Raw genomic sequence first — 46,310 nt, 5'->3', positions numbered from 1 at the left:
ACAACCATCCCCACCTTGACTCACGTTTCGCCCCGCCGCGTCTCGCAAAATCCGCCGCCACCCGACGAGCGCACCCAACCTGTGACAATTCGGACCCACCCCGGCTTGGGAGTTACGGGCGGCTGTAACTGCCAAGCCTAGGCGCACCTTGGGAATGACGGGGGTCGTCGACGCCGAGGCGGCGGCGATGACGCTGCCCGCCGTCCTCGCGAGGAGCCCGAAGGGCGACGCGGCGATCCAGGGGCCGCCTGCGCCAACGTTGCAGCGCGGCTACGCGGGGCATACGGCAGATCTTGGCCCAGCCCCCCTTGGATCGCCACGTCGCTTCGCTCCTCGCGAGGACGGCGGCTTGGGAGTTACGGACGGCTGCAGCGCCCGAGCCGACGCCTCCCTCTCCTTCCGGGAGAGGGGCAGCCGGGCGCAGCCCGGCAGGGTGAGGGCCGGGAACGCCGAGGGTCGGCGTGGCGCACCCTCATCTGGCCGCTTCGCGGCCTGTCCTCTCCCTGAGGGAGAGGCGTTGCGCACTGCCCGCCGCCTCCCGCCTCGGCGCGGCTTGGGAGTTACCGGCGGCTGGTGACTCCCGGGGTGTTGTTCGCGCAGGCGCCCGCGGCGTCAGGATCGCATTTATTCTGAGAATCCGCAATCATATTCCGTGCCCCCTTGCGCAGGCGGCGGCCGGAACCGGATCGACAAAGAGCCCGCTCATCCCGCCGCGTCCTGCAAGACCTCGCGCACCGTTCTGGCCAGGTCTTCGGCGGTGTAGGGTTTCCTCAGCCAGGCGCCCCTTCGCCGGCCGAGGCGGGCGATCTCGGGGGTGGCGTAGCCGGAGGTGAACAGCACCTTGAGCTCGGGCCGCTGCGCCAGCGCCGCCTCGGCGAGGTCGAGGCCATTCATGCCGCCGGTCATCACCATGTCGGTGAACAGCAGCGCGACCTCCGGCATAGCCGTGAGTTCGGCCATGGCGGCCGGACCGCTGTCGGCCTCGAACACCCGATAGCCGAGGCTCCTGAGCCGCCGGCCGAGCGCCCGGCGCAGACGCACGTCGTCCTCGACCAGCAGGATCGTCTCGGATCCCCGCGAGGGTTGCGCGTCCGCCGTCGCCGAAGCCGGTCGCGCTTCGACGCCGTCGCCCTCCGGAACCGGCAGGTAGATCCGCACGCTCGTTCCGCGCCCGGGCTCGCTCGCGAGCTCGATATGGCCTCCGGTCTGCTTGACGAAGCCATAGACCATGCTGAGCCCCAGCCCCGTGCCTGCCCCCATCGGCTTGGTGGTGAAGAACGGCTCGAAGGCGCGGCTGCGCACCTCTTCCGACATGCCCGCCCCCGTGTCGGAGACCGCGATCAGGACATAGTGACCGGTCCGCACCTCCGGGTGCGCCTGCGCGGCGGCGGCGTCGAGCCGCGCCGGCGAGACCGCGATCGTCAGCCGGCCGCCGTGCGGCATGGCGTCGCGCGCGTTGAGCGCGAGGTTGAGCAGGGCGTTCTGAAACTGCACGGCGTCGACCACCGTGCGGTGCGCCGCCTGGGGCGCGACCAGTTCGAGTTCGATCGACTCGCCCAGCGTCCGCCGCAGCAGTCCGGCGAAGGTCGCGACCAGGCAGCGGATGTCGGTCGGCTCCGGATTGAGCGGCTGGCGGCGGCCGAAGGCGAGCAACTGCGAGGCGAGCTTGGCGCAGTCCAGCGCCGCGGCCTGCGCCTCGTTGACGAGTTCGCGCTGGTCCCGATCCTCGAGGTCGGGAAACAGCAGCTCCAGATTGGCGATGATCGCCGTCAGCATGTTGTTGAAGTCGTGGGCGATGCCGCCGGTGAGCTGCCCGACCGCCTCCATCTTCTGCGCCTGGCGGAGCTCCTCCTCCATCCTCTGGCGGCTGGTGAGGTCGCGAATGAAGCCGGTGAAGATACGCCGTCCGTTGGCGCGCGCTTCGCCGACCGACAGTTCGATCGGGAACACGGTCCCGTCCTGCTTGACGGCCCGGACCAGCCGGCCGTAGCCGATGATGCGGGCTTCGCCGCTGCGCAGATAGTTGGCGACGTAGCCGTCGTGCTCGGCGCGATAGGGCTCGGGCATCAGCATCTTGACGTTGCGGCCGACGACCTCGTCCGGACGATAGCCGAAGAGCTTCGCCGCCGCCGTGCTGAACGAGGTCACCAGACCCTGTTCGTCGATGACGATCATCGCCGAGGGCACGGTCTCGAGGATCGACAGCAGGCGGGCCTCGCGGTCGGCGAGCTCCGCCTGCGCGGCCTTCGTCTGGCCGAGCGACACCCGCATCGCGTCCAGGGCGGACGACAGCTCGCTGGTCTTTTCGGCGACGCTGCGATCGAGGTCTGAGTTGGCGGCCGCGAGACGCTGCTGCGTCTCGCGCATCTGCGCGAAGCGGCGACGGCCGTCGACGGCGAGGAACGCCGCCAGCCCGACGACGAGCGATACGGTCATGAGGATCGTGTATTGCAGTCGCGCCGCCATGCGGTCCGCGCTGTCGAAAAGCGCGCTGGAATTCAGCCGCAACCCGCCCTGCATGGCCGCGACTTCCGAGCGCGCCCGATCCATTGTGCGCTTGCCGTAGCCGGACCGGACGATCGCCAGCGCGCCGGCTGGATCGCCGGCGCGCTGGAGGTCGATGGTACGCCGCAACTCGGCGAGCTTCCGCTCCGCCAGCGACCGGATCCGGTTTAGCCGGTCTCGGGCTTCGGCGTCGTTCCCGACCAGCGCCGCGATCCGCGCCATCTCGGGCGCGACCAGCGGCGCAGCGACCTCGTAGGTCTGAAGATAGTCTTCGATCCCGGTGAGAAGGTAACCGCGCTGACCGGTCTCCGCGTCGCGCAGCAGATCGAGCGCGCCGCCGAGGGCATCGACGGCGGTCTCCGCGTCGCGGGCCTTCATCCGGGCGCGGCGCTGGGCATCGACCGCGGTGAGGGTCATGACGATCAGCGTCGCCATCGCCGCCAGACCCAGGATCGGCGCCGCGACGCTGACGCCTTCGCGGGTCCTGCCCACCGTACGGTTCGGGCCGAGCGCGCCCAGTCCCAGCGCCAGGAAAGCGACGGCGGTCGGGAACGCGAAGCCGCTCAGCGTCCGTTGCACGCTCGGGTCGATCGGCGAGACGAGGTAGCCGAGGAGGCCGGTCAGCGCGAGGACGATCACGATGATCGCGAGCGCCCCGCGCATGGCTTCGAGAGGGACCGAGCGGGCGCGGAAGAGAGCGAGCGCCAGGCCGAGGGCGACGAGACTGGCCGAAGTCGCGACCGAGGGGCGACCGGGCAGATTTGTCGACGGGTCGGGGAAAAGGACGGTGTCGAAGCCGAAGTCGGCGTTGAAAGTGTATTCGAGCAGGAATGCGCAGCCCACCGCTGCCACCGCGACGGCGAGCGCCCGCTGGAAGATGAGGGCGCGCGGGAGGAATTCCGCGAGAACGAGCGACGCCGCGCTCGCTGTCAGGCCGGCGGCCGTGGCCGGTTTGACCTGCGCGCCGTCCGGCCACACCGTTTTCAGCGTCTCGTTGTCGAGGAACCAGCCGGTTGCGGCCACTCCGGCGATCCCGATGGCCAGGACGGCGGCGGCGACGGCCAGCCATCGGTCGACGTCGAACGGCCGGGACAAGTCCGGCGAACGCACGGCCTCGCCGGCAAACCAGGGTTTCACGCCAAGGTTCATGGTCGTCGGATTCCAGGATGTCTGTTGCGAGCGCGCGGCCGACGCCTGCGATCAGTGCAGGGCGGCGATGAAAACCTGGCGTTGCAACACCGTCTGGTCACGCCGGCGCGACGCGGCGGACGTCGTCTCGCCCGTCGGGGCGCGCCGGCGTGACCCCGTCAAACAATCCTGGCGGCGCGAAGGGCGTTCTCGACCAGTGGCGAGGTCAGGCAGAGCGCCACCACCGCCGCAGCGCTGACCGCGGCCGTGACGAGACCGGGCGCGATCCGACGTTCGCTGCGTCGCGCCGGGCAGTTCAGGACGGACATCCAGTAGGTCTGCTCCGAGTCGACGTTATGGAAAGACTCTTCCGACTTTTCCGAGTAGATGAATTGATCGACAGCGCTGGTCAACTGCACAACAACACCTCCAACTGGCCCGACATCGACTGATGATTGAGCAGAACGAATTGTTTCCTGCAATCGGATTGTTTGTGATGTTATCGCATCTCGACAAAAAGTGATTTTGTCTTCACGTTTGCGTGAGGTCTGAAAACTTGGCGAGATATCAAAGACTTGTTACAGAAGGAGAAATGTTGCCGCTGGTTGCGACCTTTACACCCGATGCGACAATTTGTCCCGGTCACGCGGCCGTCCGGGCCGACGGTTTTCTTTCGCAGAAGAGTGGATGACAGTGTAACCTGAGGTATTGCGGAACACTTCAGGCGCGTGCGGAGCGGCCGACGGCCGTTGGTTCCCGTCGTCCTTGCGAGCCGAAGGCGAAGCAACCCACGCGCCCGCAGCGAAGCGGCGGCATGGATGGCGTCGCTGCGCTCGCCACGACGGCTGCGAGTTCCCCGACGTCATTGCGAGCCGAAGGCGAAGCAACCCACGCGCCCGAAGCGAAGCGGCGGGGTGGATGGCGTCGCTGCGCTCGCCATGACGGCTGCGAGTTCCCCGCCGTCATTGCGAGCCGAAGGCGAAGCAACCCATGCGCCCGCGGCGCAGCGGCCGCGTGGATGGCGTCGCTGCGCTCGCCATGACGGCCGTTGGGTCCCGTCGTCCTTGCGAGCCGAAGGCGAAGCGACCCACGCGCCCGCAGCGCAGCGGCCGCGTGGATGGCGTCGCTGCGCTCGCCATGACGGCCGTTGGGTCCCGTCGTCCTTGTGAGCCGAAGGCGAAGCAACCCACGCCTCCGCAGCGCAGCGGCGGCGTGGATGGCGTCGCTGCGCTCGCCATGACGGCGGCGAGTTCCCCGTCGTGCTTGCGAGCCGAAGGCGAAGCGACCCATGCGCCCGCAGCGCAGCGGCCGCGTGGATGGCGTCGCTGCGCTCGCCATGACGGCTGCGAGTTCCCCGCCGTCATTGCGAGCCGAAGGCGAAGCAACCCACGGCCCCGCAGCGCAGCGGCGGCGTGGATGGCGTCGCTGCGCTCGCCATGACGGCCGTTGGTTCCCGTCGTCCTTGCGAGCCGAAGGCGAAGCGGACCGTTCAGGCGAGCGTCTCGTAAAGGTCGTTCCAGTCTGGATTCATGGCCTCGATCAGCGCGATCTTCTTGGCGCGCGACCCGCCCTTGATCTGCTTCTCGCGCGCAATCGCGTCGACGACCCGCTCGTAATGTTCGTAGAAGACGAGCCGCTTGCAGCCGTATCGGGACGTAAAGCCGGGAATCAGGCCCTGGCGATGCTCGTACGCCCTGCGCGACAGATCCGAGGTGACGCCGGCATAGAGCGTGCCGTTGCGCTTGTTCGCCATGATGTAGACGCACGGCGCACGCGACGTCACGCCGCTCCGGCCTTGCGACCCGTCGGCGAAACGGCGAAGCGGACAGATGGATAGCGGCGCTGCGCACGCCGTGCCGGACACTCGACCACACTGTGGAGGTCGATCAGCCTGTTGGCCGGTGCGAGCATGTGCCCCGTACTCCACCTTGCGAAGCAGCGTTAGCATAACGCGTCTGGTGTATGCGTCCAGCGTCGACAGCGGCGGCGTGGATGGCGTCGCTGCGCTCGCCATGACGGCTTTTGGTCCCCGCCGTCATTGCGAGCCGAAGGCGAAGCAACCCATGCGCCCGCAGCGAAGCGGCGGGGTGGATGGCCTCGCTGCGCTCGCCATGACGGCCGTTGTTTCCCCTCGTCCTTGCGAGCCGAAGGCGAAGCAACCCACGCGCCCGCAGCGAAGCGGCCGCATGGATGGCGTCGCTGCGCTCGCCACGACGGCTGTTGGCTCCCGTCGTCATTGCGAGCCGAAGGCGAAGCAACCCACACGCCCGCAGCGCAGAGGCGGCATGGATGGCTCCGCTGCGCTCGCCATGACGGCTTTTGGCTCCCGTCGTCATTGCGAGCCGAAGGCGAAGCAACCCATGCGCCCGCAGCGCAGCGGCGGCGTGGATGGCGTCGCTGCGCTCGCCATGACGGCTATTGGGTCCCCTCGTCCTTGCGAGCCGAAGGCGAAGCAACCCACGCGCCCGCTCCGGGCGGGCGGAATCCTACGCTCCCGGCTGCGACAAGAGCCAGCTCAGCAGCGAGCGCAGTTCGGCCGGACGCACCGGCTTTCTGAGCAGCGTCATCTCCGCCTCCTCCGCCTCGCGCGCCGCGGTGTCGGAATGGTCGGCGGTGACCAGCATCGCGGGCGTCGCCGCGCCGACCGCGCGCCGCACCTTCGCCACCGCCGTCGCGCCGCGCTCGAAATGATCGAGGTGCAGGTCGGCGATGATCGCTTGCGGCGGCCGCAGCGCGGCGATCTCGGCGGCCTCGTCGCCGGACGGGGCGACCGTCACGTCGCAGCCCCAGCGCGACAGCAGCGCCGACATCGCCGCGAGCACGGCGGCGTCGTTTTCGATCACCAGCACGCGCGCGTCGCGCAGCGGCCCGCGCGCGGTCGGCGACGCCCCCGCCAGCGGCGGCGCGGGCTCGGCCTTCGCAGGCTCGGCGAGGGGCAGCGCAATCGAGAACATCGACCCCTTGCCGACGGTGGAGCGGAGGCCGATCGGATGATCGAGCGCGAGCGCGAGGCGGCGCACGATGGCGAGGCCGAGCCCGAAACCCTGCCCGCCCTGCTCGCCGGCTTCTCCGCGCTGGAACTCCTGGAAGATCGCGTCGCGCCGCGCCTCCGGGATGCCGGGGCCGGTGTCCCAAACCTCGACGGTCCAACGGTCGCCGCGCGCCCGCCCGCCCACCAGCACGCCGCCGCGCCGGGTGTAGCGCAGGCCGTTGGCGAGGAGGTTCTGGACGACCCTGCGCAACAGCAGCGGATCGGACGTCACCCACCGGCCGGCGCCGAAATGCGCGAGCTTCAGCCCGCGCTTCTCCGCCGTCCGCGCCTGCTCCTTGACCACGGACGCCAGCAGGGCGTCGATCGGAAACGCGCGCAGGTCGGGCGTCATGACGCCGGCGTCGAGCTTGCTCAGGTCGAGCAGCGTGCGCAGAAGCTCCTCGAGCGTCGCCAGGCTCCGGTCGGCCTGATCGATCAGGCCGGCCTGCTCGCGCCCCATGTCGTAGCCGCCGAGGGTCGACAGGGCGAGCCGCGCGGCGTTCAGCGGCTGAAGCAGATCGTGGCTGATCGAGGTCAGCACGGACGACTTGAGAAGGTTGGCCGCCTCGGCCTGCTCCTTGGCCCGCAACAGGTCGCCGTTGACGCGCTCGATCGAGCGCAGGGCCTGCTGCACCTCCTGGGTGCGCAGCCGCACCTGATTGTCGAGCGCGATCGCGGTCTCGAACAGGGCGTAGGCGCTCGGCTGCTGGTCGTAGGAGCGTTCGACGCGCGAGATCAGCTTGGCGTTGATCTTCTTGAGCTTGGCGACTTCGCGCCTGAGCTCCTCGACCTCGTCGACGACCGCGGTCACGGCGCGGCCGTCCGCTTCCGGCCGATCGCCACGCCGGTGAAGGTCTGGTTGACGTGCATCGAGGTGTACTGCTCGCCGTAGGTGTTGAACCCGACCACCCTTTTGGCGCGGTAGAGCTTCGACATCGGCTGCGCGATCTGCTCGCGCTCGGCGGCGAGCCGCCGCAGCACGCAGTCGAAGCCGAGGTAGAGGTCGACTTCGCCCAGTTCCTCCTCGATGCCGCCAAACAGGGTCGCCAGGCCCTCGAACGGGTCGCGGCGCCGGGCGGCGGTGAAGACCAGCCCCTCGTCGATGGCGCAAAAGAAGCTCAGCGATCCGTCCGGATTGACGCGCTGGATCGAGCGGACGAAATGCTGCCCGCCGATGGTGACCACCACCGGGTGCGAGGCGAAGGCGAAGGCGTCGAGCGTGTCGTCGAGGATGCCGCAGACCCGCGCGTATTCCTTGGCCGCCGGCTCCGCGTTGAGCTCCTTGACGATCCGCTTCTCCACGTCGGCCTCGGTGACCACCATCTTGACGCCGGTCGGCTCGAAATTGTCGGCGCGAAAGGTCTTGAACGGCAGGTCGGTCGCCGCCAGCGCCAGCACCGCGGCGTCGGTATAGGCGCGCCCGCCGTGGATCACGAACGTCCGCTCGAACCGGAGCCCGTCGCCGGCGGAGCCGCCGACCAGCGGAATCTCGTCGAGCGCCATCTGGACGGCGGTCACGACCGCCTCCTCGCGGCGGCACAGGCCGTCGACCAGCAGAAGGCCGAACAGGCCGCGGCCGGCGAAACCCGGGCGCGCGGCGCTCAGTTCGGCGCGCAGTTGCTTGGTCAGTTCGCGCCCCGCCTCGACGTGAAAATTGGCGAGGTCGAGGATCGGCCGGGCAATGAAGGCGAAGTGCTGGCGCAGGAAGCCGATCGCCACCACCGCTCCGTCGCTCCAGCCGTCCGGGGTAATCTCTCCGGCGGTGGTGCAGCCGACCACCGGCGTCGCGCCGAACCGGCGCGCCATCTCCGCGGCGAACGTCGCGGCGTCGTAATCGGGCGAGACGAACACGACGAGCCCGGCGAGGTCGTGCGGCGCCAGTTGGCGGGCGAGTTCGGCGGCGGCCGCATGCGCGCCGAGGCTCCACGCCGTCGCGACCGCCACCCCGGCTCCCTCGCTGACGAGGTTCAATGCGGTTTCCTCCATCGCCCCGGACCTGCGCCCGCTGGCCTTGACAAACCTGTAGCACGGAACGGCGCGCGCCGTCGCGGGTCGCCCGAAGGATCCTTCCGGCTCTGCGCGGCGTATCAAGGCGGGCGGCGGGCCGGCCGGAACGTGGGAGCGCGTCGACGTGACTTGTGACATCGTCTGGCTTCGCGATGATTTTCGCCTCGACGATCAGCCGGCGATCGCGGCTGTCGCGGGCCGGCCGGCGCTGTTCGTCTACATCCACGATCAGCGCTTGCAGAACGGGCGGCCGCTCGGCGGCGCGGCGAAATGGCGGCTCGAGCGGTCGCTGGCCAGTCTCGGGCGCCGCCTCGGCGAACGCGGCGCCCGGCTCGACGTCGTCGAAGGCGAGGCCGACCGGATCCTTCTGGCGCTGGCCGCGGCGGCGGGCGCCGAACGCGCGCTCTGGAGCCGCCGCTACGAGGCCGACGCGATCGCGCTCGACCGGCGGGTGAAGGCGGCGCTGAGGGAGCGCGGCGTCGAGGCTGCGAGCTTCAACGGCCGGCTGATGCGGGAGCCGTGGGACTTGGCGAGAGCGGACGGCCGGCCGGCCGGAACGTTCTCGGCGTTCTGGCGCCGGCATCGCGGCCTCGGCCCCCTGCCCGCGCCCCTGGCGGCGCCCACGCGCCTGGTTGCGGCGCCGTGGCCCGCCGAGGCGCCGCGGCGCACGACGATCGAGGCGCTCGGCCTGACGCCGATGGCGCCGGACTGGTCGGGCGACCTCGCGCAGGGCGAGACGCCGGGCGAGGACGGGGCGCGGGCGACGCTCGCCCGATTCCTCGACCGGGGCCTCGGGGACTACGCCGACGCCCGCGATCGCCTCGCGCCGGCCGCCACCTCGCGCCTGTCCGCGGCCCTCCGGTTCGGCGAACTGTCGCCGCGCCGCCCCGCAACGGCGGTCGAGGCGGCGACGGCGGCCGACCCGCGCCTCGCGGCGGCGGCCGACAAATACCTCTCCGAACTCGGCTGGCGCGAGTTCTCCTACGCGCTTCTCTACGCCCATCCCGATCTTGCCACGCGCGCGCTCAAGGCCGAATTCGAGGCCTTCCCGTTCCGCGACGACGAGCCTGGGTTTCGCGCCTGGGCGCGCGGTCGGACCGGCTACCCGGTCGTCGACGCCGGCATGCGCCAACTCTGGCGCACCGGCTATATGCACAACCGCGTGCGGATGATCGCCGCGTCGTTCCTGATCAAGCACCTCCTGATCGACTGGCGGCGCGGCGAAGCCTGGTTCTGGGACACGCTCTGCGACGCCGATCCGGCCAGCAATCCGGCGAGCTGGCAGTGGGTGGCGGGGTCGGGCGCCGACGCCGCGCCGTACTTCCGCATCTTCAATCCCGTGCTGCAGGGCGAGCGGTTCGACCCCGACGGCGCCTATGTCCGGCGCTGGGTCCCCGAGCTTCAGCGCCTCGAGGCGAGCTTCGTCCACGCGCCGTGGCGGGCGCCGGCCGAAGCGCTGGCGCGGGCGGGCGTGATCCTCGGCAAGACCTACCCGAAGCCGATCGTCGACCACGACGCGGCGCGCGCCCGCGCGCTCGCCGCCTTCGCCGCGATAAGGCGGGCCTGACGCCGGCGCGGCCGGCCGCCGCGCGCCGCCGCCCGACCCCGGTTTATCGCATCAGCGAACGGCGGCCGCCCATGCGGCGAAAAATCGCACCTTTAGACTATCTTTATCCAACAAACTCGATGTTCCTTTGCGTATATCGTTTTCGGGGCAACTAGACCTGCGCACCTATACTTGTAAGCGAGCGTGACAACATGAATAAATCAGCGACCTATTCGGTACATTGCGCTATGGACGGCTATTGGGTTGTGGACAGCGACCGCGCGCTCGTCGGCTGCTCCGACCTCGACGCGGCGAGGCTGATCGCAGCGTTGATGAACGGCGATCTGGAGGCGCTCGCGGCGGGCGCGAACCCGGCGGTCGACGCCTGCCTCGGCGCGATCCTCGACATGTTCCGGCCCCTCAGGCGCGCGGGACGGCCGATGCTGGATGCTCCGGTCCCGTGCCTCTGACCATCAGCCCGGCCCGCCGCCGGTCAGCAGCAGCCGCGCAGACGCCCCTTGCTCACGTCGTAGCGAGCGCTCTGCCGCTCGCGAAAGAACTCCTCGTAGGTCATCACCGGATCGCCGGGATGGTTGGCCTTGCGATGCGCGACATAGGTCGGATAGTCGGGCACGCCGACCATGAGGCGGGCCGTCTGCGCGACCCTGTCGCAGACGAAGCGCGCCCGGCTCGTCAGGGTCTCGCTCATTCCGCCGCCACCGCCGCGCCGCCGATCTCGGCGGTCGTCGCCTTGGTTTGCCGCAGCGCCCGCAGCGCCTCGCGGACGCCGTAGACGAGCATCACCAGAACGATCGCGACGAAGATCGCGGCGAGCGTCGCGTCGACGTAGTCGTTGAACACGATCTGGCCCATCTCGGCCGCGGTCTTGGCCGGCGCCAGCACCTTGCCGGAGGCCGCCGCCTCGCTGAAGCGCATGGCGTGGGCGACGAAGCCGACCTTCGGGTCGGGATTGGCCACCTTCTCGATCCCCGCCGTCACCGTGCAAACGACCAGCCAGGCGGCCGGAACGAGCGTCACCCAGGCGAACCGCTCGCGCTTCATCTTGAACAGGATGACGGTGCACAGGATCAGCGCGATCGCCGCCAGCATCTGATTCGAGGCGCCGAACAGCGGCCACAGCGTCCAGATGCCGCCGAACGGATCGATCACCCCCTGATAGAGGAAATAGCCCCAGCCCGCGCAGGCGAGCGCCGAGCCGATCAGGTTGTTGGTCCACGATTCGGTCGACCGGAACGCCGGGACCACGTCGCCGATCAGGTCCTGCAACATGAAGCGCAGCACGCGGGTGCCGGCGTCGACGGTGGTGAGGATGAACAGCGCCTCGAACAGAATGGCGAAGTGATACCAGAGGCCGGCGAGCGCCGGGCCGCCGAGGAGGCCGGAGAGAATTTGCGCCATGCCGACGGCGAGCGTCGGCGCCCCGCCGGTGCGCGACAGAATCGTGGTTTCGCCGACGTCGTGCGCGACCTGGGTGAGCATGTCCGGCGTGACCGCGAAGCCCCAGTTGGTGATGACCTCGGCCGCGTGGGCGGGATCGGTCCCGATCAGGCCGGCGCCGCTGTTCATCGCGAAATAGACGCCCGGATGGATCGTCGTCGCCGCCACCATCGCCATGATCGCGACGAAGGATTCCATCAGCATCGCGCCGTAGCCGATGAAGCGGATCTGGTTCTCGTTCTCGATCATCTTGGGCGTCGTGCCCGACGAGATCAGCGCGTGCCAGCCCGACACCGCGCCGCAGGCGATGGTGATGAACAGGAACGGGAACAGGCCGCCCGCCCAGACCGGGCCCGAGCCGTCGATGAACTTGGTCACCGAGGGCATTTCGAGGTCGGGACGCACGACGATGATGCCGATCGCCAGCAGGAGGATGGTGCCGACCTTGAGGAAAGTCGACAGGTAGTCGCGCGGCGCGAGCAGGAGCCAGACCGGCAGCACGGAAGCGACGAAGCCGTAGCCGATCACCAGCAGGGCGAGTTCGGCCCCGGTGTAGGTGAAGGCGGAGGCGAGCGCCGGAGTCTCGGCGACGGTGCGGCCGAAGACCAGCGCCAGCAGCAGCAGCACGGCGCCGATCGCCGACATTTCGCCGATGCGGCCGGGACGGAGATAGCGGCTGTAGAGGCCCATGAACAGCGCGATCGGGATGGTGCTGGCGACCGCGAACGTTCCCCACGGGCTCCCCTTCAACGCGTTCACCACGACGAGCGCGAGCACGGCGAGCAAAATGACGCAGATCAGGATGATGCCGACGCCGACGACGCCGCCCGCGACCGAACCGATCTCGGTGCGAATCATCTCGCCGAGCGACTTCGCGTCGCGCCGGGTCGAGAAGAACAGGACGACCATGTCCTGGACGGCGCCGGCGAACACGACGCCGGCCAGGATCCAGAGGGTTCCCGGCAGGTAGCCCATCTGCGCCGCCAGCACCGGCCCGACCAGCGGCCCGGCGCCGGCGATCGCCGCGAAATGATGGCCGAACAGCACGTAGCGGTTGGTCGGGACGTAATCGAGGCCATCGTTGTGGCGATAGGCCGGCGTCACCCGTTTCGGGTCGGCGCCGAGCGCGGTCGTGACGATGAACAGGGCGTAGAACCGATAGGCGATGAAGTAGATGCACACCGCCGCGGTCACTAGCCACGCCGCGTTGACGGGCTCGCCCCGGGTGAGCGCGACGACGCCGAAGGCGACCGCTCCGAGGACCGCGACCGCGATCCAGATCAGCTTCTCCCGCAACGCCATCCCCATGTCCTCCCTCGATCCGTCTTCGGCTTCCTGGTCGCGCCCGGGCCGACGTCCGTCCACATTGCGCGGGAAGGCTAGCACGCCGCCCGGCAAGATTGTAGCGGCTGGGATGCGGCTGGAGAAGCGTCTGGCGCGGCGCGCCCCGAACGCCTATCTCGACGGTCCCGTCGCCGCCCCCGGACAGGACAACCGTGCGCGTCTCCCCTCCCCGCCTCCTCGCCCTGCTCGCCGGCCTCCTGATCTGCGCCGTCGCGATCTGGCGGTTGGAGGACGCGCGCGCGGGCCTGACGATCACGCCGCTCGCGGTCGGCTCGACGCCGGCGACGGTCTATCGGCGCACGGACGGCGGCAAGGCGCCCGCGGTGATCATCGCCCACGGCTTCGCCGGCTCGCGCCAGTTGATGGAAGCCTACGCCCTGACCCTGGCCCGCGCCGGCTACGTCGCCGTCTCGTTCGATTTCGAGGGCCACGGCCGCAACCCGACGCCGATGCGCGGCGACGTGACGCGCATCGACGGGACCACGCAATATCTCAAGCGCGAGATCGGCCGGGTGACGGACGCGGCCCTCGCCCTCCCCTCCGTCGACGGCCGCGTGGCGCTGCTCGGGCATTCGATGGCGTCCGACATCATCGTGCGGCGCGCGCTGGAGGACCCGCGGGTGGCGGCCACCGTGGCCGTGTCGATATTCTCGGAGGCGGTGACCCAAACCGAGCCGCGCAATCTGCTGATGATCGACGGCGCGTGGGAGCCGCGCCTGCGGGCGGACGCGCTTCAGAACGCGCGCCTCGCCGATCCGGCGGCGAGGGAAGGCGAGACCATCGGCGACCCGGCGCGGGGCGACGGCCGGCGGACGGTCGTGGCGCCGGACGTCGAGCACGTCGGCGTCCTCTATTCGCCGACCGCGCTCGCCGAGGCGCGGTCCTGGCTCGACGCCGTGTTTCACCGCGAAAGCGCCGGGCCGGTCGCCGCGACCGGCGGATGGATCGCGCTGCTGCTCGCCGGCGTCGTGCTGCTGTCGTGGCCGCTGGCGGCGCTGCTGCCCGGGGGCGAGCGGCCGTTCCCGACCCTGCGGCGGAAGACGTTCCTCCTCGCCACGCTGATCCCGGCGGCGGTCACGCCGCTGGCGCTCGCCCGGGTCGACACGCATTTTCTGCCCGTCCTGGTCGCGGATTACCTCGCCGTCCATCTGCTGCTCTACGGCGCGCTGGCGCTCGGGATCCTGGCGCTGAGCGGCGTCCGGATCGGCCGCGTCGCGTGGCTCGGCGCGCTGGCGCTGGCGGTCTATGGCGTCGTCGTCTTCGGCGGCGCGATGGACCGCTACGTCGCCTCGTTCATGCCGACGCTGGCGCGGCTGCCGATCATCGCCGCGATCGCGGTCGGGGCGGTCCCGTACATGCTGTCCGACAGCCTGGTGACGGACAACGGCAGGGCGTCCTGGCTGCGCGTGCTCGTCGCCCGCGGCGCCTTTCTCGCATCGCTGGCCGCGGCGGTGGCGCTCGATTTCCAGCGCCTGTTCTTCCTGATCCTGATCATCCCCCTGATCGTCCTGTTCTTCGTCGTCTTCGGCCTGATGGGGGGATTCGTCGGCCGGCGGACGATGTCGCCGGGCGCGGTCGGGATCGGGCTCGGCGTGATCCTGGCCTGGACGCTCGGCGTCGCGTTTCCGATGTTTTCGGCCGGCTGAAGGCGTCAGAACACCGCGTGGTCGCCGCGCTCGACCGCCGCTTCGCCCTTGATCAGGCGCGCGTAGAAATCGAACAGCGTTTCCTCTCCCGTCGACGGCGTCGCCGCCGCGTCGTAGCGCCCGGTCGCCGGGTCGAGGAGCAGCATCGATTCCGACGCGTAATAGCGGCCGATGCGCGCCAGCTCCGCCTTTTCGGCGAGCGCGGGGATGACCCGACCGAGCGCGCCGAGCGTAAAGACGATCGCGTCGAGCAGCGCCAGCGGCGCATGCCGGAACTTCGGCTCGCGGCCGAGCAGGGCGAACAGGCGCTCGCCCTGCTGTTTCGGCGTGATCGCCTCGCCTGGGCCGCCGATCGGCAGAATGCGGTTGAAGCGGCGCTCGTCGTCGAGGCATTCGGCGATGTAGCGGCCGAGATCGTCGTCGCTGATCGGCTTGCACGCCGTCAGTTCGCCGTCGCCGAACACCAGGAACGGCTTGCCCTGCTTCACCCGCTCGACCTGACCGGACAGCGACTTGAAGAAGGCGGTGGGCCTGACGATCGAGTAGGTCAGGCCGGAAGCGACGAGGGCGTTCTCGAACGCGAGCTTGGCCTGCTGGAAGGCGAGCAGCGGCTTCTGCACGCAGATCGCCGACAGCAGCGTCATGTGTCGAACCCCGGCCTCCTGCGCGACCGCGAGCGCGTCGACATGCGCCTGGTAGTCGATCGCCCAGGCGTCCTTCGGGGCGCCGGTGCGGGAGGCGAGGCACGACACCAGCGCGTCGAAGCGCTCGCCGCGAAACCCGTCGCGCGCGAGCGACGCCCTGTCGGCGACCTCTCCGAACCGAACGGCGCAGCCCGCGAGCAGCGCGACGCTGTCGTCCGCCGTCAGACCGCCGCCGACGCCGGCGCGTGGCCGCACGAAGCACACCACCTCGTGACCCCGCCGCGCCAGCGCGCGCGCCGCAGCGCGGCCGATGGTTCCGGTCGCGCCCAGCACCAGCACGCGCTTTCCCGCAGCGGCCCGATCCGGCGGCCTCGTCGCAGCGTCCATCGTCAGCCCCATCCTCGACAGGCGCGTGGATAATCAGAACGCGACCGAAAGGCCAGACCGAACCGACGCGCCCACGCCCCGGCTTCCGGCGAAAGCCGAAGGCGCGAAGGCCGGCCGCGCAATGCTGTTGCGGAATCGCAGCGTTGGGCAATACCATGCCGGTTGCGGGGGGTTGGGGAACACAGTCGGACTGCGAGGTCGCGATGCCGACAAGGGACAGCCGTCGTGGCCGAGGCCCGGCGCTGACGTTTGCAGTCGCGTGGGCGGCGCTGGCGACCGGAGCCGCGGCGCCCGCGGTGGCGTCCGACCGTTCGACCTGCAGGTATTTCAGCCAGTTGCCGGACGACTGCGCCGACGCCGAGCAGCGCAAGTTCGACAATCTGCGCGGCTACCGCTTCGAGGAGATCGACCTCCTGGCCCGAGACGTGATCAAGAAGGTGCTGTACGTCAGCATCTACAACACGACCGGCCAGAACGGCGGCGACGAGACGCGCGATTCGGCGCCGGAAGACGCCGCCGGGCGGGTGGACCCGAAGAAGGTCGCCAAACAGTTTCAGGCGCTCTCGGTTCAGTTGAGCCCGCCGCGCTACTGGGCGCTCGACTGGTTCGCCGACCGGGTCGGCGCGGTGCGGAGTTTCGACGGTCTCGACGCCGCCTGGATGGGCAACGGCGCGGCCGCCGAATCCCGCCTGTCGGCGAAGACGCCGCCGGAGCGCTATCATTATCAGGCGTTCCCGCGCACGGCGATCGAGGGGTTCCGGAAGGGCGGCAAGGTCTATGTGCTGGACGACCCCAAGGGCCGCGCCTGGGTGCTCTCGGCCTTTACCGCCAAGGCCACGCCGAACGAGAACGACGACGACCTGGCCTCGCTCGGCGATCGGCTGAAACTCCCGGCGGGGTGGAAATTCCGCGCCGTTACGCTCGACCGGGATCTCACCCTCGAGGCCAGGAGCGGGCCCTCCGCAGCGATTGAGGACGAACTGGGCGACGTGTACCATCTGGCGGGACCGGGGCAGAGCAACTTCACGCCGTGAGACCGGACGGAGGAGGAGACGCTCATGGAGCGGAAACGAGCCTCGGACTTCCCGCAAGGGCTGCTGGATCTGTTCGATCTCTACGTGCACGGCGGCCTCAGCCGCCGCGCCTTCCTCGACGGCGCGCAAAGGTTCGCGTTCGGTTCGCTGACGGCGGCGGCGCTGTTCGACATGTTGCGGCCGAACTACGCGTGGGCCATCCAGGCGGCGCCGGACGACCCGCGACTCGTCGCGCGCTTCGTCAGCGCGCCGTCCCCGGCCGGCACGGGGACGGTCAACGGCTACCTGGTTCGGCCGGCGACGGCGGACAGGCTGCCGGGCGTGCTCGTCGTCCATGAGAACCGCGGCCTGAACCCCTATATCGAGGACGTCGCGCGGCGGCTCGCGCTGGCGAACTTCATCGCCTTCGCGCCCGACGGGCTGACCGCAGTCGGCGGCTATCCGGGCGACGACGAACGGGCGCTCGCGCTGTTCAAGACGATCGACCCGGTGAGGATGCAGGCGGACTTCCTCGCCGCGGCGAACTGGCTGAAGGCGCAGCCCGACTGCACGGGCAAGATCGGCGCGGTCGGCTTCTGCTTCGGCGGCGGGGTCGTCAACACGCTCGCGGTGGAAATGGGCGCGAGCCTTTCCGCCGCCGTCCCGTTCTACGGCCGGCAGCCGACCGCGGCCGAGGCGGCGAAGATCCGGGCGCCGGTCAACGCGCAATACGCCGAGCTCGACACGGCCATCACCGCGGGCTGGCCGGCGTACGAGGCGGCGCTGACGGCCGCCGGGGTTGCGCACGAAGGCCACGTCTACAAGGGCGCCAACCACGGTTTCCACAACGACACGACGCCGCGCTACGACGAGGCGGCTGCGACGGAGGCGTGGACGCGGACGATCGACTGGCTCAACCGGTATCTGCGGGGGTGAGCGAAAGGCGGCGTGTCTTTTCGGCCGGGCGGCTGTCGAAACGGCCGCAACCCGAACGTCTAGGCTTCGAGCGCGGCCGAGGCGCCGCGCCCTCGTGGAGACGAACGATGCGCTACCTGTTGATGATTCATGCGGACGAAAAGGCGATGGAGGCCGCGCGCAAGGAGGACGCCGGCCGGATCATGGCCGCCTACGGAGCCTACACGACGGCGATGAAGGAGGCGGGAGTCTATGTCGGCGGCGAACGCCTGCACCCGAGCGCGAACGCCACGGTCGTGCGCGCCGAGGGCGGCAAGACCCGGGTGCTGAACGGGCCCTACGCCGAGATCAAGGAGCAGCTCGGCGGCTACTACCTGATCGAGGCCGCCGACCTCGACGCCGCGATCGCCTGGGCGGCGCGCTGCCCCGGCGCCGCGACCGGGGCGATCGAGGTCCGGCCGGTCTGGACGATGTGACCGGCGCGGGGTCTCGATGAAGCCGGAGCCGCTCTCCGGGTCTGAACCGGCGCGTGCGGCCGCGGAGCGGGTCGCGCGCGAAAGCTATGGCAAGCTCGTCGCTTTCCTCGCTGCGCGCGAACGCGACGTCGCCGGAGCGGAGGACGCGCTCGGCGACGCCTTCGCCGCCGCGCTCGCCGTCTGGCCGCGGCAAGGCGTTCCGTCCAACCCGGAAGGCTGGCTGGTGACGGCGGCGCGGCGCCGGCTGATCGACGGCGGTCGCCGTCGCCGCAACGCCCAGGCGTCGGAGCAGACGCTGACGCTGATCGCGGACGAACTGGAAGCGGCGGAGCGCGAGGCGATTCCCGACCGCCGCCTCGCGCTCATGTTCGCCTGCGCCCATCCGGCGATCGACACCGGCGTCCGCGCGCCCCTCATGCTGCAGACGATCCTCGGCCTCGACGCGGCCGCGATCGGTTCGGCCTTTCTCGTCTCGCCGGCCGCGATGGGCCAGCGGCTGGCGCGCGCCAAGGCGAAGATCCGACTCGCCGGCGTTCCGTTCCGCATCCCCGAGCGCGAGGATCTGCCCGCCCGTCTCGAGGCGGCGCTCGAGGCGATCTACGCCGCGTTTTCGCTCGGCTGGGACGAGACCTTCTCGGACGACCCGCGCGGACGCAACCTCGCCGAGGAGGCGCTCTGGCTCGGCCGCATGGTGGTCGCGCTGGCGCCCGACGAGCCCGAGGCCAAGGGCCTGCTCGCGCTGATGCTCTACGCCCACGCCCGCCGCGCCGCCCGCCGCGACCGCCTCGGCCGCTACGTCCCCCTGAGCGAGCAGGACACCGCGCGCTGGGACGCGGGCGCGATCGAGGAAGCGGAGGCGCTGTTGCGGCGGGCGAGCGGCGCGCGGTCGGCCGGGCGTTTCCAGCTCGAGGCGGCGGTCCAGTCCGCGCACGCCGCGCGCAGGCTCACCGGCTGGACCGACTGGGAAGCGGTCGCCGCCCTCTACGACGGTCTCCATGCGCTGACCGGTTCGCCGGTGGTCGCGATCAACCGGGCGGTCGCCGCGGCGCACACGCGCGGGCCCAGCGAGGGGCTCGCGCTCCTCGACGCCGCCGGCCGCGCAGGCGGTCTCGACGCCTTCGAGCCGTACTGGGTGGCCAGGGCCGATCTGAGCGCCCGCGCGGGCGACCGCGCCGCGGCGCGCCACGCCTACACGACCGCCATCGGGCTCCAGACCGACCCGGCGGCGCGGGCGTTTCTCGTCGAAAGGCTCGAGGCGGTCGACCGCGGCGGCCGCAGCGGCTTTCACGGTCACGAAACCATATGATTTTGCGGGACCTTAACCCTGCCCCAAGGGAACCTTTTCCGTAGCGTGAGGATTCATCTCTCGGAAAAGATCGGCGCGCAGGGTGGCTTCAACACGGCGGCGCCGACGGTCGATGCCGGCCGGTCGCGGATCAGAGCGAGGAATTGCACATGGGTCTCGCAGTCGAGCAGAGCCGAACGATCGTCAGCGCCATGATCCTCGGCCGCAGAGTCACCGCCCAGGACGTAGCCTGGCTCAGGCGCGAAGTGTTCGCCGAGGGCGAGGTCACCCGGGAGACGGCGGAGGAATTGTTCGCGGTCGCCGGCGCGCGCATGGACAATGCGCCGGAATGGACGGAACTGTTCGTCGAGCTGATCACCGACTACGTCGTGTGGCAGTCGCGGCCGACCGGAATCGTCGCCGACGAAGAGGCGCAGTGGCTGATCGAGCGAGCCGACGCCTGCAAGTCGATCGAGGCGCTGGCGGTCCTCGTCAACGTGCTCGCCGAGGCGCATCGCGCGCCGCAGTGGTTCGTCACCGCGGTCAGGGCGCGCGCGGCGCAATGGCGGTCGGTGGAAGCGGCGCTGAGGGCCAGGGCGAGTTGAGGAGCGCCGATCTCTTCCCCACTTTGCCGCAAACGGAATGCGCACGAGTTGGCGACCACATTGCGACGCGAGAGCCGCCGCGAGCACGCCCGTCGACGGCGCGACCCTCTAGGAGATCGCGGCGGCCATTTGCCGCTCGGCCGCCCAGGTCCTCGATATCGCGCGTTCGCGCGGCCTCGCCATGTCGCGCAGCGCCTGGGTCGTCCGCCGGGCGCTGATGCGGCGCTTGGACCGCGGCACGACGCCGGCCGAGGCGCGCTGACGCACCTCCTCGTCTTCGTCCTCGATCATGACGCCGCCATCCCCGGCGCGTGCCGCACGTCGTGCGCCACAATGCTCCTGTTGACGGCTGAAACGAACCGGAGCGACGCCGGCCTCCTTCCGTTTGTGTGTCGAGCGCACGCTCATGGTTGAATCTACGTAGTGGATCGCCTGGATGGCGTGCTAGATTGCTCAGGTCGATCGGCGAGGCGAGGAACGCCTTAAATTAAAAAAGACTTGCAAAACGGATGCCTCGGTCTCTGCGACGGCGGTCTATCATTTCAAGAGCAGTTGGCGAAGCGGCGCTTTTGATTGCAAACGAAAGCATGGAGCCTCGACGTCGAGGTCTGGTTTCAGTGGACGCAGCCGCCGAACGACGCCTTGGTTATAAAAATAATGAATGGACTACGGAGACTTGCCAATGAAGACGTATGGCAGGCTGGCGCTCGCGCTCTCTATTGGGTTGGTATTTTGCTCAATTGAGCATTCCTATGGCGCAGAACTTGATGCTGCTGATGCGGCAGGCATCAGAAAATTCGAGGGAGGCCATCCTTTTCTTCTGGGCTTCCTTGGGGTTATGGGCGCGATTGGCAATCTCGAAGATCGCACGGTTTTGGAATTCGATGTTGGCGCCCTTCCTCCCGCGGCTCGGCGGCCCATAGAGCTCATTTTGCCTGTCTCGAACATTGATCAACCCGGTGGTCCGCCTGGCTGGATTAATGTCTTTACATTTATCGGCGGCGGCGTTGTCCATTCATCCGACTTTTTTGCTGGCGATCCTTTTGCAACAATAAGCTCCGGCGATGGCGCCGTCGAAACATTAAACCTCGACGTTACAACTGCTGTTCAAGATACGATCGCCAATGGCGGACGATTTCTCGCGTTTCGGCTATCGACCACCAGCGAAGACAGGTATTTCCTGGGTAGAGAATTTGGGCTACCCGACCCTACACTGAGTTTTTCCGTTCCCGAGCGCTCGACATGGGCAATGATGCTCGCGGGCTTCGCGGGCCTCGGCTTCGCGGGGTATCAGCGAACGAGAGCCGCCTAGACTGGCGCGCTTCGGCCCGGCGCGTCTCGCGGTCCGCCGCAAGCCCCGCCTCGCGCATGTCGAGGCGCGCCTTCGCGGCGCAACCCGCCTGCCGACTCCAGCCTGCTCGGCCGCCACGGGTCGCCAAGCCGCCAGCCGGCCTGCAGCCTGCCCAGCAAAGGACACGCATTCGTCTACGAGGCCGCGCCAGGTCCGTTTTCAAAGCGTCCGGGATGATACCCCTTCTCGCCGATCGCCTTCGCCAGCGGCCCGCGGATGTCGCCGGTTTCCTTGAGGCGCGCGACGACCGACTCGAAATCCCACTTCGGCCGCCAGCCGAGCTCGGCTCGCGCCAGCGCGTTGTCGTAGACGCGGTCGATCGAGGCGGCCATGCGCCAGCCGCGGCGGGCGTATTCCTCCCGCCAACCCCCGGCCCGCTCGCGCGCGACCGCGGCGGCGTCGGAGCGCAGCCGGGCGGCGTCCTCACGCTGAAAGGGCGTCGTCGCGCTGATGATGTATTTGCCGAAGCCGATCGCCGGCGCGCGCTCCGCCGCCGCGAGGTGCGCCTCGACCACATCCTCGATCGCGACCCGCCGATAGAGAAATTCATTGAGCTTCAGATTGTCGTCCGGGAACGCCGCCCGCGCCTCCGGATCGTCGTCGGCTTCCGGGAAGAAACGCGAGGTTCTCAGGACGATGCAGGGCAACCCCTCGTTGCGCCAGAACAGCCGGCAGAGGTCCTCCGCCGCGGTCTTGGTGACGCCGTAGATGTTCTTCGGCGACGGCGCGACGGTCTCGTCGATCCACGCCGCGGGCTCGCCCGGCGGCGGTTTCAGCGCGTCGCCGAAGGCGCTGGTGGTCGAGGTCATGATGAAACGCTCGACCCCGGCCCGGACCGCCTCCTCGAGCAGGATCAGCGTCCCGCGCACGTTGGTCTCGACGAAGGCGTCCCGCCCATGCGTGTCGACATGCGGCTTGTGCAGCGTCGCCGTATGCAGGACCGTCCGGACGCCCTGCATCGCCGGCGCGACGACGCCGCGGTCGGCGACCGAGCCGACGATGTCGGTGAAGGGCGCGGGCAGGATGTCGAGTCCGGCCGCGGCGCGGTCTTCTGCGCGCAGCGAGCGCATCAGCGCTTCGCCGAGATGGCCGGCGCTTCCGGTGACGAGAATGGTCATGGCGCATGTCCCGGCGCGGCTTGACGCCGCCCCGCCGTCGTCTAGCACAGGGGCGGGCGCGAAGGAGGCCGACCGATGCTCAGGATCTGGGGACGGAGAAACTCGTCGAACGTGCAGTCGGTGATGTGGACCGTGGCGGAGCTCGGCCTCCCGTACGAGCGCTACGACTTCGGCCACCGCTTCGGCGGGGTCGACACGCCCGAATTCACGGCGATGAACCCCAACCGGACCGTTCCCGTCCTGCGCGACGGCGACGGCGAGCCGCTGTGGGAGAGCGCCGCAATCAACCGCTATCTCGCGAGCCGCTACGGCGCCGCGCCCTTCTGGCCCCAGGACCTGGCGGCCCGCGCCCAGGTCGACAAGTGGGCCGAATGGGCCAAGGTCAACGTGACGGGCAATTTTTCCGCGCCGGTCTTCGCGGCCATCGTGCGCACGCCGCCGAGCCGCCGCGACCCGCAGGCGATCGCGAGGGCGATCGCGGAGCTCGACGGTTATCTGGACATCGCCGAGCGCCGCCTCACCGCCCTTCCCTACCTCGCCGGCGACGATTTCACCCTCGCCGACGTCGCGTTCGGCTACCTGCTCTACCGCTATTTCGACATCGACATTCCTCGGCCGCCGCGCCGCAGCCTGGCCGACTATTACGCGAAGCTGACCGCGCGGCCCGCCTACCGCGAGCACGTGATGGTCTCCTACGACGAGCTCCGCGCCGCGCAGTGAGGCGGGCGACGGGGTCGCCCTTCGGCCTGCGCGTCCGGGGGGCGACCGCCTCGCGTTCGGCGAGGTCGGCCAACGCAGGTGACGACGTCGCGATCGGCGTCGATCGCCAGCGGCCGCCTGGATGCGCCGCCGCGCCGCCTTCGGCGTCGCCGACGACTCACAGACAGAGCGCGGAAAGCAGTGTATATACGTTGCGGGAACGCCGATCGGAGGCCGCAACGCATGTCCGCCCTGACGTCCTCGGAAACGTTGGACGGCGTCTCCGCCCCGAAATTCGAAAGCGACGCCCGCTCGTTCTTTTGGTTCGCCGCGAAGGGCGGCCTGCTCGAAATCGTCACGGTGGGCTTCTACCGGTTCTGGCTCCTGACCGGGATACGCCGGCGAATTTGGTCGGCGACCTCGCTCGAAGGCGACGCGCTCGAATACACCGGCCGGCCGCTCGAGATTCTGATCGGCTACCTGATCGCGCTCGCGATCCTCGCGCCGCTGTTTCTCGCCTCGTTCCTGGTCGGACTGCTGGCGGAAACCGCAGGCTTTCCCGACGATCTGGCCTGGGCCGCCGCGTGGGCGGCCGGCGCCGCGAGCTTCGGCTTCATCTACCTCCTGCTCCAGTACGCGTCCTACCGCGCCCGGCGATATCGTGTAAGCCGCACGGTCTGGCGCGGCGTCCGGTTCTGGATGAAGCCGGCGGGATGGCGATACGCGTTTCTCTCGGTCGGCCTGATGATCGTGGTGATCCTGACCCTGGGGCTCGCCCATCCCTGGCGCGCAGCGGCGCTCGAACGCTTCAAGTGGCGGCGCACCTTCTACGGCGACCTGCCGGCGCGCTTCGAGGCAACGGGGTGGGCGTTCTTCAAGGCCGGCGTCGGCTTGTGGGTCCTCGCCACGCTCGCCGTGCTGCTTCCCATCGGCCTCCTGGCCGACGCGGCGGCGACCCGAAACGAATCGCTGCTGCCGTTCGCCTTCCTCGTCGCAGCGCTCGCCGTGCCTGTGCTCTTCTGGGTGTGGGCGGTGTTTCAGGCGCTCGAATGGCGCTGGTTCATGAACGGCCTCAGGATCGGCGGCGCCGGCTTCGCGTGCACACTGAAAGGCTGGAGGGTCGTCCGCATCTATCTCGGATACGTCGGCGTCGCGCTCGCCATTTCGCTCGCGAGCTCGATCGCCGGCGTCGCGATCCACGCGGCCATCGCTTCGCCGCCCTCGCCGACCGCGAAAGGCGCCGGGGACGCCGTCTGGATCGCGTCCTCCGCGGCCTCGGCTTTGGCCTATCTGGCCGTCCTCGCGTTGATCGGCGCCGCGCACCGCACCTATCTCGTTCACCAGTTCTGGCGCGCCGTGGTCGACTCGACCTCGGTCGCCAACGCCGAAACGCTGAGGCTCGCTCGCCGGGCCGGGCAAGCCAGCGACGCGATCGGCGAAGGGATGCTCGACACCGGGTTGCTCGACGGCTTCGACCTGGGAGCGGGCTTTTGAGCGCGGCGCACGCGCCGGACGGGCGCGGGCGATATTTCGACGGCGAGACGGCCTCCGGTCGGGAGGTCGCGTTGCGCTTCGGCGCCGCCCTGGAGATTCGCGACGGCGAGCAAACGCTCGCCGAGTGGCGCTACGCGGCGATCCGCATGGTCGACGCGGCCCCCGCCGCGCTCAGGCTGAAATCGCTCGACGCCGTGGAGCTTGCGCGTCTCGATGTCGCCGATCGCGACTCGCGGGCGCGCGTCGAAGCCGCTTGCCCGAACCTGGGGCGAACCGGTCTCACGGCGCGCGAAGTCGCGCGCATTGTCTTCTGGTCGCTGCTCGCCGCCGCGTCGGTGGCGTTCGTCGCCATCGACGCCGCGCCGCGCCTCGCCGACCGCATCGCCCCCCTTGTTCCCGAAGCGATGGAGGCGAGGCTCGGCCGCACCGCGGCGACCGAAGTGAGGGCGATGTTCGGCGGCGACGGGTGCCGCGAAGCCAAGGGCGTCGCCGCGCTCGCGGGCCTCGCCAGGCGCCTCGCCACCGCCGGCGAGCTCGGCAGGCCCGTGACTGTCACGGTGCTGAGGAGCGGGATTCCGAACGCCTTCGCGCTGCCCGGCGGGCGTGTCTATGTGCTGAGCGCGCTCATCGACAAGGCCCACGACCCCGACGAGCTCGGCGGCGTCGTCGCCCATGAGCTCGGCCACGTCGCGCATCGCGACGGCTTGCGGCTCATGATCGCCGATGGCGGCGTCGCCTTCCTGCTCTCGCTGCTCATGGGCGACGTGTCCGGCGCAACCCCGGTGATCTTCATGTCGCGCGAACTCGTCACCTCGGCGCATTCGCGCGAGGCGGAGGCGCAGGCCGACGCATTCGCCGCGAGCGCTCTTCACCGGCTCGGGCGGCCCTCGGCCCCGCTCGGCGCGTTCCTGCTCCGCCTGACAGGCGAGCAGAGCCAGAGCATGATGGCGTATCTGGCGTCCCATCCGCTGACCCGGGACCGGCTGGCGGCGTTGAGAGCGGACGACGCCGCCAACGACGGCCCGCCCCTGCTCGACGCGAACGCGTGGGCGGCGGTCAAGGCCGTGTGTCCGGGGAAGCCGGGCGGGGCCGACTGACGCCGTGCATCGCCGGCGCGACGACGCCGCGGTCGGCGACCGAGCCGACGATGTCGGTGAAGGGCGAGGGCAGGATGTCGAGTCCGACCGCGACGCGGTCCTCTGCGCGCAGCGAGCGCATCAGCGCCTCGCCGAGATGGCCGGATGAGCCGGTCACGAGAATTGTCGTGGGCGAGGACTACAAGATTCGCCGCACCCCGGGAATCCGGAGCAACGCCTGCGCGGTCATCCAACTGAACAGCAGCGCGAAGGCAAAGGTCGCCACGAATTTCGCCCCGGCCGGAAGCGGCTGGCCGAGCAGGGCGAATTGCGCCCACAGAACAAAAACATAGTGGACGATATAGATCGCGTAGGCGCTGCGCGCGAGCGAATCCATCCAGGCGCGGCGGGTGCGAACCACGCCCCGGAACAGGGCGAGGAAACCGAAGCCGCTCGCCACGCAACTGATCACCCACAAGATCGCTTCCAAAGCCCCCATGCCGTGCGCCGACAGGAGGCTCGTCAAGCTTTGGTTGCGCGGGACAAAGATCAGCAGGTTATACGCGACAAAGCAGCCCGCCAGCCACCAACGCCAGTCGCGCGCCAGTCGACCGTTCCGCGACAGCAGTCCCCGTTCGAGATCGTCCGCGCCGACCCAGGCGCCGGCGAAGAACCAGGCGAGGTAGAGGGCGATGCGGCAGACCTGGAAATAAAACGGCTTTGTCAGCAGGGGGGCCCAAAAGCCAAACCCGAAGATCGACAGCATCGGCAGATACAGCAGGGCGCAAACACAAACCATGGCGCCAAAGGCTGGCAGCGGGCGCTCCTTGAACCATCTGGACACTGACGGACAATCGAACGTGCGCCGGGGAAAAGCAGCAAATAGGGCCGCCGCGACGCCGTCGAAGAGCAGCAGCACCCAGACAAACCAAAGCGGCCCGGGAGGCCAGCCGTGCGTGATGTGCTGGCGCCAGAACTCGAGGTAGCCTCGGGGGTGACCGGCGGCGAGCCAGGCGGCGTAATAGGCCGCCGGCATGAGCGCCGTCACGCCGACCGCGAACGGCAAGCCCAATCGCAGCAATCGTTGACCCAGGAAAGCCGCCGCGCCGGAGCGCCGCAGCGAAGGCAAGACAAACAGGCCGGATATGAAAAACATCAGCGACATGAAAAACACGTCGTTGAAATTCTCGGCGTAATCGAGGAACAGCCAGCGCGCTCCATCGACAACAGGCGCGGTCGAAGCCAAATAGTTCTTGGGATCGATGCGGGCGAAATGGGTGTAAGCCAGACTGCTATGGTGCGCCACGACCATGAGCGTCAATGTCGCTCTGAGGTAATCCAGAGAGACGTCTCTTGCCGACTTCGCATCGGCTACGAAAGGCTTCGGGCCCGCGTGCAAGACAACCTTTCCGGTCTCATCACTCGGGTGGCCAGAAACCAAGCTGGCGGAACCCTTCGCCAACCATGCAAACCACAGTGCGCCGACCGCCGCAAGTGGAGCGAGGCGTCCCATCGCCGCCGTCCGTCCGACGCGGGTGAAGCGCCGCCGCGTCTGCGGCGGCCGCGCCCTGGCGAACCGAACCGACGAGGGCGACAAAACGAAGCGCGGGCCGCCGACGGGACGCGGCCAGCGCCGCGCGTTCGTCCTAAAGCTGCTCGAACCCGATCTTGCCGTCGGGCTGCTTCTTCCAGACGTACCAGACGTAGTCGACCGTCGTGCGGTCGCCCTTGCCGTCGAAGGCGATGTCGCCGATCACGGTGTGGAACGGCATGCCGGAGTGCATGACCTTGGCGACCGCCTTCGGGTCGAGCGATTTCGCCGCCTCGGCCGCCTGCTTCAGAATCTGGACGCCGGCGTAGGAGTAGAGCGTGTAGCCCTGCGGCTCGAAGCCTTTCGCCTTGAAGGACGCGACCGCCTCCGCGGCGTTCGGGTTCCGGCGCGGTTCGGGGCCGAAGGTCATCAACGTGCCCTCGACGCCCGGACCGCCGATCTGGGCGAATTCCGAGTCGGTGATGCCGTCGCCGGAGATCATGACCGTCGTCATGCCTTGGTCGCGCATCTGGCGCAGGATCAGGCCGCCCTCGGTGTGCAGGCCGCCCCACATCAGATAGTCGGCGCCGGATTCCTTGATCTTCGAGACGATCGCGGAATAATCCTTTTCGCCGGTGTTGACGCCTTCGTAGAGGACTTCGGCGACGCCGAACCCGTGCATGCTGTCGCGCGCCGCGTCGGCGAGGCCCTTGCCGTAGGTGGTCTTGTCGTGGACGATCGCGATCTTCTTGCCCTTGAGCTTGTCGCGGGCGAGTTCGGCCCAGACGAGGCCCTGCTGGTCGTCGCGGCCGCAGGTGCGGAACGCGTCCCACAGCTTGCGGTCCGTCACCTTCGGGTTGGTCGCCGAGGGTGTGATGAAGAGAATGTCGTTCTCCGCATAGACGTCGGAAGCGGGGATGGTCACGCCCGAGTTGAAGTGGCCGATGACGAACTTGACGCCGTCGCCGACGAATTTGTTGGCGACCGACACGCCCTGCTTCGGATCGCTGACGTCGTCGCCCTGCTCGAGCGCGAGCTTCTGGCCGAGGATGCCGCCCGCCTTGTTGATGTCCTCCACCGCCTGCCCGGCGCCTTGCGCGAGCTGGGCGCCGAAGGCGGCGTTGGCGCCGGTGATCGGTCCGGCGACGCCGATTCTGACTTGAGCAGGCGCCGGCCCGGCGATGGCGAGAGAGACGGCGAACGAGAGAGACGCCAACACGCTGTTCCGCATCTTAACCTCCTATTGTGCTTTGATCAGTTAGCTTGCGGAAGGTAACAGGTAGACCTAACTTGTAAAGCGTGGAATGACAGTTAGCGACGCCCCCCTCCCCCCGTCCCGCGCCGGTTCCCTGCCGCTCGTGGGCGGATCGTTGGCCTTCGACTTCGCCAACACGGAGTCCGGCCGCGGCACGGACCAGCATCAAAATCACCTGCGCGAACCGGAGGACGTCGTGGCCTGGATCGAGCACGCCGAGGCGCTTTCCGGCCCGGACGTCGCGTCTCTGCGCCGGGCGCTCGACGGCCGGCCCGGACGGGCGCAGGCGCTCCTCGGCGACGCGCTCCCCTTGCGCGCGGCGATCCAGACCGTCGGCGAATCGATCGCCGGGGGCGCCCCTCCGCCCGACGACGCGCTCGCGGCGCTCTCGGCTCTGCACGCGCGCTGCCTCGCCGCCGGCCGCCTCGCGATCGCCGACGGGCGCGGCTTTTGGCGCTGGCGCGTCGAGGCCGCCCCGGTCGAGGCGGCGCTCGGCCCGATCGCGCTCGCCGCGGCGAGACTGTTCACCGAGGGCGACTTCAGCCGCATCAAGGTCTGCGAGGGCCACGCCTGCGGCTGGCTGTTCTGCGACACGAGCCGGAACAACGCCCGCCGGTGGTGCGAGATGGAGGTGTGCGGCAATCGCGCCAAACAGAAGCGGCTGGCCGCGCGAAGGCGCGGCCAGTGAAGCGGATCGCGCTCGCCATCGCCCTCGCCGGCCTGCTCGCGGGCTGCTCGCCCGTCGTCGAGACCGATCAGGCCCGGCTGTGCCGCATGGCCCTGCCCGCGCTGACGCCTGACGGCGGCGAGATCTCGATCCTGAGCGAGCGCGCCGACCCGGACGGCCGCGGGCTCGAGGTCGCATTTTCCTCGAGCGCGCCCGGCGAGGCGCCGGGCCGACACGTCGCCGCCTGCCGCTTTCGGGCGCCCGGACGACCGCGGGAGTCGCGCGACCTGACGGCGCTGACCCTCGACGGCGAGCCGCTCGACGAGGGGCGCCTGTTCGTCCTCGTCCGCTACTGGCTCGCCACGCCGGACGGCCGCGCCGCCGACCCGGCGCCGCTCGGCGGCATCCGCGACGCGCCCGTCCTGCCGAGGCGCGCGGTCTACGCCATCCAGATGGCGGTCGACGGGCTGCCGCTCGCGGCGGTCTACGCCCTGCTCGCCGCCGCCTATTCGCTGATCTACGGGCTCGTCGGCCGGATCAACTTCGCTTTCGGCGAGCTCGCGGCGGCGGGCGGCTACGGCGCAGCGATGACCGCGCTGGCGCTCGCCGGGGCGCCCCCGGCGCCGCTGCTCGCGGCCGCCTTCGTCATGGCGGGCCTCGTGGTGCTGGGCTGGGGATACGCGGCGGCGCATGCGGTGTTCATCCCGCTGAGAAACGCGCGCGGCTTGCAGATGATGGTCGCGACCGTGGGCCTCGCCATTTTCCTTCAGGAACTGCTGCGCCTCGCGCAGGGCGACCGGACGAGCTGGATGACGCCGGTGCTCAATCGGCCGTTCGCGCTGGCGCGCTCGCCCGACTTCGTCGCGGTCGCGAGCCCGATGACCTTCGTGTCCGCCGGCGTCGCGCTCGCGGTCGCGGTCGCGCTCGTGGTCGTCTTTCGCCGCACCCGGGCCGGGCGCGAATGGCGCGCCTACGCCGACGACCCACTCGCGGCCGAGATGCACGGGGTCAGCCCGGCGGCGACCCTTGCGCGCGCTTTCGCGCTCGCGGGCGCGCTCGCCGGCCTCGCCGGCGCGATCATGACGGCCGCCTTCGGCGCGGTCGGCTACGCGCTGTCGGCGACCCTGACCCTGAAAGCGCTGGCCGCGGCGATCGTGGGCGGCATCGGATCGCTGCCGGGCGCCTTTCTCGGCGGGCTGGTGATCGGCGCGGTCGAAACCGGATGGTCGGCGGCGTTCCCGATCGACGATCGCGACATCGCCGTCTACGCCCTCATGATCCTGTTCATCGCCCTCAGGCCCTCGGGCCTGCTCGGAAAGAGCGCCGTTCCCGTCGGCCTGCGACAAGGCCGATCTTGACTTGGGCGCCGCCCGTCCCACATCCTCCCTGCTACTCTAAGGGGCGTCGAGCCCGGAGGATCGTATGTCTCAGTTCGTGGCCATGTCGCCGGCGCCTTCGCTTCGCGCCGACGCGTTCGCCGGCGTCCGCACGCGACGCATGGTCGCGGCCTGCTTCGACTTCGTGCTGGTGAGCGTTCTGGTCGCGCTGTTCTGGACCACGTCGGTCGTTCTGACGCTGGGATTCGCGCTGTTCGTCCTGCCGCCGCTGTGGCCGATCGTCGCGTTCTTCTACAACGGCCTCACGGTGTCCGGACAGCGAATGGCGACGCCCGGCATGCGCCTGATGGACCTCGAGATGCGCACGCACGACAGCGGCCAGCGCGTCCCGTTCGTCAACGCGGCCGTGCAGGCGGTGCTGTTCTACGTCAGCTGGTTCTTTCCGCCGATCTTCCTCGTGTCCCTGGTCGATTCGGAGAAGCGCTGCCTGCACGACATCCTGTCCGGCGTCGTCGTGGTCCGGCGGATGTGACGCCGGACCGGTAGACCACCAAGGGAGCGGAACACGGGAGAGGGCACGGCGTGACCAGGGAAGTGCGCGACGCCCCGCAGTTCTATCTAACCGCGCCTTCGCCGTGCCCCTATCTGGCCGGGCAGCAGGAACGGAAGATCTTTACCCATCTGGTCGGCAAGCGCGCCGCCTCGCTCAACGACCTCCTGACCCAGACCGGCTTCCGTCGCTCGCAGACCATCGCCTACCGGCCGGCCTGCGAAAGTTGCCGCGCCTGCGTCTCGGTGCGCGTGCTGGTCGACGACTTCCGTCCGAACGACAGCCAGCGCCGGGCGATCCGCGCCAACGCCGACCTCCTCGGAAGCTTCGTTCCGCCCAAGCCCACCAACGAGCATTTCTCGCTGTTCCGCGCCTATCTCGACGCGCGGCACCCCGAGGGCGGCATGGCCGACATGTCCTCGCTCGACTTTGCGATGATGGTCGAAGACACCCACATCGACACCCAGCTCGCCGAATACCGGCTGCGCAGGACCCCGAACGAGGCAGGCCCGCTCTACGCCGTCTGCCTGACGGACAGGCTCGCGGACGGCCTGTCGCTGGTCTATTCCTTCTACGCCCCGCACCATGCGCGCCGGTCGCTCGGCGCCTACGTCATTCTCGACCACATCGAGAAGGCGCGCGCGCTCGGCCTGCCGCACGTCTACCTCGGCTACTGGGTCGAGGGTTCGAAGAAGATGGGCTACAAGGCCGCCTACCTGCCGCAGGAGCGCCTCGGCCTGCACGGCTGGACGCGGGTGGAGCGCTAGCCTGCGTCTCACGAGAACGACTTGGGCCAATTCGGAAAGGCAGCGCGATGCTGACCGAGCGTCGCGCGGGACCGAGCCTCTTTGGCCGCTCGGCCTGGCCCTGATCGACCGTCTCGCGCGCACCGAGCCGCCATCCTCGAAAGGAACGTCGACAGCGATCGACGACAGGAAGCCGTCGAAAAAGGCCGAGGCCAACCTGGCCGCGACCGCCACAATGGCCAGGAGCTCTCGCGACGAGATCGACCCATGCCCAGTGACGCCCAAACTCCTAACCGCCGAATCGTCTGGCCTCGTCAGCATTCCCCATCGTCGGCCGTCGTGTTCGCCCACAACACGGTCGACATCAGAGCGTCACCGCAAAGGGTATGGTCGCTGCTCATCGACTGCGTCGCGTGGCCGCGATGGTACAAACACTGTTCGGACGTATCCATTTTGCGCGGCGGCGCCGCCTTACAGGCCGGCGCGAATTTCGCTTCAAGACGCTAGGATATTCCTTCGAGCCGGAAGTCGTTACGTTCGATCCCTATAGCATGCTCGTCTGGTCCGCCAACGGCCCGGCTGGAACAAGCGGCGCACATCCGTGGTACATCGAGCCGACGCAGAACGGCTGCACGGTGATCACGGAAGAAGCGCAGAAAGGTTTGCTTCTGTTGATCTTGGCGCGGCGCGTCCGCTCCGAACTCCTCGCCTCGCACGAGGACTGGGTGCAATCGCTGAAGAGGCTGGCTGAGTCTGGCCAATCGGTCCAGACCCTCTGATAGGGAATATCCGCCGGAGGGCAAGTTCTGTCGGAAGTATCGTATCCGAAAGAAGCCATAAAGTCGGGCGTGAGCATGGCGCGCGGCGCTGGGTTGAACAAGGGCGCTGCAGCTCGGCGCCCCGCTCGGGGTCAGACGTCCTCGATATCGCCTTCGCAATTCCGCGACGCCGATTCCGTCGGCTCGTTGATCCAGATCAAGACGTCGGCCGCGAATCCGCTCATCGTAGAAGCCGTCGACCGTCTCATCCTGCCGCGGCCAGTTCGGCCAAGGATTGGCATTGGTGACGAGGGCGAATCGGTCGGAGCAGGCCACGGCCAAAAGCCTCGAAGAGGCAGCCGCGATCACTCTCCGAAGAGCTGGGGCCGAAGCGGCGAGGCCGCTCCGGCCCTGCTTCATGTCAAGAGACCGGCCTTGCTCGCCTCCAGCATTGGAGACGCTGACGACGACGGCGACGCCGCGCCGGGGCGGCGGCCGCCGCCGTCGCACGCGCTGATAGTCGCCGCCTCTCGAGGATGATCCGGCGCGCTCAGGCGTCGATCGACCGGACGGGACGTCGCTTGCCGTGAGCGCCCGCCCAGAGGAGCCCGGCGAACCCTGCCAGCATCATCGCCCAGGTCGACGGCTCCGGCACGGTGACGGAATGGACCAGTTGAATGACCGTGCCATTGCCCATTGTCGCGTACTGGCCGACGGTATGGTTGTCGGACTCGTAGCCGCCGCCGTTATTGACCTCGCTGAACTCGATCTTGCTGAACGTTCCACCCTGGTCGAAGAAGTTCAGGAAGATATACGGCTCGCCGCTGTCTTTGCCGTGGAAGCTGCCCGGGTTCGGATTTCCGTAGTACAGGCTCGGGTCCGCCGATTGTGCGACCGCTGTGAGTACGTCCTGCGGATCGAAGGTGAACAGCTTGTTGCCGTCGCCGCCGTAGAAGGTGACGAAGTTGCCCTTGTCCAGCGCCGACAGCCAGAATCCGAAATAGTCGATTCCGCCGGGGATCGTGGACGACAGGGTGAGCGTGTAGGGCGTGCCGGTGAACGCGGCGATGTAATTGGTGTTTCCACCCGCGCCGCCGTACTGGTCGGCCGCGTTGATCTGAATTCCGCTCGCGGTTCCCGCCGTGTAGGTTCCCGTGATGAGACCGCCTGTGCCGTAATCCGTGGTGATGGTCTGCGGATAGCCATGCACCGGCTGGCTGTTGAAGGTCTCGACTCCACCCTCTTTGACGCCAGACGCATTCGTCTTGAAGGTTGCGGTGGTGTTCTCGACGCCCGCCGCCTCGCCTTCGTAAGACACTACGAAAGTCGACGCCTTCGCGCCGCTCGCCCCAAGGGCGAGCAGGGCGCAAACCGCAGCGCCGACAGGAAGAATCTTCATCATGTTTACGCCAGTCCTCACATATATCGTCAAACCTCAAGCCGGCGCTGGTTTACATAGGTTTGTGGAAAAGGCAAGGCGCCGGTATGGCGCAGCGTAACATCGGTGTCTCTTTGTGAGTCGGAACTGCGAGCGAGCCTCCGTGGGCCTCGACTCGACCGCTGGCCCGGCCGTCCGCGACGCTCCATCCGGAGTCGACCGCTGCGGGACGCCGAGGCGTCGGCCGTCCTTCCTGCGACTCCGGCGAGGCCCCTTCCCGACGCCTTGCCTCGACGCCCGCGCCCACCTATCTAATCCCTTCGAGGAGCCCCGCCCCATGTTCATCCAGACCGAAGCGACCCCCAACCCCGCAACCTTGAAGTTCCTGCCGGGCAGGACCGTGATGGAGGACGGCACGTTCGAGGCGCGCGATCCGGCCGATGCGGAGCGCTCGCCGCTCGCCAGGGCGCTGATGGAGCTTCCCGGGGTGACGGGCGTGTTCTTCGCCAACGATTTCATCTCGGTGACCAAGGCCGAGGGCGAGTGGCAGCATCTTCGCCCCGCCGTTCTCGGCGTCGTGACCGAATTCTTCCTCTCCGGCGCCCCGCTGATCGAGGCCGGCGGCGCAGACCGGGTGACGACCGGCGAGTTCTTCGACCCGAAGGACGCCGAGACGGTCGAGGCGATCAAGGAATTGCTCGAGACCCGCGTCAGGCCCGCGGTCGCCGGCGACGGCGGCGACATCGTGTTCAAGGGCTTTCGCGACGGGATCGTCTATCTCAAGATGAAGGGCGCCTGCTCCGGCTGCCCGTCCTCGACCGCGACGCTCCGGCACGGGATCCAAAACCTGCTCAAGCACTTCCTGCCTGACGTACAGGAAGTGCAGCAGATCGAAGCGTGACGCCCCTCGACCTCGAGGCCGGGGGCGCCCTCTATCGCTGGCTCTTCCCCGTCCTGTGGCTCGGCTTCGTCGCCGTCTGGATCGCGATGGCGCGCGGCGGGAAGGCGGTCGCCGAGCGGGAGGACGCCTTTTCCCGGCTCTCGCATTATCTGCCGCTGGCGCTCGGCATCGTTCTCATCGCGGCGCCGGACATCCCCGTCCCGCCGCTCGACGGCCGCTTCGTTCCGCTGGCGCTCTGGCCCGTCCGGCTGGGCGCGGCCGTGACGGTCGCCGGAATAGCCTTCGCCATCTGGGCGCGGCTCTGGATCGCGGGGAACTGGAGCTCGGACGTCACGCTGAAGCGCGACCACGAGCTCGTCGTCGACGGGCCCTACGCTCTCGTCCGCCACCCGATCTACACCGGAATTCTGTTCGGCCTCGCCGGAACCGCCCTCGCGGTCGGGGAATGGCGCGCCGTGCTCGGCGTCGCGCTCGTCGGCGTCGCATGGTGGCGCAAGCTGACGATCGAGGAGACCGTCATGCGGCGGCAGTTCGGCGACGCCTACGCGCGTTACGCCAGTCGCACGCGGGCGCTGATCCCGTTCGTGCTGTGACGCCGCCGCGGACGGATAGACCAGCACGGAGGCGTCCCATCGGCCCGACCGGAGTCATGGTCATCCGACATATGGAGAAGCCCGTTCCGGAGCGGGCGCCGGGCTTCGCGAGCGATGGCTCCCCCCGACCCGAAACCCGGGCGCGCCGGCTGCTTCCCTGTCGTCTGGATCCTGATGGCCGAGCGGCAACGCTCGCGGAGGCGCTACGGTGTCGTATCGGCTGATCATCCCCGTCCTGTGGCTCGCCTGGTTCGCGGTCCGGATGGTTTTCGCGCGAAGGGTGAAGGCGGACGCGGCGCGGGAGGGTGTTGCGTCGCGGCTGACACATGTCCTGCCGCTCTTGGTCGCCGCGTACCTGCTCGCCGCGCCGAACGTTCCGGTTCCGCTCCTCGACGCGCGCTTCCTGCCCCCCGACATGCGCTTCGTCCGGCTCGGGACGTCGCTGACCTTCGCCGGCCTCGCCTTCGCCGTCTGGGCGCGCGTCTGGCTGGCCGGGAACTGGAGCGGCGCGGTGACGCTGAAGCACGGCCACACCCTCGTCGTCACCGGCCCCTATCAATGGGTCCGGCGCCCGATCGACGCCGGGCTCCTGCTCGCCCTGATCGGGACGGCGGTCGCGGTCGGCGAAGGGCGCGCGATCCTCGCGGTGGTCCTCGCCGCCGCCGCGCTGTGGCGCAAACTCCGGGTGGAGGAGGCGGTGATGCGCCGCGAGTTCGGCGACGCCTACCGGAATTATGCAAATCGCACGCGGGCGCTCATCCCGTTCGTGCTATGATGCGCTGGGGGAACGGATAGCGTCACCCGACCGCAAGGGGGTGCCTTATGAGCCCGACGCGAATCATGATCATCCGTCATGCCGAGAAGCCCGTGCCTGACAGGGCGCCCGGCTTCACCGCAGACGGTTCGCCGGACCTCCGAAGCCTGAGCGAGACCGGGTGGGAGCGGGCGCGACGGCTGGTCGGCTTCTTCGCCCAACCGAGCGCGCGGCACATCGAGAGGCCGGACGTCGTGTTCGCCGCGGCGGCGGACGAGGGCAGCAAGCGCCCGGCTCAGACGGTCATCCCCCTGGCGCAGGCTTTGTGGCCGGAATCCGGGCCGCAGCCGTTCAACGCGACGATCGCCAAGGACGACGCGCAGGCTCTGGCCGACGCGGTGATGAGGGAAAGCGGGGTCGTGCTCGTGTGCTGGGAGCACAAGGCGATCCCGGGCGCGGTCGCAGCGCTTCCCAATGCGCCCGCGACGCCGGAGGCTTGGCCGGGCGACCGCTTCGACGTCGTCTGGATCCTCAAGCGCAAGCCGGACGGATGGGAGTTCAGGCAGACGCCGCAGATGCTGATGCCGGGCGACCAGAACGCAGTGATCCCGTTCGCGCGCCGCGCCGATCCCTGATCGGGGCGCCCCAGCCGACGCGCTTGCCGCCATGGAACAATCGCGTCAGGCCGGCGTTGTCGTGGGTGGGACTGCCCTGGAGGGGACCATGCGGCTCGTGCTCGCGATCGTTGTCATCGTTTACCTGGTGGGGGTCGGCGTGGCGCTCGCCCCCATTGTCGAGGGCGCCTGGAACAGCGGGACCGCCGCCGCCTTCGCCGAGACGGTCGGGCGAGCGTTGCCGGAAGCCCTGGCCTGGCCCGTCAGGCTCGCGCGCGCGAACGCCGGGGCGTGAGGCGACCGTCGCCGATCACGTCACCTCGGCCACCCGCCCGTCCCGGATCGTCACCCGCCGGTCCATCCGCGCCGCGAGCTCCATGTTGTGGGTGGCGATGAGGGCGGCGAGGCCGGTCGCCTGCACCAGCGAGGCCAGCGTGTCGAACACGTGGCCGGCGGTCTTCGGGTCGAGGTTGCCGGTCGGCTCGTCGGCGAGCAGGATCTTTGGCCCGTTGGCGACGGCGCGGGCGATCGCCACCCGCTGCTGCTCGCCGCCCGACAGCTCCGCCGGCCGGTGGCGCTCGCGCTTGGCGAGGCCGAGATAGGCGAGCAGCTCGCGCGCCCGCGCCGCCGCCTCGGCGCGCGCCAGGCCCGCGATCATCTGCGGCAGGACGAGGTTCTCCAGCGCCGAGAATTCCGGCAGAAGCTGATGGAACTGGTAGACGAAGCCGATCTGGCCGCGCCTCAGCCCCGTGCGCTCGTCGTCGCTCATGGTCGAGGTCGGCTTACCGCCGACCAGGATCTCGCCGGCGCTCGGCCGCTCGAGCAGGCCCGCGAGATGCAACAGCGTCGACTTGCCCGCGCCCGAGGGCGCGATCAGCGCGACCGACTGGCCGGGAAGGAGGGCGAGCGAGGCGCCGTTGAGCACCTCGACCGTGGTTTCGCCGCGCCCGTAGCGGCGCTCGACCGCGTCCAGCGTCAGCGCGGCGAAGCGGCCGGCTTCATTCATAGCGCAGCGCCTCCACCGGATCGAGCTTCGCCGCGCGCCACGACGGATAGATCGTGGCGGCGATCGAGAGCGCCAGCGCCAGCCCGACCACGGCCGCGACGTCGGTCGGCTCGACCCGGGAGGGAAGCTGCGACAGGAAATAGAATTCCGAGGGAAACAGGTTCTGGCCGGTCATCCACATCAGGAAGCGGCGGATCGGCTCGACGTTATAGGCCACGAGGAGGCCGAGGATCAGCCCGACGAAGGTGCCCACCACGCCGATCGTCGCGCCGGTGATCAGAAAGATGCGCATCACCGCGCCGCGCGTCGCCCCCATCGTGCGCAGGACCGCGATCGCGCGCCCCTTGTCCTGCACCAGCATGATCAGGCCGGAGATGATGTTGAGCGCCGCCACCAGCATGATCAGCGCCAGAATCGCGAACATCACGTTGCTCTCGACCGCGAGCACGTCGAAGAAACTGCGGTTGAGCTGGCGCCAGTCGGTGTCGATCATCGGCCGCTGCTGCGCCGGCTCGATTCTCCGGCGCATCGCGTCCATGTCGTCGGGGTTCTGGACATACACCTCGATGACGTTGGCCTGCCCCTCCTCGTTGAAGAAGGTCTGCGCCTCGGCGAGCGGCATGAAGATGAAGGTGTTGTCGAAGGTCGACATGCCGATCTGGAAGATCGCCGCGACCGGATAGGCCTTCATCCGCGGCGTGACGCCGAACGGCGTCTCGGCGCCGTGGGGGGCGATGATCGTCACATTGTCGCCGACCCTGAGGCCGAGGCGCTCGGCGAGCTTGGCGCCGACCGCGAGCCCCTGCCCCCGGTCGAAGCCGTCGAGCGAGCCTTGCGTGATGTGACCGGCGACGCCCGGCAACCGCTCGAGGTCCTGCCCCTTGACGCCGCGCACCAGCGCGCCGGCGGAGCCGTATTGCGTCGTCGCGAAGGCCTGGCCCTCGACCAGCGGCAGCGCCAGCGTCACCCCCGGGACCTTGCCGACCCGCTCCGCCACCGCGTCGTAATCGGTCAGCGGCGTCTCGATCCCCTGCAGGAACATATGGCCGTTGAGGCCAATCATCTTCTCCATCAGATCGTGGCGGAACCCGTTCATCACCGACATGACGACGATCAGCGCCGCCACCCCGAGCACGATGCCGAGGAACGAGAACCCGGCGATCACCGAGATCGATTTCTGGGCGTTGCGGGCGCGCAGGTATCGGAACGCCACCATCCACTCGAACGGCGCGAACGGCCGCGCGGCGCGCTTGGCTGCGGCGGTGTCGACGGCGGCGGCGGTCATGCGGGGCGACCCCTCATCCGGCGCTTCGCGCCACCCTCTGCCCGAGGGAGATGGGCCCCCCCTCTCCCACCGGGAAAGGGACAGCCGCCCACAGGGCGTCCGCCTTTCGGCGGACTGGAGGCGGCAGGGTGAGGGGACGCCGTCATCACGCCTTGCCGCCGAGCCTGTCGATCGCCGCCTCGACGCCGAGGAGTTCGCGCTCGCCGCTCCGGCGGATCTTCAGCTCGACCTTGCCCTCGGCGAGACTCTTCGGGCCGACGATCACCTGATGCGGCGCGCCGACGAGGTCCATGGCGGCGAACTTCGCGCCCGGCCGTTCGTCGCGGTCGTCGTAGAGAACGTCGACGCCGGCGGCCTCGAGCGCGCGGTGGATACGGGCGGACGCGCCGTCGCAGGCCGCGTCGCCGACCTTGAGGTTGATCAGACCGACCCGGAACGGCGCGACCGCGTCCGGCCAGATCGGGCCCGCCTCGTCATGGTTCGCCTCGATCAGCGCGGCCGCGAGCCGGCTCGGGCCGATGCCGTAGGAGCCCATATGCACGGCCGTCTCCTTGCCGTCCGGTCCGTTGACGACCGCCTTCATGGGAGCGGAATATTTGGTCCCGAAGTAGAAAATGTGGCCGACCTCGATTCCGCGCGCCGAAACCCGCGCTTCCTCCGGCAGCGCCGCGAAGGCGGCGGCGTCGTGCTTCTCCGAGGTCGCGGCGTAGAGCGAGGTCCACTTGTCGAACACGGCCTGCATGGCCGCCGGATCATCGAAATCGATCGTCTCGGGCGGCGTCTCGAAGCCGAGATAGTCCTTGTGACAAAACACCTCGCTCTCGCCGGTCGAGGCGAGAATGATGAACTCGTGGCTGAGGTCGCCGCCGATCGGGCCGGTGTCGGCCATCATCGGAATGGCGGTGAGGCCGAGGCGCTTGAAGGTGCGCAGGTAGGCGGTGATCATCTTGTTGTAGGAGTGGCGCGCGCCGGCCTGGTCGAGATCGAACGAATAGGCGTCCTTCATCAGGAACTCGCGCGAGCGCATCACGCCGAAGCGCGGCCGCACCTCGTCGCGGAACTTCCACTGGATGTGGTAGAGATTCAGCGGCAGGTCCTTGTACGAGCGCACGGACGCGCGAAAAATCTCGGTGATCATCTCCTCGTTGGTCGGCCCGTAGAGAATGTCGCGCTCGTGCCGGTCGCGGATGCGCAGCATCTCCTTGCCGTAGTCGTCATAGCGGCCGGATTCGCGCCACAGGTCGGCCGACTGCAGCGTCGGCATGAGGAGTTCGATCGCCCCGGCGCGGTTCTGCTCCTCGCGCACGATGGCGCAGATCTTCTGCAGCACGCGCAGGCCGAGCGGCAGCCAGGCGTAGATGCCGGCCGATTCCTGCCGGATCATGCCGGCGCGCAGCATCAGGCGATGCGAGACGATCTCCGCCTCTTTCGGCGTTTCCTTCAGGATGGGGAGAAAATAGCGGCTGAGGCGCATGGGCTGACTCTGCAGACGATTCGAGGCGGAGCGCAAAGCCCCGCGAAAGCGGCCTTATGGCCCCATCGGCGGGCAAAGGGCAAGGTTTCGGGCTCGCCTTTCGCGTCGCGCCCGATCCGGTCAGCCGGGACGCCGGTTGTCGGGCCTGCGCCGCAAGCCAGCAAACGCCTTCCTGTCGAAGGAGACTCCCCGTCAGCCCGCCAGCGAGCCGAGCCAGCGCGCGCTGAGCGTTGCGGCGGCCTCAACGGAAAGCCCCCGCCGCGAGGCGGGGGCTCGACGCGGCGAGGACCGCCGTCGGCGCGAAGCGCGCGAGTGCGGGTCGCGTGCTACGCCGTCTTCGGCGCGCGCATGCGGCGCCGGCCCGCCAGACCGAGGCCGGCGAAGCCGAGGCCGAGCATCGCCCAGGTCGAGGGTTCGGGGGCGGCGGCGGCCACCGTCCCTTCGAGCGTGATCGTGATCGGGGTCAGATCCGATGTCCCGCCGATGTCCGTGCTCGTCGGCGAGAAGGTGAGGGTCTCGAAGACGGTGTTCGGCCCGCCCGAGGCGTCGAAGCGGATCGTCCCGATCGCCTGCTGGCCCGCCGCGAGGTCGAACGTCGCGAAGTCGTAGCTGAACGGCGCGAGCGCGGACGAGGCGGGGCCGAAGGCGCCGCCCAGGCTGTCGGTAAAGGCGCCCGTGGGGTCGTCCCCATAGAGCTGGTTCAGGATCGCCAGGGACAGGCTGGCGCTGCCGCCCTTGCCCACCGTGCCGAAGTCGAGCGTGTAGTGCGTCGCGTCGGTCTCGACCAAGGAGCCGTCTCCGCCCGCCTTCTGCAGGACCGGATCGGCGTAATGGTAGACGTCGCCCGATACGCTGACGGTCTGCGACGCGCTCGTCAGGGCGGTCGTTCCGAGGCCGCTGGTGGTCGCGCCGTCGGAGGCGAAATTGACCGTGACCGTCCCGGTCTTGGCGCCCGCCGTGCGCGTATCGACGCCGACGGCCAGGTTCGCGCCGCCGTCGTTCGACCCGGCCGCGACGTTCGTCACCGAGCCGCCGTTGGCGACGGCGGCGCCGGTCGTGGCGCCGAAGCTCGCGTCGAGACCCTCGTAGTACCCGCCGGTCGGGGCGGTGTTGGAAATCGTCAGGAACTTGCTGGCGCTGTCGCCGACATGCGCGACGACAGGGGCGATCGCGCCCGGCAATGCGCCCGGCGTCGCGTAGCCATAGACGTTTCCGCTCAGGCTGAAGGTCGTCGAGTTCAGAGTCGTGGTCGAAAGATGGCTCGTCGTGGCGCCGTCAGAGAGGAACCTCACGCTGGCCGAGCCGGCGATCGCGCCCGCCGTCGCCGTCGAAAGTCCCAGCGCGATCGCGCTGCTCTGGCTGCCCGCAGCGAGGTTGTTGATCGATCCGCTGACGGTCGCAGAGCCGGTCGGACCGAGCGCCCGCGCATCGAGCCCTTCCGTATAGGCGTAGTTTTGCGAGGCCCCGCCGACATTCTCGATCGACAGCGTCTGGCTGTCGACGTCGCCGACGTGGACGGCGCCGAGCGCGATCGACGCGCCCGACGGGGAGAGAATGCTGGCCTGGGCCAGGTTCCACGCCGTTCCGGTCACCGCGGCAGTCGCCGAGGCGACGTTGGAGAAGTCGCTGACGGCTTGGATCGACTGGCCGCTGAGCGCACCCCCCGTGGTCGGGGCCCAGGCCACGGTGTAGGAGCCGCTGCTTGCCGCGGCGACGATCGGACCGAAATTGTCGCCGCCGCCGGTAATGGTGTTGCCGCCCGAGTCCTTGAGCGAGAGGCTCGCGTCGGTGAGGCCGGTCGTCTGAACGGCGCCCCTCAGCGTCGTGCCGACCGCGGCCGTGGTCGTGTTATGGACCTGGAACGTTGCCGACTTGGTCGCGCCGACGTGGACGGCGCCTAGGGCGACCGTCAACGGGGCGATGGCCATCGTCGTGCCGGTCGGCGCGTCGACCGCGCCGCCTGTGACGTTGGCGAGCGGTTTATAGGCGTTGCCGACGCCGGCGTTGGCGTTGGCGAAGTCCGTGGTCACGGTCAGGGCGCCGGTCAGCGCGATCTTCCCGCCGCTTTGGAGGAGGACCGTGCCGAGCGAGCTCGCCGACCCGAGCGTGAGGGTTCCGCTGACGCTCGTCGCGCCGCCGTTCGTCGTGGCGCCGTTCGTCGCGATGAAGTTGCCGCTGTTTATGTTGAGCGCGCCGCCGTATTGCGCAAGCGAGGACACCGTCTCGTCGCCCGCGACGTTCACCGTTCCGCTGTTGATCGTCAGGGGTCCCGAGCCGAGGGCTTTCGCCGTCTGGGCGTTGAGCGTGCCGCCGGAAACGGTCGTGCCCGCCGAATAGCTGTTCGCCGCAGCGAGGTTCAGAAAGCCGCCATCGACCGTGACGAGGGTCGCGCCGGAGATGACGCCGCTGAGACTCTGCGTGCCGAAGCCGGCGCCGCCGAACGTGATACCCGCCTGAGTCGTCGAGGAATTCCCGATGTTCCCGCTGAAGCTCTGGGCGGAGCTGTTGGTCCCCGAAAGCGTCAGCGTCCAGCCTTTGAGATCGATGAGGCTCCCCGTCAGCGTCGACGACAGCGCTTGCGCCGGCGTCGGCCCGTTGAGGGCGACGGGCAAATACGTCGTGTACGGGGCGGCGAACTCGACGAGGCTGGAAGAGGTCGGGATGGCGCCGGTGCTCCAGTTGCTCGCAAGATCCCAGTTGTATTGGTTGTTCTGCGCGCCGCCCTGCCAGACGGATTGAGCTTGCGCCCCGCCGGCCGCGCCGGCGACGATCGTGCCGGCGAGCAGGGTCAAGCGAAGGTGTCGAAGCGACCTTATCATCTACGGACTCCCGGTGTACAGGATTTCGGCGCCAAGGTTTCCAAGGCGCGCTCAAGAACACCGACCGGGACTTTCCAAGGCCGCCGTTCCCGCGTTGTTTTTTTTTACAGGAAAGTCGCCCACCCCTTTTTGCTGTCTCGTTTCGCTTACAATGTAAAGATGACATCGCCATTTCAAAAACACAATGGCCTCATTTTTGATGCATTCAATAGACTTGTGATAACTGTATGTAACAGCGGTGAAGACACGGCGCGTTCATTTGAGCAAACCATTCGAGAAGATTTGGCGGTTGTGCCGGAGACGGCGTCGCCGGCTCGCAGCGCGCTTTGTCGCTCCTCGTCACCGCGCCCTGGGCAGGTTGGCGGACCGACGCGTCAGGCGAGGAGCTGCGCTCGACGCCCTTGCGCAGCGAGCAAGGAAACGGCCTTTCTATCGAACGAAACGAACGTTTCCGCCCCCAGCGCCGCGCCTTCGAAGGCGATGACGCCGTCGGCGAAGTCGCCCCCCGCTTCGAGGAGGCCGAGTCCCCATTCGACGGCGGGCCGGTCGAGGGCGACGTTGCGGGTCTCGGACAGGCGCCGGATGGCGGCGGCGACGTCCGCGCGCGACACGCCATAACGCCGCGCAAGAACCCACGCCAATTCGCAAAGCGACTGCAGGCTGACGGCGACCGTCTCGGCCTTTTCCAGCGCCTCGATGGCGAGGGCGCTCTGCGCCTCGTCGTCGCCCACGATCGCCCGCAGCAGAAGGTTCGTGTCGGCGGTGATCTTCATTCGTCCGTGACCCCGGCCGCTGCGCCGCCTTCCGCGATCGCCTCGGCGATGTCGTCGAGGCTGAGCCGCGCGCCGTTGGTCCGGTCCTTCAGAAATCCATGCAATTCACGGAACGAACGCTTTTCGCGCTCCGCAGTCAGCTGCGCCCGGCCGTCCGGCAGCAGGTCGAGATGAATCCTGCCTCCCGGCTGGACGCCGAGGTGCCGCAGCACATCCTTGCGGAACGTGACCTGTCCCCGCGCCGTGACGGTCAATGTGGTCATGGCAGGCTTTCGCTTGGTTCTCTTTATGTAATGCGAAGTTGCATTATTTTCAACGCCTGTCCGCCCTACGGCTGCCCCGGCGCCGCCTCCTCCGTCTCCCCCGGCTCGGCGCCGTGCGTCCCCCGCCCCGGGCGCACGATCCGGTCGTCGAGGGGTGGGCGGCCCCGTGCAACCGATGATTGGACGGGGGGCCGCCGCTCCGCGGCGTCGGCGGCGTCGTCATCCGCTGTTGCACTTGAGCGCCCGCCGCCAACGGCGGCGCCGTCTCTCTTCCTCCCCGTCCAAGTCCGCCCCCTGTGGCCGTCGTGCAAAGTCAAAACGCTCTCAACCGCCCCCCGCCTTGCGGGGCCGTCCGCCTTTTCGGCCGTTCTCCCGCGCCGCGGCGGCCTTGGCTTGCGAACGGGTCTTGCCGCCGGCCGCTCCAAGCCCGGCCGCCATCCAGCGTCTCGAACCGAGCACGCCTTGCAGAAGCGCCGGCACGTACACGTCTGCGTCCAGTTTCGGCCAGTGAAGACCGAGACCGGCCGGACTGACCTCGATGTCGGCCAGATTGTCCGCCGACGCGCCGGCGAGACCTTCCGCGAGGCGCGTCGGGAAAGCGATCTGCACGCCGGTATTCAGGTTCACGACGATTCGGGCCGTGCGGCGATCGTAGCGCGCGGAGACGGCAAAGCCGTTCGCTCGCAGCGCCGCCATCCGCTCTTCGGCCTGTCGAGCGTCTTCCTCAGATACGGCCATGAATCCTTCTCCATTCGGCACACAGGGTCGCCACCGCGCCCGCCAGTTCATTTTCGACGCGGTTCAGCTCGGTTCGGCTGAGGCCGAAGGTCTCGCGCAGCGTCGGCGGTCCGTTGGGACAATTCAGGACGAACACGGCCTCTCCGCTCGCTCCCTTGACATGAACGTGCGCAGGTCGATGGTCGTTCGGATAAACGATCACGCGCAGCCCGTCGAAACGGAGAACGGTCGGCATCTCCTCCTTACTTTAACAGAACCCAACCGCTTCGGAAAGCGCCTGACGTCTGCGGCCGACGGCGGTCCCTACGGCTGCCCCGGCGCCGCCTCCTCCGTCTCCCCCGGCTCGGCGCCGTGCGTCCCCCGCCCCGGGCGCACGATCCGGTCGTCGAGGGCAGGCGCCGGCGCTGGCGACCACGGGCGGTTCTGCAAGGTCGTGCGGTCGGCGGCGAGCGCGAACCCCTTGTCGTCGCTCCACGTCAGCCCGACCGCGCCGAGCCGCGCCAGCGCGCGCTCGTCGAACACGAATTTCGCCCCGCAGTCGCCCGGGGCGGTCAGGCTGCTGACGACGATCTCGGCGCGCGAACAGTCCTCGTCGAACGCCAGACGGTCGAGCACGAGGCTCAGGAACTCCCCCTCCGGCAGCGCCGCGACGCAGCCGAGCCGGTCGCAGGGCGCGTTCGGATCCCGCGCCTGGGCAGGCTCGCGGCCGTCGCCGTCGGCGGTCAGCCACTGTTCGGCGGCGAAGGCGTTGAAGCGCTTGCCCACGATCATCAGTCTCCCGTCGGCGTCGCGCACCGCGGCCTGCTCGCCGGAGGGCGCGACGATCACGTCGAAGCGCGGTCCGTCGAGCGCGCCGATCAGGCCGACGATCGCGAACGGAATCGCGGTCGCGCGAAAGAGCCAGGTCCGCCAGATCGTCGCGCTGAGGACGGCGAGGGCGAGAAACGGCAGCGCGAACGGGGCGAAGGCGCGCAGATGCACGGTCGAGGCCGGCGCGGCGGCGATGAAGCCCGCGACCCAGAGGATGAACTTGATCCCGAGCCCGACATAGAGCCAGACCGGCGCGTCGAGACCGAGCGGATAGAGCGCGGTTCCCAGAAGCGCGCCCGGCACGGCGAAGAATTCGATGATCGTGAGCGT

Annotated in this window: 45 protein-coding genes and 2 pseudogenes (1 of these 47 only partly in view); 23 read left to right on the top strand and 24 right to left on the bottom strand. The window is 69.1% G+C overall.

Annotated features, from left to right (window positions below; translation table 11 throughout):
* Window positions 1-702 precede the first annotated feature (702 nt).
* The 6 genes and pseudogenes from DFR50_RS33135 to DFR50_RS20815 form a co-directional block, all read right to left on the bottom strand.
* Window positions 703-2,271, bottom strand: coding sequence for a PAS domain-containing sensor histidine kinase (locus DFR50_RS33135; RefSeq protein WP_245428008.1), 1,569 nt, complete (start codon window positions 2,269-2,271; stop codon window positions 703-705).
* 252 nt (window positions 2,272-2,523) lie between these two features.
* A pseudogene (locus tag DFR50_RS33130) lies at window positions 2,524-2,883 on the bottom strand (CHASE3 domain-containing protein); the annotation flags it as partial.
* Window positions 2,884-3,812: 929 nt separating this feature from the next.
* Window positions 3,813-4,052 (bottom strand): hypothetical protein, encoded by a 240-nt coding sequence (locus DFR50_RS20830; protein WP_113891195.1) that lies wholly within the window; start codon window positions 4,050-4,052, stop codon window positions 3,813-3,815.
* Window positions 4,053-5,122: 1,070 nt separating this feature from the next.
* Window positions 5,123-5,416 (bottom strand): GIY-YIG nuclease family protein, encoded by a 294-nt coding sequence (locus DFR50_RS20825; protein WP_342634572.1) that lies wholly within the window; start codon window positions 5,414-5,416, stop codon window positions 5,123-5,125.
* 703 nt (window positions 5,417-6,119) lie between these two features.
* Window positions 6,120-7,475 (bottom strand): hybrid sensor histidine kinase/response regulator, encoded by a 1,356-nt coding sequence (locus tag DFR50_RS20820; RefSeq protein WP_113891193.1) that lies wholly within the window; start codon window positions 7,473-7,475, stop codon window positions 6,120-6,122.
* The gene (locus tag DFR50_RS20815) at window positions 7,472-8,635 is read right to left on the bottom strand and encodes an FIST N-terminal domain-containing protein (RefSeq protein WP_245428005.1); all 1,164 of its coding nucleotides are present in this window, start codon (window positions 8,633-8,635) and stop codon (window positions 7,472-7,474) included. The genes DFR50_RS20820 and DFR50_RS20815 overlap by 4 nt, the downstream gene beginning before the upstream one ends.
* Window positions 8,636-8,795: 160 nt before the next feature.
* Between DFR50_RS20815 and DFR50_RS20810 the strand changes: the two genes are divergently transcribed.
* Together DFR50_RS20810 and DFR50_RS20805 are read left to right on the top strand one after the other, a co-directional pair.
* Window positions 8,796-10,238, top strand: coding sequence for a cryptochrome/photolyase family protein (locus DFR50_RS20810; RefSeq protein ID WP_113891191.1), 1,443 nt, complete (start codon window positions 8,796-8,798; stop codon window positions 10,236-10,238).
* A gap of 191 nt (window positions 10,239-10,429) precedes the next feature.
* A complete protein-coding gene (locus tag DFR50_RS20805; RefSeq protein ID WP_147262831.1) occupies window positions 10,430-10,687 on the top strand; it encodes a hypothetical protein in 258 nt (85 codons plus the stop codon).
* 23 nt (window positions 10,688-10,710) lie between these two features.
* Here DFR50_RS20805 and DFR50_RS20800 read toward each other — a convergent pair whose 3' ends face one another.
* Together DFR50_RS20800 and DFR50_RS20795 are read right to left on the bottom strand one after the other, a co-directional pair.
* Entirely contained in the window at window positions 10,711-10,926 is a 216-nt protein-coding gene (locus DFR50_RS20800; RefSeq protein ID WP_113891189.1) for a YbdD/YjiX family protein, read from the bottom strand.
* Window positions 10,923-12,983: a carbon starvation CstA family protein gene (locus DFR50_RS20795; protein WP_113891188.1), complete on the bottom strand. Its 2,061-nt coding sequence runs from the start codon at window positions 12,981-12,983 to the stop codon at window positions 10,923-10,925. The genes DFR50_RS20800 and DFR50_RS20795 overlap by 4 nt, the downstream gene beginning before the upstream one ends.
* A gap of 188 nt (window positions 12,984-13,171) precedes the next feature.
* On the opposite strand from DFR50_RS20795, the gene DFR50_RS20790 reads away from it, so the two are divergent.
* Complete coding sequence (locus DFR50_RS20790) at window positions 13,172-14,665, top strand: alpha/beta hydrolase (protein WP_113891187.1); 1,494 nt, start codon at window positions 13,172-13,174, stop codon at window positions 14,663-14,665.
* Between the two features lie 5 nt (window positions 14,666-14,670).
* Here DFR50_RS20790 and DFR50_RS20785 read toward each other — a convergent pair whose 3' ends face one another.
* Complete coding sequence (locus DFR50_RS20785; RefSeq protein WP_281016865.1) at window positions 14,671-15,642, bottom strand: NAD(P)H-binding protein; 972 nt, start codon at window positions 15,640-15,642, stop codon at window positions 14,671-14,673.
* A gap of 257 nt (window positions 15,643-15,899) precedes the next feature.
* Here DFR50_RS20785 and DFR50_RS20780 point away from each other — a divergent pair, with 257 nt between their 5' ends.
* The 5 genes from DFR50_RS20780 (at window position 15,900) to DFR50_RS20760 (ending at window position 19,990) form a co-directional block, all read left to right on the top strand.
* A complete protein-coding gene (locus DFR50_RS20780; protein ID WP_113891185.1) occupies window positions 15,900-16,730 on the top strand; it encodes a hypothetical protein in 831 nt (276 codons plus the stop codon).
* Between the two features lie 24 nt (window positions 16,731-16,754).
* Window positions 16,755-17,645: a dienelactone hydrolase family protein gene (locus tag DFR50_RS20775; RefSeq protein ID WP_113891184.1), complete on the top strand. Its 891-nt coding sequence runs from the start codon at window positions 16,755-16,757 to the stop codon at window positions 17,643-17,645.
* Window positions 17,646-17,752: 107 nt separating this feature from the next.
* Window positions 17,753-18,100 (top strand): YciI family protein, encoded by a 348-nt coding sequence (locus DFR50_RS20770; protein ID WP_113891183.1) that lies wholly within the window; start codon window positions 17,753-17,755, stop codon window positions 18,098-18,100.
* Between the two features lie 16 nt (window positions 18,101-18,116).
* On the top strand, window positions 18,117-19,406 hold the full coding sequence (locus DFR50_RS20765) for an RNA polymerase sigma factor (protein ID WP_113891182.1): 1,290 nt from the start codon (window positions 18,117-18,119) through the stop codon (window positions 19,404-19,406).
* 149 nt (window positions 19,407-19,555) lie between these two features.
* Window positions 19,556-19,990, top strand: a complete 435-nt coding sequence (locus tag DFR50_RS20760) for a hypothetical protein (protein WP_113891181.1) — start codon at window positions 19,556-19,558, stop codon at window positions 19,988-19,990.
* A gap of 108 nt (window positions 19,991-20,098) precedes the next feature.
* Here the strand turns inward: DFR50_RS20760 and DFR50_RS31550 are convergent, their stop codons facing one another.
* Window positions 20,099-20,398 carry a hypothetical protein gene (locus DFR50_RS31550; protein ID WP_147262830.1) on the bottom strand — a complete coding sequence of 100 codons (300 nt, stop codon included), beginning with the start codon at window positions 20,396-20,398 and terminating at the stop codon, window positions 20,099-20,101.
* 274 nt (window positions 20,399-20,672) lie between these two features.
* Here DFR50_RS31550 and DFR50_RS31545 point away from each other — a divergent pair, with 274 nt between their 5' ends.
* Window positions 20,673-21,302, top strand: a complete 630-nt coding sequence (locus DFR50_RS31545) for a hypothetical protein (RefSeq protein ID WP_147262829.1) — start codon at window positions 20,673-20,675, stop codon at window positions 21,300-21,302.
* 173 nt (window positions 21,303-21,475) lie between these two features.
* Here the strand turns inward: DFR50_RS31545 and DFR50_RS20750 are convergent, their stop codons facing one another.
* Complete coding sequence (locus tag DFR50_RS20750; RefSeq protein ID WP_113891179.1) at window positions 21,476-22,459, bottom strand: NAD-dependent epimerase/dehydratase family protein; 984 nt, start codon at window positions 22,457-22,459, stop codon at window positions 21,476-21,478.
* Between the two features lie 75 nt (window positions 22,460-22,534).
* On the opposite strand from DFR50_RS20750, the gene DFR50_RS20745 reads away from it, so the two are divergent.
* The 3 genes from DFR50_RS20745 (at window position 22,535) to DFR50_RS20735 (ending at window position 25,749) form a co-directional block, all read left to right on the top strand.
* Window positions 22,535-23,179, top strand: a complete 645-nt coding sequence (locus DFR50_RS20745; RefSeq protein WP_113891178.1) for a glutathione S-transferase family protein — start codon at window positions 22,535-22,537, stop codon at window positions 23,177-23,179.
* Between the two features lie 222 nt (window positions 23,180-23,401).
* Window positions 23,402-24,652, top strand: a complete 1,251-nt coding sequence (locus DFR50_RS20740) for a DUF898 family protein (RefSeq protein ID WP_113891177.1) — start codon at window positions 23,402-23,404, stop codon at window positions 24,650-24,652.
* Between the two features lie 146 nt (window positions 24,653-24,798).
* Complete coding sequence (locus tag DFR50_RS20735) at window positions 24,799-25,749, top strand: M48 family metallopeptidase (RefSeq protein WP_425376084.1); 951 nt, start codon at window positions 24,799-24,801, stop codon at window positions 25,747-25,749.
* Here DFR50_RS20735 and DFR50_RS33640 read toward each other — a convergent pair.
* The 3 genes and pseudogenes from DFR50_RS33640 to DFR50_RS20720 all read right to left on the bottom strand — a co-directional run.
* A pseudogene (locus DFR50_RS33640) lies at window positions 25,745-25,870 on the bottom strand (NAD-dependent epimerase/dehydratase family protein); the annotation flags it as partial. The gene DFR50_RS20735 and the pseudogene DFR50_RS33640 overlap by 5 nt on opposite strands.
* Before the next feature lie 57 nt (window positions 25,871-25,927).
* Window positions 25,928-27,241 carry an acyltransferase family protein gene (locus DFR50_RS20725; protein ID WP_147262828.1) on the bottom strand — a complete coding sequence of 438 codons (1,314 nt, stop codon included), beginning with the start codon at window positions 27,239-27,241 and terminating at the stop codon, window positions 25,928-25,930.
* A gap of 133 nt (window positions 27,242-27,374) precedes the next feature.
* Window positions 27,375-28,490 (bottom strand): branched-chain amino acid ABC transporter substrate-binding protein, encoded by a 1,116-nt coding sequence (locus DFR50_RS20720; protein ID WP_113891173.1) that lies wholly within the window; start codon window positions 28,488-28,490, stop codon window positions 27,375-27,377.
* A gap of 73 nt (window positions 28,491-28,563) precedes the next feature.
* Here DFR50_RS20720 and DFR50_RS20715 point away from each other — a divergent pair, with 73 nt between their 5' ends.
* From DFR50_RS20715 to DFR50_RS32220, 6 genes are all read left to right on the top strand, one after another.
* Window positions 28,564-29,202 (top strand): CGNR zinc finger domain-containing protein, encoded by a 639-nt coding sequence (locus DFR50_RS20715; RefSeq protein WP_113891172.1) that lies wholly within the window; start codon window positions 28,564-28,566, stop codon window positions 29,200-29,202.
* Complete coding sequence (locus DFR50_RS20710; RefSeq protein ID WP_113891171.1) at window positions 29,199-30,539, top strand: branched-chain amino acid ABC transporter permease; 1,341 nt, start codon at window positions 29,199-29,201, stop codon at window positions 30,537-30,539. Before DFR50_RS20715 ends, DFR50_RS20710 begins: the two co-directional genes overlap by 4 nt.
* Window positions 30,540-30,603: 64 nt before the next feature.
* Entirely contained in the window at window positions 30,604-31,050 is a 447-nt protein-coding gene (locus DFR50_RS20705) for an RDD family protein (RefSeq protein WP_113891170.1), read from the top strand.
* A 50-nt stretch (window positions 31,051-31,100) separates the two neighbouring features.
* A complete protein-coding gene (locus DFR50_RS20700) occupies window positions 31,101-31,835 on the top strand; it encodes an arginyltransferase (RefSeq protein ID WP_113891169.1) in 735 nt (244 codons plus the stop codon).
* Window positions 31,836-32,081: 246 nt separating this feature from the next.
* Window positions 32,082-32,321 (top strand): SRPBCC family protein, encoded by a 240-nt coding sequence (locus DFR50_RS33635; RefSeq protein ID WP_113891168.1) that lies wholly within the window; start codon window positions 32,082-32,084, stop codon window positions 32,319-32,321.
* The gene (locus DFR50_RS32220) at window positions 32,228-32,593 is read left to right on the top strand and encodes an SRPBCC family protein (protein WP_170153309.1); all 366 of its coding nucleotides are present in this window, start codon (window positions 32,228-32,230) and stop codon (window positions 32,591-32,593) included. Before DFR50_RS33635 ends, DFR50_RS32220 begins: the two co-directional genes overlap by 94 nt.
* Before the next feature lie 529 nt (window positions 32,594-33,122).
* Here the strand turns inward: DFR50_RS32220 and DFR50_RS20685 are convergent.
* Window positions 33,123-33,974, bottom strand: a complete 852-nt coding sequence (locus DFR50_RS20685; protein ID WP_113891166.1) for an Npun_F0296 family exosortase-dependent surface protein — start codon at window positions 33,972-33,974, stop codon at window positions 33,123-33,125.
* Between the two features lie 313 nt (window positions 33,975-34,287).
* On the opposite strand from DFR50_RS20685, the gene DFR50_RS20680 reads away from it, so the two are divergent.
* The 5 genes from DFR50_RS20680 to DFR50_RS20660 all read left to right on the top strand — a co-directional run bounded on the left by DFR50_RS20680 (window position 34,288) and on the right by DFR50_RS20660 (window position 37,107).
* Entirely contained in the window at window positions 34,288-34,851 is a 564-nt protein-coding gene (locus tag DFR50_RS20680) for a NifU family protein (RefSeq protein WP_113891165.1), read from the top strand.
* Window positions 34,848-35,444 (top strand): methyltransferase family protein, encoded by a 597-nt coding sequence (locus tag DFR50_RS20675; protein WP_113891164.1) that lies wholly within the window; start codon window positions 34,848-34,850, stop codon window positions 35,442-35,444. The genes DFR50_RS20680 and DFR50_RS20675 overlap by 4 nt, the downstream gene beginning before the upstream one ends.
* A 208-nt stretch (window positions 35,445-35,652) precedes the next feature.
* Window positions 35,653-36,219, top strand: a complete 567-nt coding sequence (locus DFR50_RS20670) for a methyltransferase family protein (RefSeq protein WP_113891163.1) — start codon at window positions 35,653-35,655, stop codon at window positions 36,217-36,219.
* 47 nt (window positions 36,220-36,266) lie between these two features.
* Window positions 36,267-36,833 (top strand): histidine phosphatase family protein, encoded by a 567-nt coding sequence (locus tag DFR50_RS20665; protein ID WP_113891162.1) that lies wholly within the window; start codon window positions 36,267-36,269, stop codon window positions 36,831-36,833.
* Window positions 36,834-36,921: 88 nt separating this feature from the next.
* Window positions 36,922-37,107: a hypothetical protein gene (locus tag DFR50_RS20660; protein WP_113891161.1), complete on the top strand. Its 186-nt coding sequence runs from the start codon at window positions 36,922-36,924 to the stop codon at window positions 37,105-37,107.
* A 15-nt stretch (window positions 37,108-37,122) separates the two neighbouring features.
* On the opposite strand, the gene DFR50_RS20655 is transcribed toward DFR50_RS20660, so the two are convergent.
* From DFR50_RS20655 to DFR50_RS20615, 9 genes are all read right to left on the bottom strand, one after another.
* Window positions 37,123-37,818: an ABC transporter ATP-binding protein gene (locus tag DFR50_RS20655; protein ID WP_113891160.1), complete on the bottom strand. Its 696-nt coding sequence runs from the start codon at window positions 37,816-37,818 to the stop codon at window positions 37,123-37,125.
* On the bottom strand, window positions 37,811-39,103 hold the full coding sequence (locus DFR50_RS20650; RefSeq protein ID WP_113891159.1) for a lipoprotein-releasing ABC transporter permease subunit: 1,293 nt from the start codon (window positions 39,101-39,103) through the stop codon (window positions 37,811-37,813). The genes DFR50_RS20655 and DFR50_RS20650 overlap by 8 nt, the downstream gene beginning before the upstream one ends.
* Before the next feature lie 145 nt (window positions 39,104-39,248).
* Complete coding sequence (gene proS / locus DFR50_RS20645) at window positions 39,249-40,577, bottom strand: proline--tRNA ligase (protein WP_113891158.1); 1,329 nt, start codon at window positions 40,575-40,577, stop codon at window positions 39,249-39,251.
* 326 nt (window positions 40,578-40,903) lie between these two features.
* A complete protein-coding gene (locus DFR50_RS20640; protein WP_113891157.1) occupies window positions 40,904-43,396 on the bottom strand; it encodes a beta strand repeat-containing protein in 2,493 nt (830 codons plus the stop codon).
* A 374-nt stretch (window positions 43,397-43,770) separates the two neighbouring features.
* Window positions 43,771-44,169 (bottom strand): type II toxin-antitoxin system VapC family toxin, encoded by a 399-nt coding sequence (locus DFR50_RS20635; protein WP_113891156.1) that lies wholly within the window; start codon window positions 44,167-44,169, stop codon window positions 43,771-43,773.
* Entirely contained in the window at window positions 44,166-44,432 is a 267-nt protein-coding gene (locus DFR50_RS20630; protein ID WP_113891155.1) for an AbrB/MazE/SpoVT family DNA-binding domain-containing protein, read from the bottom strand. Before DFR50_RS20630 ends, DFR50_RS20635 begins: the two co-directional genes overlap by 4 nt.
* Before the next feature lie 324 nt (window positions 44,433-44,756).
* Complete coding sequence (locus DFR50_RS20625; protein WP_113891154.1) at window positions 44,757-45,170, bottom strand: DUF2442 domain-containing protein; 414 nt, start codon at window positions 45,168-45,170, stop codon at window positions 44,757-44,759.
* Entirely contained in the window at window positions 45,157-45,405 is a 249-nt protein-coding gene (locus DFR50_RS20620) for a DUF4160 domain-containing protein (protein WP_113891153.1), read from the bottom strand. Before DFR50_RS20620 ends, DFR50_RS20625 begins: the two co-directional genes overlap by 14 nt.
* 68 nt (window positions 45,406-45,473) lie before the next feature.
* Window positions 45,474-46,310, bottom strand: partial view of a ComEC/Rec2 family competence protein gene (locus DFR50_RS20615; RefSeq protein WP_113891152.1) — the 3' end only. Its footprint extends 1,425 nt past the window's final position; 837 of the gene's 2,262 nt are visible here — the last part of the coding sequence; its start codon lies beyond the right edge, outside the window; it ends in the stop codon at window positions 45,474-45,476.

This window comes from Roseiarcus fermentans (assembly GCF_003315135.1).
Classification (GTDB): domain Bacteria; phylum Pseudomonadota; class Alphaproteobacteria; order Rhizobiales; family Beijerinckiaceae; genus Roseiarcus; species Roseiarcus fermentans.
The sequence above is the reverse complement of the archived record's forward strand: the minus strand, read 5'-3'. Positions and strand labels throughout refer to the sequence as shown.

Coding starts and splice junctions, on each gene's coding strand:
- DFR50_RS33135 (WP_245428008.1), bottom strand. CDS start 2,271: ATGCGGGTGTCGCTCGGCCAGACGAAGGCCGCGCAGGCGGAGCTCGCC.
- DFR50_RS20805 (WP_147262831.1), top strand. CDS start 10,430: ATGAATAAATCAGCGACCTATTCGGTACATTGCGCTATGGACGGCTAT.
- DFR50_RS20800 (WP_113891189.1), bottom strand. CDS start 10,926: ATGAGCGAGACCCTGACGAGCCGGGCGCGCTTCGTCTGCGACAGGGTC.
- DFR50_RS20795 (WP_113891188.1), bottom strand. CDS start 12,983: ATGGGGATGGCGTTGCGGGAGAAGCTGATCTGGATCGCGGTCGCGGTC.
- DFR50_RS20780 (WP_113891185.1), top strand. CDS start 15,900: ATGCCGACAAGGGACAGCCGTCGTGGCCGAGGCCCGGCGCTGACGTTT.
- DFR50_RS20775 (WP_113891184.1), top strand. CDS start 16,755: ATGGAGCGGAAACGAGCCTCGGACTTCCCGCAAGGGCTGCTGGATCTG.
- DFR50_RS20770 (WP_113891183.1), top strand. CDS start 17,753: ATGCGCTACCTGTTGATGATTCATGCGGACGAAAAGGCGATGGAGGCC.
- DFR50_RS20765 (WP_113891182.1), top strand. CDS start 18,117: ATGAAGCCGGAGCCGCTCTCCGGGTCTGAACCGGCGCGTGCGGCCGCG.
- DFR50_RS20760 (WP_113891181.1), top strand. CDS start 19,556: ATGGGTCTCGCAGTCGAGCAGAGCCGAACGATCGTCAGCGCCATGATC.
- DFR50_RS31550 (WP_147262830.1), bottom strand. CDS start 20,398: ATGAGCGTGCGCTCGACACACAAACGGAAGGAGGCCGGCGTCGCTCCG.
- DFR50_RS31545 (WP_147262829.1), top strand. CDS start 20,673: ATGAAGACGTATGGCAGGCTGGCGCTCGCGCTCTCTATTGGGTTGGTA.
- DFR50_RS20750 (WP_113891179.1), bottom strand. CDS start 22,459: ATGACCATTCTCGTCACCGGAAGCGCCGGCCATCTCGGCGAAGCGCTG.
- DFR50_RS20745 (WP_113891178.1), top strand. CDS start 22,535: ATGCTCAGGATCTGGGGACGGAGAAACTCGTCGAACGTGCAGTCGGTG.
- DFR50_RS20740 (WP_113891177.1), top strand. CDS start 23,402: ATGTCCGCCCTGACGTCCTCGGAAACGTTGGACGGCGTCTCCGCCCCG.
- DFR50_RS20735 (WP_425376084.1), top strand. CDS start 24,799: ATGGTCGACGCGGCCCCCGCCGCGCTCAGGCTGAAATCGCTCGACGCC.
- DFR50_RS20725 (WP_147262828.1), bottom strand. CDS start 27,241: ATGGGACGCCTCGCTCCACTTGCGGCGGTCGGCGCACTGTGGTTTGCA.
- DFR50_RS20720 (WP_113891173.1), bottom strand. CDS start 28,490: ATGCGGAACAGCGTGTTGGCGTCTCTCTCGTTCGCCGTCTCTCTCGCC.
- DFR50_RS20715 (WP_113891172.1), top strand. CDS start 28,564: ATGACAGTTAGCGACGCCCCCCTCCCCCCGTCCCGCGCCGGTTCCCTG.
- DFR50_RS20705 (WP_113891170.1), top strand. CDS start 30,604: ATGTCTCAGTTCGTGGCCATGTCGCCGGCGCCTTCGCTTCGCGCCGAC.
- DFR50_RS33635 (WP_113891168.1), top strand. CDS start 32,082: ATGCCCAGTGACGCCCAAACTCCTAACCGCCGAATCGTCTGGCCTCGT.
- DFR50_RS20685 (WP_113891166.1), bottom strand. CDS start 33,974: ATGATGAAGATTCTTCCTGTCGGCGCTGCGGTTTGCGCCCTGCTCGCC.
- DFR50_RS20680 (WP_113891165.1), top strand. CDS start 34,288: ATGTTCATCCAGACCGAAGCGACCCCCAACCCCGCAACCTTGAAGTTC.
- DFR50_RS20665 (WP_113891162.1), top strand. CDS start 36,267: ATGAGCCCGACGCGAATCATGATCATCCGTCATGCCGAGAAGCCCGTG.
- DFR50_RS20660 (WP_113891161.1), top strand. CDS start 36,922: ATGCGGCTCGTGCTCGCGATCGTTGTCATCGTTTACCTGGTGGGGGTC.
- DFR50_RS20655 (WP_113891160.1), bottom strand. CDS start 37,818: ATGAATGAAGCCGGCCGCTTCGCCGCGCTGACGCTGGACGCGGTCGAG.
- DFR50_RS20650 (WP_113891159.1), bottom strand. CDS start 39,103: ATGACCGCCGCCGCCGTCGACACCGCCGCAGCCAAGCGCGCCGCGCGG.
- proS (WP_113891158.1), bottom strand. CDS start 40,577: ATGCGCCTCAGCCGCTATTTTCTCCCCATCCTGAAGGAAACGCCGAAA.
- DFR50_RS20640 (WP_113891157.1), bottom strand. CDS start 43,396: ATGATAAGGTCGCTTCGACACCTTCGCTTGACCCTGCTCGCCGGCACG.
- DFR50_RS20635 (WP_113891156.1), bottom strand. CDS start 44,169: ATGAAGATCACCGCCGACACGAACCTTCTGCTGCGGGCGATCGTGGGC.
- DFR50_RS20630 (WP_113891155.1), bottom strand. CDS start 44,432: ATGACCACATTGACCGTCACGGCGCGGGGACAGGTCACGTTCCGCAAG.
- DFR50_RS20625 (WP_113891154.1), bottom strand. CDS start 45,170: ATGGCCGTATCTGAGGAAGACGCTCGACAGGCCGAAGAGCGGATGGCG.
- DFR50_RS20620 (WP_113891153.1), bottom strand. CDS start 45,405: ATGCCGACCGTTCTCCGTTTCGACGGGCTGCGCGTGATCGTTTATCCG.